Source organism: Pseudonocardia sp. OZ21, assembly GCF_059359135.1.
In genome coordinates, this window is sequence record NZ_JCADBN010000007.1 from 1 (window position 1) to 57,326 (window position 57,326).

48 protein-coding genes and 2 pseudogenes are annotated in these 57,326 nt (G+C 69.3%); 31 read left to right on the forward strand and 19 right to left on the reverse strand.

Annotated elements, in window-relative coordinates; translation table 11 throughout:
- The 4 genes from AC5L35_RS17655 to AC5L35_RS17670 all read left to right on the forward strand — a co-directional run.
- A partial coding sequence (locus AC5L35_RS17655) for an IS3 family transposase (protein ID WP_495060731.1) occupies positions 1-663 on the forward strand: 663 nt, incomplete at its 5' end.
- 44 nt (positions 664-707) lie between these two features.
- Complete coding sequence (locus AC5L35_RS17660) at positions 708-1,451, forward strand: restriction system modified-DNA reader domain-containing protein (RefSeq protein WP_495060732.1); 744 nt, start codon at positions 708-710, stop codon at positions 1,449-1,451.
- A 1,305-nt stretch (positions 1,452-2,756) separates the two neighbouring features.
- A complete protein-coding gene (locus AC5L35_RS17665) occupies positions 2,757-3,281 on the forward strand; it encodes a tetratricopeptide repeat protein (RefSeq protein WP_495060733.1) in 525 nt (174 codons plus the stop codon).
- Complete coding sequence (locus tag AC5L35_RS17670; RefSeq protein ID WP_495060734.1) at positions 3,241-3,690, forward strand: HAD family hydrolase; 450 nt, start codon at positions 3,241-3,243, stop codon at positions 3,688-3,690. Before AC5L35_RS17665 ends, AC5L35_RS17670 begins: the two co-directional genes overlap by 41 nt.
- A gap of 535 nt (positions 3,691-4,225) precedes the next feature.
- On the opposite strand, the gene AC5L35_RS17675 is transcribed toward AC5L35_RS17670, so the two are convergent.
- The 4 genes from AC5L35_RS17675 to AC5L35_RS17690 all read right to left on the reverse strand — a co-directional run bounded on the left by AC5L35_RS17675 (position 4,226) and on the right by AC5L35_RS17690 (position 10,339).
- Positions 4,226-5,113, reverse strand: a complete 888-nt coding sequence (locus tag AC5L35_RS17675) for an alpha/beta fold hydrolase (RefSeq protein ID WP_495060735.1) — start codon at positions 5,111-5,113, stop codon at positions 4,226-4,228.
- Positions 5,114-5,309: 196 nt separating this feature from the next.
- A complete protein-coding gene (locus AC5L35_RS17680; protein WP_495060736.1) occupies positions 5,310-7,853 on the reverse strand; it encodes a hypothetical protein in 2,544 nt (847 codons plus the stop codon).
- The gene (locus AC5L35_RS17685) at positions 7,850-9,361 is read right to left on the reverse strand and encodes a purine-cytosine permease family protein (RefSeq protein ID WP_495060737.1); all 1,512 of its coding nucleotides are present in this window, start codon (positions 9,359-9,361) and stop codon (positions 7,850-7,852) included. The genes AC5L35_RS17680 and AC5L35_RS17685 overlap by 4 nt, the downstream gene beginning before the upstream one ends.
- A gap of 48 nt (positions 9,362-9,409) precedes the next feature.
- A complete protein-coding gene (locus tag AC5L35_RS17690; RefSeq protein WP_495060738.1) occupies positions 9,410-10,339 on the reverse strand; it encodes a ribokinase in 930 nt (309 codons plus the stop codon).
- An 89-nt stretch (positions 10,340-10,428) separates the two neighbouring features.
- Between AC5L35_RS17690 and AC5L35_RS17695 the strand changes: the two genes are divergently transcribed.
- The 3 genes from AC5L35_RS17695 (at position 10,429) to AC5L35_RS17705 (ending at position 12,824) form a co-directional block, all read left to right on the forward strand.
- Positions 10,429-11,412 carry a LacI family DNA-binding transcriptional regulator gene (locus AC5L35_RS17695; RefSeq protein ID WP_495060739.1) on the forward strand — a complete coding sequence of 328 codons (984 nt, stop codon included), beginning with the start codon at positions 10,429-10,431 and terminating at the stop codon, positions 11,410-11,412.
- A 444-nt stretch (positions 11,413-11,856) separates the two neighbouring features.
- The gene (locus AC5L35_RS17700) at positions 11,857-12,690 is read left to right on the forward strand and encodes an enoyl-CoA hydratase/isomerase family protein (protein ID WP_495060740.1); all 834 of its coding nucleotides are present in this window, start codon (positions 11,857-11,859) and stop codon (positions 12,688-12,690) included.
- Positions 12,687-12,824 carry a hypothetical protein gene (locus tag AC5L35_RS17705; protein ID WP_495060741.1) on the forward strand — a complete coding sequence of 46 codons (138 nt, stop codon included), beginning with the start codon at positions 12,687-12,689 and terminating at the stop codon, positions 12,822-12,824. Before AC5L35_RS17700 ends, AC5L35_RS17705 begins: the two co-directional genes overlap by 4 nt.
- Here the strand turns inward: AC5L35_RS17705 and AC5L35_RS17710 are convergent.
- Positions 12,814-14,292, reverse strand: coding sequence for a serine hydrolase domain-containing protein (locus AC5L35_RS17710; protein ID WP_495060742.1), 1,479 nt, complete (start codon positions 14,290-14,292; stop codon positions 12,814-12,816). The genes AC5L35_RS17705 and AC5L35_RS17710 overlap by 11 nt on opposite strands.
- Positions 14,293-14,403: 111 nt before the next feature.
- Between AC5L35_RS17710 and AC5L35_RS17715 the strand changes: the two genes are divergently transcribed.
- Positions 14,404-15,549, forward strand: a complete 1,146-nt coding sequence (locus AC5L35_RS17715) for a sensor histidine kinase (protein WP_495060743.1) — start codon at positions 14,404-14,406, stop codon at positions 15,547-15,549.
- Positions 15,542-16,198, forward strand: coding sequence for a response regulator (locus AC5L35_RS17720; RefSeq protein WP_495060744.1), 657 nt, complete (start codon positions 15,542-15,544; stop codon positions 16,196-16,198). Before AC5L35_RS17715 ends, AC5L35_RS17720 begins: the two co-directional genes overlap by 8 nt.
- Positions 16,199-16,589: 391 nt before the next feature.
- On the opposite strand, the gene AC5L35_RS17725 is transcribed toward AC5L35_RS17720, so the two are convergent.
- Positions 16,590-17,042, reverse strand: a complete 453-nt coding sequence (locus AC5L35_RS17725) for a hypothetical protein (protein ID WP_495060745.1) — start codon at positions 17,040-17,042, stop codon at positions 16,590-16,592.
- 207 nt (positions 17,043-17,249) lie between these two features.
- Between AC5L35_RS17725 and AC5L35_RS17730 the strand changes: the two genes are divergently transcribed.
- Both AC5L35_RS17730 and AC5L35_RS17735 read left to right on the forward strand, forming a co-directional pair.
- Positions 17,250-17,627 carry a hypothetical protein gene (locus AC5L35_RS17730; RefSeq protein ID WP_495060746.1) on the forward strand — a complete coding sequence of 126 codons (378 nt, stop codon included), beginning with the start codon at positions 17,250-17,252 and terminating at the stop codon, positions 17,625-17,627.
- Positions 17,552-18,211 (forward strand): phosphotransferase, encoded by a 660-nt coding sequence (locus AC5L35_RS17735; protein ID WP_495060747.1) that lies wholly within the window; start codon positions 17,552-17,554, stop codon positions 18,209-18,211. Before AC5L35_RS17730 ends, AC5L35_RS17735 begins: the two co-directional genes overlap by 76 nt.
- A 25-nt stretch (positions 18,212-18,236) precedes the next feature.
- On the opposite strand, the gene AC5L35_RS17740 is transcribed toward AC5L35_RS17735, so the two are convergent.
- A complete protein-coding gene (locus AC5L35_RS17740; protein ID WP_495060748.1) occupies positions 18,237-18,968 on the reverse strand; it encodes an alpha/beta hydrolase in 732 nt (243 codons plus the stop codon).
- Between the two features lie 237 nt (positions 18,969-19,205).
- Positions 19,206-19,313: pseudogene (locus AC5L35_RS17745) on the reverse strand (AraC family transcriptional regulator); the annotation flags it as partial.
- Here AC5L35_RS17745 and AC5L35_RS17750 point away from each other — a divergent pair.
- Both AC5L35_RS17750 and AC5L35_RS17755 read left to right on the forward strand, forming a co-directional pair.
- A complete protein-coding gene (locus AC5L35_RS17750; RefSeq protein ID WP_495060749.1) occupies positions 19,261-19,401 on the forward strand; it encodes a hypothetical protein in 141 nt (46 codons plus the stop codon). The pseudogene AC5L35_RS17745 and the gene AC5L35_RS17750 sit on opposite strands and share 53 nt — an antisense overlap.
- A 143-nt stretch (positions 19,402-19,544) precedes the next feature.
- On the forward strand, positions 19,545-20,135 hold the full coding sequence (locus tag AC5L35_RS17755) for a VanZ family protein (protein WP_495060750.1): 591 nt from the start codon (positions 19,545-19,547) through the stop codon (positions 20,133-20,135).
- A 13-nt stretch (positions 20,136-20,148) separates the two neighbouring features.
- Here AC5L35_RS17755 and AC5L35_RS17760 read toward each other — a convergent pair whose 3' ends face one another.
- On the reverse strand, positions 20,149-20,613 hold the full coding sequence (locus AC5L35_RS17760; RefSeq protein ID WP_495060751.1) for a GNAT family N-acetyltransferase: 465 nt from the start codon (positions 20,611-20,613) through the stop codon (positions 20,149-20,151).
- 123 nt (positions 20,614-20,736) lie between these two features.
- Between AC5L35_RS17760 and AC5L35_RS17765 the strand changes: the two genes are divergently transcribed.
- Positions 20,737-22,341, forward strand: a complete 1,605-nt coding sequence (locus AC5L35_RS17765; protein WP_495060752.1) for a sensor histidine kinase — start codon at positions 20,737-20,739, stop codon at positions 22,339-22,341.
- Positions 22,338-23,039: a response regulator gene (locus AC5L35_RS17770; protein WP_495060753.1), complete on the forward strand. Its 702-nt coding sequence runs from the start codon at positions 22,338-22,340 to the stop codon at positions 23,037-23,039. Before AC5L35_RS17765 ends, AC5L35_RS17770 begins: the two co-directional genes overlap by 4 nt.
- A 108-nt stretch (positions 23,040-23,147) precedes the next feature.
- Here AC5L35_RS17770 and ligM read toward each other — a convergent pair whose 3' ends face one another.
- Complete coding sequence (ligM, locus tag AC5L35_RS17775; protein WP_495060754.1) at positions 23,148-24,548, reverse strand: vanillate/3-O-methylgallate O-demethylase; 1,401 nt, start codon at positions 24,546-24,548, stop codon at positions 23,148-23,150.
- Between the two features lie 271 nt (positions 24,549-24,819).
- On the opposite strand from ligM, the gene AC5L35_RS17780 reads away from it, so the two are divergent.
- Genes AC5L35_RS17780 through folP form a run of 3 tightly spaced genes read left to right on the forward strand, consistent with a single transcriptional unit; the run spans position 24,820 to position 26,963 of the window.
- Positions 24,820-25,179 carry a protocatechuate 3,4-dioxygenase gene (locus AC5L35_RS17780; RefSeq protein WP_495060755.1) on the forward strand — a complete coding sequence of 120 codons (360 nt, stop codon included), beginning with the start codon at positions 24,820-24,822 and terminating at the stop codon, positions 25,177-25,179.
- A complete protein-coding gene (locus AC5L35_RS17785; protein WP_495060756.1) occupies positions 25,172-26,029 on the forward strand; it encodes a class III extradiol dioxygenase subunit beta in 858 nt (285 codons plus the stop codon). The genes AC5L35_RS17780 and AC5L35_RS17785 overlap by 8 nt, the downstream gene beginning before the upstream one ends.
- Before the next feature lie 37 nt (positions 26,030-26,066).
- Entirely contained in the window at positions 26,067-26,963 is an 897-nt protein-coding gene (gene folP / locus AC5L35_RS17790; protein WP_495060757.1) for a dihydropteroate synthase, read from the forward strand.
- Here folP and pabB read toward each other — a convergent pair.
- On the reverse strand, positions 26,923-28,758 hold the full coding sequence (gene pabB, locus AC5L35_RS17795; RefSeq protein WP_495060758.1) for an aminodeoxychorismate synthase component I: 1,836 nt from the start codon (positions 28,756-28,758) through the stop codon (positions 26,923-26,925). The genes folP and pabB overlap by 41 nt on opposite strands.
- A gap of 348 nt (positions 28,759-29,106) precedes the next feature.
- Between pabB and AC5L35_RS17800 the strand changes: the two genes are divergently transcribed.
- The 4 genes from AC5L35_RS17800 (at position 29,107) to purU (ending at position 33,305) form a co-directional block, all read left to right on the forward strand.
- Positions 29,107-30,468 (forward strand): aminomethyl transferase family protein, encoded by a 1,362-nt coding sequence (locus AC5L35_RS17800; RefSeq protein WP_495060759.1) that lies wholly within the window; start codon positions 29,107-29,109, stop codon positions 30,466-30,468.
- Positions 30,468-31,343: a methylenetetrahydrofolate reductase gene (locus AC5L35_RS17805; protein ID WP_495060760.1), complete on the forward strand. Its 876-nt coding sequence runs from the start codon at positions 30,468-30,470 to the stop codon at positions 31,341-31,343. The genes AC5L35_RS17800 and AC5L35_RS17805 overlap by 1 nt, the downstream gene beginning before the upstream one ends.
- Before the next feature lie 121 nt (positions 31,344-31,464).
- Positions 31,465-32,436, forward strand: coding sequence for a bifunctional 5,10-methylenetetrahydrofolate dehydrogenase/5,10-methenyltetrahydrofolate cyclohydrolase (locus tag AC5L35_RS17810; RefSeq protein WP_495060761.1), 972 nt, complete (start codon positions 31,465-31,467; stop codon positions 32,434-32,436).
- A complete protein-coding gene (gene purU, locus AC5L35_RS17815; protein ID WP_495060762.1) occupies positions 32,433-33,305 on the forward strand; it encodes a formyltetrahydrofolate deformylase in 873 nt (290 codons plus the stop codon). The genes AC5L35_RS17810 and purU overlap by 4 nt, the downstream gene beginning before the upstream one ends.
- Positions 33,306-33,328: 23 nt before the next feature.
- Here purU and AC5L35_RS17820 read toward each other — a convergent pair whose 3' ends face one another.
- Positions 33,329-33,997, reverse strand: a complete 669-nt coding sequence (locus AC5L35_RS17820; RefSeq protein WP_495060763.1) for a response regulator — start codon at positions 33,995-33,997, stop codon at positions 33,329-33,331.
- A 327-nt stretch (positions 33,998-34,324) separates the two neighbouring features.
- Here AC5L35_RS17820 and AC5L35_RS17825 point away from each other — a divergent pair, with 327 nt between their 5' ends.
- From AC5L35_RS17825 to AC5L35_RS17865, 9 genes and pseudogenes are all read left to right on the forward strand, one after another.
- Entirely contained in the window at positions 34,325-36,676 is a 2,352-nt protein-coding gene (locus AC5L35_RS17825) for an ATP-binding protein (protein ID WP_495060764.1), read from the forward strand.
- A 167-nt stretch (positions 36,677-36,843) separates the two neighbouring features.
- A complete protein-coding gene (locus AC5L35_RS17830; RefSeq protein ID WP_495060765.1) occupies positions 36,844-37,959 on the forward strand; it encodes an NAD(P)-dependent alcohol dehydrogenase in 1,116 nt (371 codons plus the stop codon).
- Between the two features lie 74 nt (positions 37,960-38,033).
- The gene (locus tag AC5L35_RS17835; protein WP_495060766.1) at positions 38,034-38,393 is read left to right on the forward strand and encodes a helix-turn-helix domain-containing protein; all 360 of its coding nucleotides are present in this window, start codon (positions 38,034-38,036) and stop codon (positions 38,391-38,393) included.
- Complete coding sequence (locus tag AC5L35_RS17840; protein WP_495060767.1) at positions 38,390-38,674, forward strand: hypothetical protein; 285 nt, start codon at positions 38,390-38,392, stop codon at positions 38,672-38,674. Before AC5L35_RS17835 ends, AC5L35_RS17840 begins: the two co-directional genes overlap by 4 nt.
- Before the next feature lie 186 nt (positions 38,675-38,860).
- Entirely contained in the window at positions 38,861-39,739 is an 879-nt protein-coding gene (locus AC5L35_RS17845) for a class I SAM-dependent DNA methyltransferase (RefSeq protein WP_495060768.1), read from the forward strand.
- Positions 39,740-40,006: 267 nt separating this feature from the next.
- Positions 40,007-40,399 carry a hypothetical protein gene (locus tag AC5L35_RS17850; RefSeq protein WP_495060769.1) on the forward strand — a complete coding sequence of 131 codons (393 nt, stop codon included), beginning with the start codon at positions 40,007-40,009 and terminating at the stop codon, positions 40,397-40,399.
- A 1,068-nt stretch (positions 40,400-41,467) separates the two neighbouring features.
- Positions 41,468-43,939, forward strand: coding sequence for a Pls/PosA family non-ribosomal peptide synthetase (locus tag AC5L35_RS17855; RefSeq protein ID WP_495060770.1), 2,472 nt, complete (start codon positions 41,468-41,470; stop codon positions 43,937-43,939).
- A 186-nt stretch (positions 43,940-44,125) separates the two neighbouring features.
- Positions 44,126-45,544: an MFS transporter gene (locus AC5L35_RS17860; RefSeq protein WP_495060771.1), complete on the forward strand. Its 1,419-nt coding sequence runs from the start codon at positions 44,126-44,128 to the stop codon at positions 45,542-45,544.
- 210 nt (positions 45,545-45,754) lie between these two features.
- Positions 45,755-46,286 (forward strand): annotated as a pseudogene (locus AC5L35_RS17865) (glycosyltransferase); the annotation flags it as partial.
- Here the strand turns inward: AC5L35_RS17865 and AC5L35_RS17870 are convergent.
- From AC5L35_RS17870 to AC5L35_RS17900, 7 genes are all read right to left on the reverse strand, one after another.
- On the reverse strand, positions 46,204-47,319 hold the full coding sequence (locus AC5L35_RS17870) for a serine hydrolase domain-containing protein (RefSeq protein WP_495060772.1): 1,116 nt from the start codon (positions 47,317-47,319) through the stop codon (positions 46,204-46,206). The pseudogene AC5L35_RS17865 and the gene AC5L35_RS17870 overlap by 83 nt on opposite strands.
- Before the next feature lie 67 nt (positions 47,320-47,386).
- Positions 47,387-47,776 carry a BPL-N domain-containing protein gene (locus tag AC5L35_RS17875; protein WP_495060773.1) on the reverse strand — a complete coding sequence of 130 codons (390 nt, stop codon included), beginning with the start codon at positions 47,774-47,776 and terminating at the stop codon, positions 47,387-47,389.
- Between the two features lie 60 nt (positions 47,777-47,836).
- Positions 47,837-48,055, reverse strand: a complete 219-nt coding sequence (locus AC5L35_RS17880; RefSeq protein ID WP_495060774.1) for a type 1 glutamine amidotransferase family protein — start codon at positions 48,053-48,055, stop codon at positions 47,837-47,839.
- A gap of 8 nt (positions 48,056-48,063) precedes the next feature.
- On the reverse strand, positions 48,064-52,125 hold the full coding sequence (locus AC5L35_RS17885; protein ID WP_495060775.1) for a Pls/PosA family non-ribosomal peptide synthetase: 4,062 nt from the start codon (positions 52,123-52,125) through the stop codon (positions 48,064-48,066).
- Entirely contained in the window at positions 52,113-53,561 is a 1,449-nt protein-coding gene (locus tag AC5L35_RS17890; protein WP_495060776.1) for a KamA family radical SAM protein, read from the reverse strand. Before AC5L35_RS17890 ends, AC5L35_RS17885 begins: the two co-directional genes overlap by 13 nt.
- Positions 53,562-53,632: 71 nt before the next feature.
- Positions 53,633-54,583: a 4-hydroxy-tetrahydrodipicolinate synthase gene (gene dapA / locus AC5L35_RS17895; RefSeq protein ID WP_495060777.1), complete on the reverse strand. Its 951-nt coding sequence runs from the start codon at positions 54,581-54,583 to the stop codon at positions 53,633-53,635.
- Positions 54,584-54,648: 65 nt separating this feature from the next.
- Positions 54,649-56,127: an aspartate kinase gene (locus AC5L35_RS17900; protein ID WP_495060778.1), complete on the reverse strand. Its 1,479-nt coding sequence runs from the start codon at positions 56,125-56,127 to the stop codon at positions 54,649-54,651.
- Positions 56,128-57,326: the final 1,199 nt, after the last annotated feature.

Here is a 57,326-nt window from a genome sequence, read left to right on the forward strand (position 1 = left end):
CGGCTGATGGGCGAGCTCGGCCTGGTCGGTGCCAGGCGCGGTCGCCGAGTCCGCACCACCGCCGCGGACACCGCTGCGCCGCGACCGGCGGATTTGGTCGAGCGCAACTTCAACCCGCCTGCTCCCAACCGCACCTGGGTTGCGGACTTCACCTATGTCCCGACCTGGTCCGGGATGGTCTACGTCGCGTTCGTCATCGACGCCTACTCCCGGCGGATCCTGGGCTGGCGGGCCGCGACGTCGATGAAGACCGCGCTCGTGCTGGACGCGCTGGAGCAGGCGATCTGGGCCCGACAACAGGCGGGGATCACCGAGTTCGACGGACTGGTCCATCACAACGACGCCGGGTCGCAGTACACCTCGATCGCGTTCACCGAGCGCCTCGCCCAGACCGGCGCCGCACCCTCGGTGGGCAGCGTCGGGGATGCCTTCGACAACGCGCTGGCCGAGTCGATGATCGGGCTGTTCAAGACCGAGCTGATCAAGCCGGGCGGGCCCTGGAAGACCGTCGAGCAGGTCGAGATCGCCACCCTCGAGTACATCGACTGGTTCAACCACCGCCGACTATTCGAAACCTGCGGCGACATCCCACCGGTCGAACTTGAGGCAGCGCACTACCGTCAACACGCCGCCCTCGCCGAGGCCGGCCACTCAACCCCGTAGGTCTCCCGACAAGCCGGGGCGGTTCAGAGCGGTACGAGCGCGAGGTGCCGGATCCGGCAACGTTCCGTGCCTTGCGCGGCCGCATCGGAGTCCTGCTCCTGCTGCCCTCCAACGACAACGCCAGCTTCCACGATCTGGCGTTTGGTGACAAAATTTCCTACTACTCACGGCAGAACCAGCTGCCCGCGATTCTCACGCCCGGGAGCCGGCAGAGGAACCCGCGGTTGAAGACGTTCACCAAGAAGTATGGGCTGGAAAGTCTGTTACATGACTATGGAAGCTCGCCACGCCTGGTCGCCGTCGTCGAGGGCCGTGGGAGGCTCCACCGTGAGCTGTGCCGGTGCGTGTGGTCCACTCAAGAGCTGGACCTGCCGCTGCCGTGGCCCCGGGTGAGCGCCGACTCCGAGGAGGTCACGCGGACGGGCCTGCGCCCGGTCGGCAACGTCACCACCGCTGACGGGGCGGTTCCACGACGCCGAGGCGGTACCACGCAGCTTTCCCAGCTCATCGAGGCGGGCGTGCTCGCGGACGGCGCACCGCTACGAGCCCAGGACGGCGACCGCGCACACACGGCCGTCGTCACCGGCGGGCGTATCGAACTGTCTACTGGGGACAGCTACCGGCTGCCCGACGAAGCCGCGGCGGTCGTGCGAGGGAAGAAGAACGTCAGCGGGATGAGCTTCTGGCTGGCCGAGCGGCGGTCAGGGGAGTGGGTATCGCTCCGGGACGACTTCGACGAGGCGAAGCGGCAAGGCCAGATCAGCACCAAGCGTGGACGGTCCCGCTGAGGGCGTCCACTCGGAGTTGCTCGAGGGGCTCCGCGTGTGTCCGGGCACCTGGGGTGATCTGCACGGGCAGCTTGGGCGCTGACCTGCGGCCTCGCGCGCGAGCGCTGGTCGGCTGCTGAGGCGAACCATCCGCCGACGGTGAACCTGCGCGAGGACGTCACGTTGACCGTGCTCAAAGCTGGTCGGTTGCCTCTTTGGCCCCGAGGAACCGTCATCAGACAGTCGCGGCCTTGCTCGCGTCCCAGCCGGACGGTCCGCCCGCCGTTGATGTAGACGATGAAGGCACGACTACGACACGCCGGGCGGCGGCTACTGCGGGTCCGGGACGCCATCGCAGCCGCTGTCCGTCCGGCGCCCGTAGTGGAGGGGATCAACTAGGGTGCGGGTCGAGCGGGCGGCGGCACAGGCCCAGCTCGACAGTGCTCCGGCCGGACGGCCCTAAACCGCTGGGTGATTGGGTGCTGCTGGTCATGGGACGCCAGTTGGATCGATGCTGATCTCCCTGGATCACGTGCCGACAAGATCCGCACATGACTTATCCATCAGAAAGGGTCAGGACTGATGAGAGGTGATGGGACGTAACCGGCGGTGTGGGACGCCTACGCTCCAGCTCAGAGGCCATCTTGAGGAGTCTCGGGAAATGATGGGCAACATCGCCGATCATTCGCAGGGTTACTGGTTCGAGTCCAGTCGGAGGAGCTTCTCCCCAGGTCAGGGGCCCAAGCGGCGAAGAACCTGCAAGATCGGGCCCTCGTTCATCCCCTGAATCAGCGCGACTGAGTGTGATCGGCGAAGATCGCCGGCATTCCGCGGCGTCCGTGCGAGCCACCTTCCGGCCGAAGCGTTGACACGGCTACTGGATCGCCGAAGCTGACGAGGACGCCGGGCGCCGTGCCATCGTCCACCGTTACCCCGCACTGATGTCGACTGGGCGTCCTGGCGGCCGACGGCACATAACACGGCTTCGACCACCACGCCGACTGGCCCGCACTGCACAAAGCGTCTCTGCTGGGCAGCCGAAGCACACCCGACGGCCGCCCACTCCGACGCGCGAAGCGTCCCGAGGGCAGGACCGTCGTCACCTGGTCGAACGACTGAGCCTCACCGGCGGAACATCGCCATGACGTGCGTGTTCAGAATCTCCATGCCTGTTCAAGGCGGCGCCTACGGCGCCGCTGCCTGGAGCTAAGGAGCGCTCTCGCTGTGCGGCGGGCGACGTGCAAGATCAACTAGGTCCCGGTTGTCTGAATTTGCAGGCGCGGGGCGACCGACAAGTGTGCGTGCGCGCTTGGCATCATGGGCCCGGTGCAGGACTGGGAGAAGCGAATCGGCGACGCGTGGGCGTCGATCGACGACTACGAGGATCGTGAAGTCGACTTCCGGGCCATGATCGACAGCCTGGCAGGGGAACTGCCGGACGGCGACCCGATCGCGGCGTTTGAGCGAGCGTGCGCGTGGGACTCGACAGGGCGCTCGGACCGCGCCGTGCCGCTCTACGAGTGGGCACTCGACCACGGGCTCGCTGGGTACCGGCGGCGCCGCGCGGTAATCCAGTTGGCCAGTTCGCTGCGCAACATCGGGCAGGTCGAGAAGGCCATCAAGCTGCTGGAAGCTGAGCGCAGCGTCGACCCGGTCACGGTGGACAATCAGGCCCGCACGCTCGCCGACGCGATCAGCGCGGTACTAGCGCTGTGTCTGGTCGACGCCGGGCGAGGGCGGGAGGCTGTATCGATCGCAGTTGCTGCGCTTGCTCCTCATCTGCCCCGCTACCAGCGCTCGATGGCCAACTATGCACGGCTCCTGGTTGCCGCGGAGGTCGACTCCCCATAGTCGTCTATCCGCCAAGGACGGGGGTAAAAGATGCCCTCGCCGGGCGATCCTTGTGCTTACCGAACTGAAGGAGCTCGGCTATAAGCTGGTCTTGATAACGAATGGGAGCACCCGTCCGGAGCGCGTAGGGCTGGCAAATTATTTTGACGGTTCGGTCCTTGCCTTTGAATGTGGCCACCGGAAACCGAGCCCATTGATCTATCGGCATGCTGTCGACCTGATGGCAATTGATGCTAGCGAATGGTTGCATATCGGTGATGAGTACCTAGAAGATGTTGAGGCGGCTAGGGAGGCTGGCATGCGCTCTGTGTGGCTGCAACGCAATGGCGCCACTGGCGACATCGAGCCTGGCGAGCAGGTTATTGGCGATCTCACCGAGGTGCGAAGCATCTTAAGCTTCTATCAGTGATCGTCCGAGTTGCACCTGTTGAGTTCGGCTTCAGTCGTTGTTCACCGACCGGCCTGGTGCTTCATCGAGAAAGTCGGTGTCGTAATGGTATCGGCTCGATCCGCCACGCTGGAGTCTGGCCAGGAGCCCCCGCTTTACCTCCATAATTCAACTACAGAAATCCACGACCGATGCCGGGAGTCAGCGGGGGCGCCGTGACGCCGGTCCAGTTCGCGGCACACGACGGCAGACTTCCGAGGTCGACCGGGGAAGTGGATCTTGTTTCGCAGGGATACTGGTTCGAGTCCAGTCGGAGGAGCTTCTCCCCAGGTCAGGGGCCAGGCGGCGAAACTTGCAAGGTCGACCCCTCGTTCACCCCCATGAATCGTCTAAGTGTGGTCGATTTACCGACATAATCAGCGGTCGGGACAAAGAGGTGGGTGCTCTGGGCACAGAGCCCGTCTGTGCAATGAGCGCATGTGGCGGCCCGGGTATCGACCCGCTCCCCGATGGGCGGCTCGACGGGACGGGATGGCAGGACGGGGCTGGTGTGCGCTCAGCGCGCAGGGTTCTCGCGAGGCAGACCTGCGTGTTCAGTCGTCCGGCCACGTGCGAGGAATCGCTCCACCGAAGCGGCGAACGCGGAAGGGTCGTCCACCCACGGGAAATGCCCAGCGCGTGGCTGCACCACCAGCTCGGCACCGCCGAGCAGCGCAGCCAGCTCGCGTACCGCTGTGTGGGTTGGCCAGATGTCGTACTCGCCGACCACAAGCAGCACCGGCGACGGGAGCGCCATGAGCCGTCCGGGTAGTGCCGGATCCGGTTCGAAGCCGGCGTAGAAGCCGTCCGTTGCGGGATGGGCGAACTGATCCGGCTCGGCGGCTGCCTGCGCCCGCGCCGCCGCATTCCATTCGCCGTACTGCAGCGGAGCGGACAGCCAGCGGTACCGCGCCAGCTCCTGCGGCGTGTTGGGCTCGGCGTGCAGCGCGGCGGCTGCGTCGGCGTACCAGGGTTCATGCTCCCGCAGCGCGAGAACCTCCTCAACACCAAGATCTGACTGGATGCTCACCACCCGCAGCGACGGATCCACCAGCACAAGACGGTCGAGCCGGCGCGGATATTCGGCCGCATAGAGCAGACAGACTCCGCCGCTGGCCGAATGCCCGAACAAGTCCATCCGCTCCAGACCAAGATGGCGGCGCAGCGCCTCAACGTCCTCGACGATCCGATCGACGCGATAGGTTGCCGGGTCGGCCGGCGCACCGGAACAGCCCGTGCCCCGGTTGTCGATCAGGACCAAGGTCCGGTGCGCGCTGAGCCCGCCTAGCTCACCCAGATACTCGACGGCCTGACCAGGGCCACCAGGGATGCAGACCAGGGGCGGACCCGAACCGACGAGTCGATAGGCGAGTTCGGTTCCGTCCCAGGAGCGGAAGCGCTGCATTGGCCAGACTCTGTCATGGCACCCAGCTCAACCCGCAGACCAGGTCGCTCGTAGCGGGCAAGTCCCCGGTCCATGGCCGAATGGTAGTCGAGCTTCAATACGACCGATTCCTGCCAATCGTCGCCCGGTCACCAGGTCGACGAAGCGGACGCGACCTGAAAGGTCCAAGCCGGATACGTCGGGCCGACCGGATAGATCAGTAGCTATTGCGTAACTGATGGGCCTGCAACATCGGCGGCGCCAGCACGCCCGCAGGCTCGGGTGCAGCGCGCAGACCCGTCCCCTCGTAGTACCGGTTGGCAGCCGGGGCGGCCACCTCGATCTGCAGCACGACCTTCCCGACACTCTGCGCGGGGATGCGGAACCGGTAGGGCGACCACCCTCGGGCGCCGACGAGCCGGTCGTCGACGAACACCCGCACCGAGCCGGCGACGGCGGGCAGCGTGAGCAGGTGGTCGCACCCCGGATCGACGGCGAGCGTCGTGCAGTAGGTGGCGACACCGGTCGACCGGGGGAGCCACTGGCGCTCCCAGCCGACGTCGACGCGAACCGCTGTGCCGTCGATGGTCCAGCCGTTGCGCAGCACCTGCGCCGGGCCCCACGCCTCGGGCTCCGCACGGGGGCCGAGGTCGACGGATGGAAGCCCGATCACGAACAGCCGCAGCTGGTTCGGTTCGAGGAGGACGTCGCCCACCGGCCCCGTGACGCGTTCTCCCGTGGAGGCCAGCCACTCCTGGCATTCCTGGCCGGCGGGCAGGCGGGCCGTGACCGGGCCGGGCCCGTCGTTGAACATCGCGATCCGGGTGCTGCCGTCGGCGGCGGGGCCGCTGCGCAGCCACACGTCGTGCGTCTCGCCGGCGAATTCGAGTCCGGCGTGCCTGCTGCGCGGTTCCGGCAGGTCCGCGTCGTGGGTGATGAGGGCGGCCCAGTCTGCAGCGGCGGTCTGTGCTCCCGATTGGTAGATCCACGGGGTGCGGCCGCTGGTGAGCACGCGGACGCCGCGGGCCTGCAGGGCCGCGAGCACCTCGACGGTGGTGCGCGAGGACAGAGTCTCGACGTTCGGCAGGACGATCGCGGAGTAGCCGCGGGCGACCACCGTGTCGGCGGTGGCGAGATCCCGCTCGTCGACGATGTCGTACTCGTGGCGGCCGGCGGTCAGCGTCCGGGCCCAGCGGCCGAGATGTTCGGCGTGCTCGCCGGTCTGGCCGTGGGTCCACAGCGTGCGCAGCGGATAGAGCAGCGCGACGTCGGGTGCCGACCCGATCCCGTCCAGGAAGGCGCTCAGCCGGCCGGTTTCGGTCGCGAACGCGGCGTGGTGCTGCGCGAACCACGGTTCGAAGTTGATCCCGGGCGGGAAGTCGAAGCGGGGGTTGGCCAGCGACTCGTGATCACGGTCGTGGCCGTCGGTCTGGTAGAAGCCGTGGAAGACCATCTGCCGCATGCCCTGGATGTGGTGCCGGATCGCGGTGGCCCGCAGCTCCTGCAGGGTCAGCCCCCAGTGCCCCGACCACGGTGCGCCGCCCGGGGGTGGAGTCATGAAGTACTGCTCGACCAGGGTGCCGGTGCGGCCGTGATGGCGGGCGACGCCGTCGCCGAGCTTCGCGCTCAGCTGCGCGACGCCGTCCTGGGCGTCCACCGCGGTGAGGTCGCGGTAGCCGTCGACGCCGAAGTGGTCGAGACCGAAGTTCAGCCGCAGGTCCCAGTTGTCGAACGCCTCGCCGATGTTCCACGAGCCGACGTGGCTGAGTACCTCGTGCCCGGACCGCAGCAGCCCGTGCGCGCGGCTCCATCGGGACACCGTGCCGAGGAACGCCTCCATCGCGTGCGCGGCGAACAGCTCGTAGAAGGCGGCCCGGTGGGCGAGCTGGTCCGCGCCGTCGGCGTCGAGGAGGGCCGACAGCACCTCCGGGTAGTGCGGCCACGCCGACCGGATCGCCTGGTCGAGGCTCTCGTGGAAGGGCATCGAGCTGCGCACGTCGCCGTACCGCTGCGCCCAGTCGTAGTACACGGCGTGCGGCTGGTCGAAGAACGAGTACGCCACGGTGCGGCCCAGGTGGTCGCCCAGCCGATCGGCGAAGGGCTGGTAGCCGGCCTCGACGAACCTCTCCACCGCGGCCGGGTCCACGACGTTGACCAGGCGCGAGGTGGCGCATCGCGCCGAGACCAAGACGGTGGCCGGCGGCCCCGCGACCTCGACGGTGCACCCGGCGGCGTCCGCGGCGACGAGAGTCGCCGCGTCCGGGCGGTCCTCGACACCGCCCGGGGTCCCGACGAGCACGTACTCGACCCGCCAGTCCGTCCAGGCCGGGCGTGCGCCCTCGTAGTGCCAGGCCATCGCGGCCGGACCGAGGTTCTCCGTGGCCGAGCGGATCCCGCCGACGGTGGCGGTGCCGTCGGCGGTCCTGCTCCAGAACAGGTGCCGTTCGCGCAGGCCGTCGTGGCCCCGCACGGCCCGCCCGCCGGCGTGGCCGGACTGCCAGCAGTAGTCGTCGTAGATCCCGACGACCATGCCGTGCTCGGCGGCGATGTCGACGGCGAACCGGTAGGCGTCGAGGAACGCATCGTCGAGGTACTCGTCGATCGGGTACGCCAGCCGGGCCTGCACCGCGAAGCTGCGGAACCCGCCCTCGTGCATCTGCCGGGTCTGGCTGCGGATCTCCTCAGGGGACGGGAGGTGGTGCCAGAACCAGTAGGTGGCCGGCCGGTGCCAGGGCCCGGGCTCGGTGAAGTCCGGCGTCATCCGCCGCTGCCTGCGGCGACGGGCACTGCCACGCGCGAGTAGTCCGGGCCCGGGTCGAGCCGCAGGCCGAACGTCAGCAGCGCGTAGGTAGCGGCACCGAGCACGGTCGCGATGACGACGCCGATGTTGCTGGCACCGAGCACGCCGTCGCGGGCCTCTGCGGTGAGCAGGAAGCCGGTCAGGTGGGCGAAGTTCGGGTCGGCGCTGGTCACGGTGCCGAGCCCGATGATCGTGCCCAGCGCCAGGCTGAGCAGGGCGGTCCAGCGACCGTCGCGGCCGCCGAAGCCGTACGGGTTGGCCAGGTCGGTGTTCCAGCCGAGGCGGCGCTGCCGGACGAAGTCGACGAGCTGGATGCCGCCCATGGTCCCCATCATCACCGCGATCAGGGACAGGAACGACTGGAACGTCGCCAGGAACGAGTCGGAGACGAACAGCAGGTAGAACGCCCCGGCGGCGATCAGCAGTGCGTTGAGCGCGGTCGTCGTCGAGCGGCGAAGCGGCACCCCGACCGCGCCCAGCGCCAGCCCGGAGCTGTAGATGCCGGTGATGGCCGCGGACACCAGGGAGATCACGATGACGACGGAGAACGGGACGAAGAACCACAGCGGCAGCAGCGCGGTGAGCGCGCCGATGGGGTCGTCGGCTGCCGCGGTGCCCAGCGCCGGGTCGCCGCCGACGAGCAGCGCGCCGACGACGAGCAGCGCGACGACCGGCAGCGCCAGCCCGGACGTCGTCCAGCCGATGACCTCGCGGGCGGGGGTGGTGCGGGGGAGGTAGCGGGCGAAGTCGCCGCCGTAGTTGAGGAAGCCGATGCCGACCAGCGTCATCGCCATGATGATCCCGCCGAGGAAGGTCAGCGCGCCGCCGGCGGGCGCCTCGCCCAGGCGGGACCAGGAGACGGTGGGCAGGACGAAGCCGAGGAACGCCAGCGTCATCAGGCCGGTGAGCCAGGAGATCCACACCTCGATCCGCATGATGAACGCGTGCCCCAGCACGGACGCGATCATCGTGATCGCGAGCACGACCACGAAGCAGACCACGATGGTGCCGGTGGCGGGCTTGCCGTCCGGGGCGGCGAAGGCCGCGGGGAAGAGGGTGCCGAACAGGTTGGCGGCCGTGGTGGAGGCCAGCGTGATGATCGTGACCTTCCAGCCCATGTTCGACAGGTAGGCGAAGAAGGCCGGCACGATGTTGCCGCGCGTGCCGAACGCGAACCGTGTCTGTACGAGCGTCGGCAGCCCGGTCCGGGGTCCGCCGACGGCGAGGATGCCGACGAGTGCGCAGGAGATCAGGTAGCCGAGCGTGCCGGCGACGATGGTCTGCCAGACGTTGAGGCCGAGGGTGAAGACGTAGATGCCGTAGCTGATGCCGAGGATCGAGATGTTCCAGGCGAACCAGACGGCGAACAGTCCGCGTGGCCGCCCGCGCCGCTCGGCGTCGGGCACGGGGTTGATCCCGTTCGCCTCGACGGTGAGTGTGGTGCGGCGCTGGGGGTCCTGCTCGTCCATGTAATGCCTTCCCGAGCCGGGCGCGTCCGCGGCTCTGCGGTGTACCTGTCAGGGGTGGTGCAGTGCCCCGGCCGTGGCTCGGGAGAGCTGTGGGTTGCGGGCGCCCGGCACCGTGACCGCCAGCGCTGCGGCCGCGACCGCCTCGCGGACGGCGGCGACGAGATCGCCGGAGCCGTCGGCGAGCAGGCTCGCCAGTGCGCCGAGGAACGCGTCGCCCGCCCCCACGGTGTCGATCGCGTCGACGGGTACCGCCGGGACGTGGCGCACCGTCCCGCCGGCCCGCACCAGCGCACCGTCGCCGCCGAGCGTGACGACGACGTCGCCGATCCCGATGGCGCCAATATGGGCGTGCGCGAGCACGTCTGCGAGCTCGTCCGGTGTGTCGGGCAGGTCGCGGGCGAGCAGGTCGGCCAGCTCGCCGTGGTTGACGACGAGCACGTCGATCCCGTCGAGGACCTCCGGGTCGATCGGTCGTGACGGTGAGGGGTTCAGCACGACGAGCGCCCGGCCGCGGTAGGCGCGCACCGAGGCCGTGACGGTCTCGGGCGGGATCTCGTGCTGCAGGACCACGACCCGTGGTGCGGGTGTGCGGGCGGCGTGTTCGGCGACGTGCGCCGCCGTGAGCAGTGCGTTGGCTCCCGCGTGGACGACGATGGCGTTGTCGTCTTCGGTGACGAGCAGGATCGCGCGCCCCGACGTCGTGTCGGGGAGGCGGACCACCGGGTCGAGATCGACGCCGGCGCGGGCGAGGTCCGCGAGTGCCAGGTCCCCGTCGTGCCCGACGGCGGCGAGGAGGGCCACCCGCGCGCCGAACTGCCGCGCGGCGAGCGCCTGGTTGGCGCCCTTCCCGCCGCCGCTCTCGCGCAGTTCGGTGCACGTGACCGTCTCGCCGGTCCGGGGCAGGCGCTGGATCGCGAGCCCCGTGTCCAGGTTGACGGATCCGATGACGAGCACGTCAACGGGATCCTGGAAATGCATTTCCGAATCGTGCATGCTGTGGTTGGAGCGGTCAAGGGTCGGCTCGTCGACGGGTAGCATCCGCCGGCCGAGTGATCACGGAGGTGTCGGTGGCCGGGCGGGTGAGTCTCAAACACGTCGCCGCCGCGGCGGGGGTGTCGCCGTCCACCGCGAGTCGGGTCCTGTCCGGCACCGACCGCAACGTTGATCCCGAACTGGCCCGGCGGGTGCGCCTCGCCTGCGCCGAGCTCGGCTACCGCGTGAACGCCGCCGCCCGGGCCCTGCGCCTGCAGGCGACGGGCTCGGTGGCGCTCGTGATCCCGGCGATCGACAACGTGTACTTCGCCGAACTCGTCGCGGCCTACTCCCGGCGGCTGGACGCCGACGGCCGCCGTCTGGTCACGCTGGACTCGAACGAGACGCTGGCCAGCGAGGTCCGCCAGCTCGGCGAGATGGACCGGGTGCTCGTCGACGCGGTGCTCGTCGCGCCCGTCGACCACCACGAGAGCGGCGCGGCGATCAACGACACGATGCGCAACCACCGGGTCGTGCAGGTGGACCGGATCGCGGTCGGGGCGTGTGCGCCGTCCGTGCGGCTGGACAATGCCGCCGGGATGGCCCTGCTGGTGGAGCACCTGCGGGCGCAGGGTCGCGAGCGAATCGTGCTGATCGACGCGCAGGGGCGCTCGTCCGCGAGCATCGAGCGGGCCGAGGCCTTCCGGGCGCTCGCCGGCCCGCGGGACCGCGTGATGCCGATGCCCTCCTACTCGATCTCCAGTGGCACCGAGGCGGCCGCACGCCTGCTCGCCGACCCCGGCGCCGTCGACGCGGTCATCTGCACGGCCGACATGATCGCCGTGGGTGTGCTCACCTCGCTGCAGCACGGCGGCGTGCGCGTGCCGGAGGACGTGGCCATCGCCAGCTTCGACGGGACGTCCCTCGCCGAAGTCGTCGCGCCCGGGCTCACCTCGCTCGGCTCCTCGGTGGACGCGATCGTGCAGGCGTCCTTGGGGATCATCGACGGCGACGACGGCCAGGATGCGGTCATCGCGCCGTCACTGGTCGTCCGGGGCTCGACGGCCGCCCGCCCGTGATCCATCCCGAGGCGCGCGGCGTCCCGTGCCGGTGCACCGCGGCGGCGTCCTTTTCTCTGAGATCGTGATCGGTTTGCGGCGACGATTGCGCGGGTCGACGGCCGTATCGCCGTTTTGCCCCGCTTGTCTGACTGGTCATGGTTGTCGGGACCGTGGCGGTTGAACAGGCCATTGCATGTTGAAAGACGCCGCGCAACAGGTGTATTGTGCGACCGTTTAAGGCAGGACGTCACGAATTCCCGTATCTCATGTGCTATCGCCGCGTGCACAACCTATCTGCCGAGGTCTAGGTGGCTCTTGCCGGCTGGACAGTTCATCGGATAGCTACTCACGATCGCCTGTCTTGTCGCTGTTGTCACGTAACTCGCCGCCGGGCGCGTCGTGCGGCGGACGGAAGCACGAGTGAGGCCGGGCGCCACCACACGAGGGAAAGGAAATGAAACCGTGAGGCAGTGGACCCATTTCTCCGTGACCGCCGAGACCAGGCGGCTGTGGCGGGTGACGTTCGACAGCCCGCCGATCAACCTGGTAACTCCGGAGATGCTCACCGAGCTACCGGATCTGATCGACCAGATGGAAGCGGCGCCGGACCTGCGGGTGGCGGTGTTCGAGTCGGCGAACCCGGACTACTTCCTGAACCACTACGACACTTCCCGGGTCGCCGAGACGCCGACGGGACTGGGAGCGACCGGCTACCCGCTGGTCATCGACGTCGGCACGCGGCTGTCGCGCCTGCCCGTGGTGTCGATCGCGAAGATCCGGGGGCGGGTCAGGGGAGTCGGTAGCGAGTTCGCCCAGGCGATGGACATGCGCTTCGCCGGCGACGGGGCGCTGTTCGGCCAGCCGGAGACCGCGAACGGAAACCTGCCCGGCGGCGGCGGTCTCGAGCACCTGCCACTGCTGCTCGGCCGGGCGCGGGCGCTGGAGGTCATCCTCGCCAGCGACGACTACCCGGCCGACCTGGCCGAGCGGTACGGGTGGGTCAACCGCACCGTCCCCGACGCCGAGCTGGACGGGTTGGTGGACACCCTCGCCCGCCGGATCGCGTCGTTCGACAAGGATTCGATCACCGCGGTCAAGGAGCAGGTCAACCGGTACACGCTGCCGTCCGCGGAGGACATCAAGTCCTCCTACGACATCTACTTCGCGTCCTTCGGTTGGCCGGGCTCCAAGCGGAGGCTTCCTGCCGCGATCGAAGCGGGACGCAACCGAGCGGGTGACTACGAGCTACGCCTGGGTTACTACCTGGGGCGGCAGCCGGAAGGAGATCCGCAGTGAAACTCGTCAACTGGTCCAGCGAGCAGGGGGCCGCCGCGGTCGCCGGCTGGTCCGCCTGTCACGACGGCACCGCCCGTGACCACCAGGTCCACACCAGCCAGTGGACACCAGGGGAAGGCCGCATCAACGTCTGACGAGACTCTCGTCCGGGCGTCTCTTCGACGGCGTCGCATGGGCGAGTGCGATGAGCCGGGTCGCGAGCACGACGGTGCATGCCAAGGCTGTGGTGGCGAGCAGCAGCATGAACGTCGGGTACAGGTAGTACACCTGGATCCACGCGACGTCGCGACCTCGGTAGAGCAGTCCGACCACCCGGTGGATGGTCGCCAACAGCGCCAGCGGTGCGACGAGCGGGAGCAGCCGCGCCACCGCCCGCAGCCGATCTGTTCTCACTGCGGCCCACCGCCGTGAGCGCATCACGCCGACCCCGCCGAGCAGCAACGGCACGAGTCCGAGCATGAGCAGTACCGCGTCGACCATGACGAGCGGTGCGCCGACTGGCGGCGACGGCGCGTTCTCCAGCAGGGCGATGACTCGTTCGGCGATGGCCGCGGCGTCGCCGTAGGCCAGCCCGGTGTTGGCCATGACTGCGATTCCGTAACCCGACGCGGGCAGCAGGGCCTGGTAGGCGGTGGAGGTGAACAGGTCACCGCTGTGTGCGATCAGCGGCGCGCCTGAGGCGGTGGTGCCGATCTCCCAGCCCAGGCCGTAGGACTCTGACACCGCAGACGGGGTATGCACGGCGGCGATGGACGCGGCCGAGGCGATCGGGGTGCCGTCCGGGCCCCGCCCCTGGTTGTTCTGCGCAATCAGCCATCCACCCATGTCGTGCGCGGAACTGAGCATCCCGCCGGAGCCGTTGCCGAATGCGTGCGGTTCGGGCATCGCGATGGGCATGCCGAGGATCCGGAGATAGCCGTGTCCGCTCGGCGGGAGGTCACGCTCGGTGTCGACGGTGCGGCTGTCGTACATGCCGAGCGGGCCGAACACGTGCTCCTGCAGGTATCTGTCGAACGGTTGACCGCTGACCACCTCGACCATGCGCGCTGCCACCTGGTAGTTCGGGTTGTGGTATTCCCAGCGCGTCCCGGGGGCGGCGGCGAGATGCGCACCGCGCATTCCGGCCACGGCATCGGCCAGGGAGTCGGGTTGCGGTCTGCTGAAGGCGGGGAAGGTCGTGTCCGACATCCCTGACGTCTGGTCCAGGAGCTGGTGCACAGTGATCGCGTTCGCCCGCGGGTCGGCCATCTCGAACTCCGGTAGGTACTGGTGCACCTGCTGGTCGAGATTCACGCGACCGGCCTCGACCAGCTGCATCACAGCGAGGGCGGTGAACGACTTGCTCACCGACGCCACGGCCATCGGAGTGTGCTCCGTGATGCGCTCGCCGGTCGGGGTGTGCCCGTACCCGGCAGCGCGAACCACCTCGTCGTCATGAGTGACCACAAGGGCCGCCCCGGGGAGCCCTGTCGCGTGGAGGTACTCCTGTACCACGGCATCGATCGCCGCGGCCGGCACGGCAGGGGGTGGGGTGGCGGGGGTCGCGGTGAACGACGCCATCACGGCCACCGCACCGGACACTATGAACATCCGCGTAGTCACGTCGTGATCGTGCGGCGACCCGGGACTCGCCCACATCGGACCGGGATCTGACTGCGCGGGATCGGACCTCGGTCCGACGCCGGCGCGCTGCTGCGCCGATACGGTCGTTCCGTGATCGCGACCGGGAGTCTCGGACTACGGCGGCTGATGGCGGCTGACGTGCTGGCGGCGGGTGCGCTTGCACTGTTCGCAGCGTTCCGGACCCCCGGTGGCTCGGTGCTCGTGTGGGGCCTGCTCGTGGTGCTCGTACTACCTGTGGTCATGCGGAGGCGCTGGCCGATGCCGGTGTTCGCCGTCGTGCTGGCGGCGGGGATGGCGGCGATCATGGTGGGTGTCCCGGGCGACGCCGTGGTGATCACGATCGCGTTCGCGCTCTATCCGGTCGTGCTCGCAGAGGCGTCGCTGTCGGGTGTACCGGCGCTGGTGGGGGCGCTGGCAGCCGTCACGGCGTCAGGTCTCGCGACCATCACGGTGCCCGGGCTGCCGCTCATCGCGGTCCCGGAAGGGGAGGAGTCGTTCGCAAGCGCCCCGGTGACCGCCGTGCTCTACAGCGCGACGATCATCGCCGGCACATGGGTACTGGCCCGTGCCGTACGTGGGCGGCGCGACCACGCGGCCCGCCTCGCTGACCTCCGGGCCCGCCAAGCGGTGGCCGACGAGCGCCTACGGATCGCCAGAGACATCCACGACGTCGTCGGGCACAGTCTCAGCCTCATCGCGATGAAGGCAGCGGTGGCCAACCATCTTGTGAACAGCCATCCCGAGGAGGGACGCGCGGCGCTCGGCACGATCGAACGGGTCAGTCGAGGGGCGCTCGACGACGTCAGGACGGTGCTCGATGCGCTGCGTGATCCGGCCGACTCCCCACCGAGCTCTACGGAGATCGATCGCCTGGTGGCGGATGTTCGGGCCGCGGGTGTCACCGTCGAGGTGGATCGAGCCGACCTCGCGGAGGTGCCGGCCACTGTGCAGGCCTCGGCGTACCGCATCGCGCAGGAAGCCTTGACCAACGTGCTGCGCCACGCGGGGCCCACCCGCTGCCTACTCACCATCACCGATGAGCCCGGCATCTTGACGGTCTCGGTCGTGGACCACGGGACGCGGCAGGGCGCTCCCGGCCGGCCCGGACACGGTCTACTGGGCATGCAGGAGCGGGTGGCTCTGCACGGTGGCGCGCTCGATTTCGGCCCAGTGCCTGGCGGCGGGTTCGGTGTCCGCGCCCAGCTCCCGTACGTCTCGGCGGTTGGCGATGAGTGAGTCGGTGCGCGTACTGCTTGCCGACGACGAGGCCTTGCTCCGCGGCGCTCTCCGCCTCCTGATCGACGCCACAGCAGGCATGTCGGTCGTGGGGGAGGCAGCCGGCGGTCGGGAGGCGGTCGAGCTGACGGCGAAGCACGAACCCGACGTCGTGCTGATGGACGTTCGGATGCCGGAGATGGACGGAATCACCGCCACCGAACAGATCACTGCGAGCCAGTGCGCCTCGAAAGTGCTGGTCCTCACGACGTTCGACCTCGACGAGTACGTGTACAGGGCGCTGCACGCCGGAGCCAGCGGGTTCCTGCTCAAGGACACGCCACCCACCCGGCTGCTGGATGCGATCAGCCTGACCGCCGCAGGCGAGGCTTTGCTCGCGCCGAGCGTCACCCGCAGGCTCATCGAAGAGTTCACCCGACTACCGGCGACACGACGCCCACGGACCGGGCTCAACGGAGTCACCGCGCGAGAACGGGAAGTGCTCGCTCTGATCACCCAGGGTCTGTCGAACGGCGAGATCGAACACCACCTGCACCTGAGCCGTGGCACCGTCAAGACCCACATCGGGCGCCTGATGACGAAGCTCCACGCCCGCGACAGGGCACAGCTCGTGATCGCCGGGTACGAATCCGGGCTCGTTGACCAATGACCCTCACTGCGACGGCGTGGCAGGCCTTTCTATTCGCCGGAGACCCTACGAGTGCGCGTGCGACTTCATCATGTTCAGCGCTGCCGGCGGGATCAGGCCGGACAGATCGCCGCCCAGGCGGGCAATCTCTCTGACGAGGCTCGATGAAAATCTATACTTCTCGTTCGTCATCAGAAATGCGGTGTCTACGCCAGCGAGACCGTAATTCATCTGCGCCATCTGCAGTCTCGAAGTCACTGGCCGTGCGCCTAGGCTGCAGATCGATCTTCCACTCGGTCGACGGTACAGAGATGCCAGGGTCTCGTAAGCACCGAGCGGGCGGATGACGCCAAGCATGTCGTAGGAGCGCAGTGGGCGAGGGACGGCCACCGCTGGACATCGTGGCGCGCGACTAGTCCAGACCGCGTGCGTAGCGCATCCCTCTGTAGGCGCCCTCGAAGTCGATGTCCAAGCTCGGGTCTGCCTCCTTTATTTCCCCGAGCTCCCACATGACATCATCAATTGTGGGGTGGCGAGACAATCTGATGAGTTCGTCGTAGATGTAGTTGCTGACCGCGACATGGGACGCGGCCGCGCGACGGCACAGCGTGCTCCACACGTCGGCGGGCAACCTGTAGGCGTCGGTCACCACTGTTGCGTCCAGGTCGATCTGGGGCAGAGGAGGGTGCGCGTAGTTCTGATCAAGGAACTGCACCACCTCGTCGACCGGCGCTTGCTCCCTCGCCAACGTGATCAATTCGTGCCGTACGTGCTCTGTCACCGACGCGGCGCCTGCTCGACGGGCTCGTCGGTGAAGGAAGTCGGAGGTCGCGGGGGGAAGATCCTCGATAAGGACGGAGACCATCCGCTGATTTTAGGGTGCCGCTGTAGATCGATGGCAACCGTGCTCGGCCGTGGAGCATGCAGGCGGTGCCCCCGCCGGGCGGCAGGTCTCCGGGACGGCCGGGTAGGTGACGCCGGTGGGCACGGTGCGGCGTCGCGCCCCCGGGATCGTCTCTGTGCTCGCGCCGGCGCGGAGGACAGTGCGTGCCGCTGCCGTAGGCTCCGCGCCATGTTTCCGACCGGGCTGTCGATGTTGTGGGAATCGACTGATCCGCAGAGGGCTCTGCAAACGCGGTTCGGTCTCGACAGCTTCGACGATGCGGTCGGCTGGCTCACGAAAGGTCTCGCCCAGGCTTTTGCCGTCGACGTGGAGGCATGCGACCGGATCCTGATCAGCGACAACAACGCCATCGCCTGGGTCCGTACCGATCAGGAGATGTTGGTGGCGAAATGGTCCTGCGACCAGAACCAGTTCGTCACACTGTCCGCGATCGCAGATCTGCTTCAGGCGCTGAACCGGCAAGGGTGCCGGTGGCGCCGCCACTGGCGTCGGTCGACGCCCAGTATCGAGCAGTCATTGACTCCGAATCGTCGTCACTGTCGATGATGGTGCAACCGCACATCGACGGCGACCTGCTCGACACCTCCAACGAGACTGCAGTCCGACGCGCCGGTGCTTGTCTCGCTTCCTTGCACCGCGCGTTGGCCACTCACCGGGACAGCCGGCTGGTCGAGGTCGAGCCCGGGCGACCAATGGACCTGCATCAGCGGATCGGGAGGTGGCTGGAACTCAAAGACCCAGGGATGGCGCCGACCGCGTCGGCAAGGCTGCGCGACCAGATATCGTCACTGTCGGCGATCGACAGCGATCCGCAGTTGATCCACAACGATTACCGGGCCTCCAACATCCTCGCGGCCAACTCGGAGATCCTTGCTGTCATTGATTTCGACAGCGTCACCTGGGACTACTGCATCAGCGACATCGCCAATTCGTTCGTCCGGCTCGGTACTCTCTTCACCGACTGGCAGCCCACGCCGGCAACTGTCCGCGACAACCTCTTAGCAGGTTACGAATCAGTGCGATCCCTCACCGGGCTCGAACACCGATGGCTCCAGGCGCTCGTGCTCTGGTACGGCATCCAAGCCATCCCGCCCGGTGATGATCCAGCCGGCTGGGCGAAGGCTCTGTAGAACGCTCCGTCTGCTCGCCCCAGGCTCACGTCAGGTGCCGGACGAAGAACCGGTTGCCGTCGTCCCCCTCGAACTGCGGGACGCCGGTGTGCCCGCCCATGTTGGCGTGCAGCGTCTTCTCCGTGGAGCCGAAGGCGTCGAACAGGTCCAGGGCCATCTGCCGGTCGTTTCCTTCGTCGTCCCACTGCAGCAGGACCTGCAGCGGGATGGTCACCTGCCGGGCCTCCTCGACCATGGTGCGGGGCACGTAACTCCCGGCGAACAGAAGGGCGGCCGAGACGCGCGGCTCGACCACCGCCAGCCGGACGCCGATGGAGATCACCCCTCCCGCGTACCCGACCGGGCCGCCGATCTCGGGCAGCGACAGGAGGGCGTCCAGGGCCGCCCGCCATTCCGGGACCGCCTTGTCGACCAGCGGGAGGACGAGTCGGTCGACGATCTCGTCGTCGACCTGCTCGCCGGCCTCCAGTGCCCGGCGCAGGTCGGCGCGGGCCTCCTCGGCGGCGGCGGAACGGGGCCGGTCACCGCTCCACGGGAGTTCGATGGTGGCAGCGGCGAAGCCCTCCGCCGCGGAGTGCCGGGCCCGGGCCACCAGCCGGGGGTACATCCTGTGCAGCCCGCCGGGGTGGCCGAGCAGGATCAGCGGGGCCGGTGCGGATGCGGATCCGGGAGTCCACAGGATGCCGGGGATCTCGCCGAGGGTGAATTCGCGTTCGAGGACGCCGTCGTCGAGGCGCTGTTCGGAAGTGAATCGCATGGCCGAGCCTTTCGGGAGTGCTCGTGAACGGCGCTCCCGGACGACCTATCGCCCGACCGTGACCCCGGAGGGGAGCACCCATGTCGATACTGCGTTCACGGGTACCACCTCCTCGTTCTCTCGCACGGCGGCCGGAAAGTAGCAGTGGTCGTCGTAGTCCGCCAACATGTTTGCGGAGACTCCGTGGCTCTTCGCAGTCGAGGGTCTCGACCTTGCGCGCCGGTCTCCGGGCCCGAGTCACCCGAGGTCGGTGGTCCGGCGGCTGGTTCGGTAGCGGCCCGGGGTCGTTCCGATGATGGTGGTGAACGCCGCGATGAAGCTGCTGGGGTTGGCCCATCCGCAGGCGGAGAGCCCCAGGCCCGAGGCTGGGCTCTACTCCGGGCCCGGGGCCTGGGAACCGGCCGGGTACGCCACGCCCCTGGCGGCGAGCTGACAGCGGGACCGGGCATCGAGGACGGTCCGGCGGGTGCAGGCGAACGTGGCCCGCGGCAGCGGCGCCGGGAACCCGCCTGACCATCACGACGGGCCCCGGCCCGGCCCCGGTAGATTCCGCGGCCGGACCGAAGCGGGGGTGGCATGGCCGGGGGGTGGCACGGCTGGTTCGGCACGTTCACCGGGGTAGTGCTCCTCACGGTGGCCGTACTGCCGTTGGCGGCGCTGGCGGTGTGGGTTCTGGCCCGCCGTCGGAGTGCCGCCGGCACCACGTCCGCGTGGCGGATGTCGCTGGCCGAGGTCGGCATCGTCTACGGGACGGTGCCGTGGGTGTGGATGATCATGTTGCCGGGCGGGCAGGCCGGTGCCGCCCCCGGCCGGCTGAGCCTGGTACCGCTGCGGGATCTGGTCACGATCCTCGCCGCCGGGCCGCTGACGGCGACGGGCCAGATCGTCGGCAACCTGCTGGTGTTCGCGGCGCTGGGGTTCCTCGCCCCGCTGCGGTTCGCGGCGCTGGCCTCGGTCCCGCGGATCCTGGCGCTCGCGGCGGGCTGCTCGGTCCTGGTCGAGGTCGCGCAGTACGTCCTGCGGTTGGACCGGGTGTCCTCCGTGGACGACGTACTGCTCAACGCCGCCGGCGCCGGGCTGGCCGCGCTGGCGTCCCGCCGCTGGTGGCGCGCTCCGGCCGGAGCGTCGCCGGATCGACCCCGATCGGCCCCGGTGTCGGGGCACTGAGCCGCCCGTCAGCTCACGGCACGGGGCGGACCATGGTGACGCCGAGCGGCCCGCGGCCCTTCCCCGCGACGACGAAGCCGGCCCGGGTGTAGAGCCGGACGGCGGGGTTGTGGATGTGGACGCTGAGGGCCAGCCGGTCGTAGCCGTGGTGGGCGGCGCGGGCGGTGAGTGCGTCGAGCAGGCGGCGACCGACACCGTGACCGCGGTGGGCGGGCACCACCGCGACGACGAGTTCGGGGACCGGCCGGCCGTCGGGGTTCACGACCAGCAGGGGTTCCCGGAAGTGCCACCACGCCGCACCGGCCGGATGACCATCGTGGTCGAGCGCCACCACACTCGTATCCGGCGCCGGGGGAAGGCCTTGTGCCAGCAGGGGATCGTCGGCCGGGGGCAGCGGGCGGCCCTCGATCGCCGAGGCCAGTCGGGCCATCTCGACGATGAACGCCGCGTCGGATGGCTCACCCGTTCGGACCGGCACGTCGACGACGGTAACCGACACACCCCGAGCCTCCAGGTCAGCCGGTCGTCCACAAGACAGAGGACGTAGATTCGACACCTGTAGGGGGGAGAGGACCAGGGTGGGGGGCCGGAAGGAGGCCGGATGTCCGGCAGTGCACCCCCGCCAACCCACGGCGGGGCGCCCCCTGCGATCGACTTGTCGGAGCTCGCCGCCTACGCACCGGACGGCCTGGCCGTCGTCGACGAGGACGGTCTCTTCGTCCAGCTCAACAGCGCGGCGGTGGCGCTCTGCTGCCGCCCGATCGACGACCTGATCGGGATGCCGGCACCGTTCGAGCTCGCCGCGGGGTTCTCCGCCGACTCACTGGGGCTGCTCGACGAGGGCGCCACCGAACAGATCTGCACCTGGGCGCCCGTGGCCGGGGTGCACCGGGAGCTCGCGTACCGGACCCGTCCGCTCCCGCGGTCGCCCGGCCGGACCGTCGTCGCCTTCCGCGACGTCGGAGCCGAGCGCCACCGCCAACGCCGGGTCGCGGCCATCGCCCGCTCGTCGGTGAAGCTGGCGTCGGAGGGCTCGATCACCGCGACCCTGGACGCACTGGCACGTGAGGTCCTCCAGGCCGACGCGCTGGCGGGAGTGCAGATCCTCACCCTCGACGAGTCGGGTGCCGGGCTGCAGATCATGGGCTCGGCAGGCTTCCGGCGCTGGCCGGACTTCTTCGAGCGGCTCATGCAGTGCCGGGAGCGCGGCGCCACCCTGGAGATGATCGAGGCGTTCGAGCTCCGCGAGCCCGTCGTGGTCCCGGACCGCTGGGACATGATCCAGCGCGACCCCTCGTGGGAGCCGATGCGCGACTACCTCGCCGAGCTCGACTGGGGCTGGTTCGCCAGCGTCCCTCTCGTCATCCGCGGTCGGTCGGCGGGGATCCTCAACGCCTTCTTCGCGCCGGGCCAGGTGGTCGGGCAGCGCAACCTCGAGTTCCTGCTTGCCATGGCGGAGCAGGCCGCCGTGGCGATCGACTACGCCTCGCTCCTGCAGAACGAGCGGGAGCTCGCCCGCCGCGAGGAGCGGCAGCGGCTGGCGCGCGACCTGCACGACTCGATCGTGCAGCAGGTGTTCTCCATCGGCATGCAGGCCAAGTCGATGGAGGTCCTCGGCGCGCGCGGGGCGAGCGTCCCCGCGGAGAGCGTGGGGCGGATCGCGGACGAGGTGGGGCTGCTCGCGAAGACCGTCCTGGCGGACCTCCGGACGATGGTGCACGAGCTACGACCGTCGTCGTCGACCCAGCTCGGCCTGGCGGAGGCCGTGCGGGCACTGGCGGAGAGCACGACCAACGGGACCGGCCTGCGCTTCAGCCTCAGCGTGCGGCGCACCTTCGAGGAGGTCCCGCCGGACATGGCCGAGGACGTCTACCGCATCGTGGCCGAGGCCATCCACAACGTCGTCAAGCACGCCGAGGCGGGGCACGTGACGATCCGCATCGGGATCCGTGAGCACGCGTTGACGGTCTCCGTCGCCGACGACGGTCGCGGGATCCGCAAGGCCCGGGCGGAAGGAGACCGCGAGGCGGGCGGCGGCTACGGACTCACCAGCATGCGCGAACGCGCGGCGCGCTGGGGCGGCACCGTCCGGGTCCGGGCACGTGCGGTCGGTGGGACCTCGGTGCGGGCGGTCGTGCCGCTGCCTCGGGCCTGGGCGGTGCAGGAACGCAACAGTGACACGGGGTCCGGGGGCGGCACGTCATGAACGCCCCGAGAGGGTCGAGCGCGGCGCGCAGCCCGGAGGGCCGCAAACAGGTGGGTGTGCTGATCGTGGACGACCACGCGGTCGTGCGCCGGGGTGTCCGCGCATACCTGGAGGTGCTCGACGACCTGCAGGTCGTGGCGGAGGCCGGCAACGGCCAGGAGGCCCTCGACAAGCTCGAGGCCATGGCCGCCCACGGGGAGCTCCCCGACGTCGTCCTGATCGACCTGCTCATGCCGAAGATGGACGGCGCTGCCGCGACCGCGCGCATCACCGAGTGGTTCCCGGGGGTGCGGGTCGTCGTGCTGACCAGCTTCGGCGAGATGGAACGCGTCCACGCCGCCCTCATCAACGGGGCGTCCGGGTACCTGCTCAAGGACGCCGAACCGCCCGAGGTCGTCGCGGCGATCCGGGCGGCCGTGCGCGGCGACGTGTTCCTCGACCCGGCCGTCGCCCGCCGGCTCACGCAGGAGATCGTGTCCCCACCGACCGGCATCGCCGCGCTGACCACCCGCGAGCGCGACGTCCTGGTCCTCGTCGCCCAGGGCCGGTCGAACCAGGAGATCGCCGACGCGTTGGTGATCAGCGAACGCACGGCGCGAACGCACGTCAGCAACGTCCTGCGCAAGCTCCAGTTGACCTCCCGGACCCAGGCGGCGTTGGTGGCCGTCCGGCAGGGTCTGGTCCCGCCGCAGAACTGATCGGCCCCGCACCGGGGCCTCCGCGACGGAGGCGGTGGCCGCCTCGGTGAGACCAGGACATGCGACGACGCCGGCCCCGGAGCGGGGCCGGCGTCGCCGGGTTCCGGATCAGACGGAGGCGGTGGTGCGCCATCCGGGCTGGTAGGTGTCACGCGCCATGGCGGTGTAGGGCGCGGGGCTCACGATCGCGCGGACCGCGAACTGCTCGTGCGGCTGGACGGTGGTCTTCTCGGAACCGCCGTTCGGCTCACCCCAGATGACCCGGACCTCAGCGCCCAGCGGGACGTCCGGGTTGATCGTGGCCAGCGAGAGCGCCTTGCGCTCGTTGGCGCTGTAGCCGGTGAACATCGAGAGGCCGACGGTGTTGCCGTCCCCGTCCTGGACCGCATCGAAGTTCGACGAGCCGTAGTTGGCATTGGGCAGGTCGAAGAACTGGTAGCCGGGGGCTTCGGAGACCGGCGATGCGAGCAGCGTGGCGACGTCCTCGGCGTTCCACTCCAGCGTGACCTTGCGGCGCTGGGTCGCCGGGTCGATGGCCTCGAGAGCGCTGCGACCGACGAAGTCGTGGTCGAACTTCACGAATCCGCCGTAGCCGAGCTCCCACGGGTTGAGGTAGTAGTCCTCGATCCTGTCCGAGACGAAGCTGCCGGCGAGGGCGTTGATGGCCTCGTAGCTGGTGGCGCCCAACCACTCGCGGTAGGGACGCAGTTCCTCGGCGGTGTAGATGGCGGGCAGCGGCGAGGGGATCCAGCCGGACTCGAGGGTGTTGCAGGAGTAGGCGCGCGCCCCGGCGGGCTCCAGGCCGAACTCGCGGCCGGCCTCGAGGATGGCCTCGCGGACCTTGTCGTAGGTCTCGTACGGGCCCCAGATCTCCAGGCCGGGCGCGCCCGCCATGCCGTGGCGCAACGTGCGGACGCGCTCGCCTGCGACGTTCAGGTGGCCCATCTTGAAGAACTTGACCTGCTCGACGGTGCCACCGTTGACCTTCTCGATGACCTCCCAGGCGCGCGGGCCCTGGATCTGGAAGCGCCACACGTCACGGGTGACCTGCTTCCCGTAGGGGCGGGAGGGGGAGCGGTCGTCGAGGCGGATGTCGAGGTTGTAGCCCTTGCTCCCCTGGAACTGCAGCCAGTTGGCCACCGGCGCGCGGCCGACGAAGACGAACTCCTCCTCGGCGAGCCGGAACAGGATGCCGTCCCCGATCACGCCGCCCTCGGGGGAGACCGGGACGAACTGCTTGGCCGAGTCGACCGGGAACTTCGCGGTGCTGTTGATGCCGGTGTCGGTGAACAGCTTGAGGGCGTCGGGGCCCGACACCCACAGGTTGGTCATGTGGTGCGACTGGTCGAACAGCACCGCGGTCTTCTGCCAGGCGATCACCTCGCGGCGGAAGTTGGTGAACTCGGCGGGCACGACCGGGTAGATGTAGGCGCCGAGCTTGGAGTTGCGCAGCAACTCGACGGTGTTCCCGGACTCGTCCAGCAATTCCTGAAGGTTCTTGGCGCTCATCTGCCACCGTTCTCGGTCTGCGTGTTCTGCGCTGATGCACGGCCAGACGTGGGGTCGACGGCCATCGTGGCTCACGCTACGGATTCGGCGATGCCCGGCGGCACCGTGGAATGGCGCGAGACGAGCGGCCGGGACCGGCCGGTCGCACTACGTCATGCGACGTACGGCGAGTCACGACAACAGCGCGATGGCCCGAGCGAGCCACGGCTTTAGCGTCGGACGTATATATCGTCGTCGGCGCGTCCACGCGGCCCGACCGAGGGAGCCACACATGACCAGCCAGAGCAGGCCGGACCTGCCGGGAACCTACGTCTTCGACGGCCCGACCAGCCGACGTGGGCACAACATGAACAAGCTGTTCATGTCGCTGACCGACGCGGACGCCCGCGCGGAGTTCGTGGCCGACGAGTCCGCCTACTGCACGCGGTTCCGGCTCTCCGATGAGCAGACGACCGCCATCCTGCAGCGCGACTGGCAGGCGATGCTCGACCTGGGAGGCAGCATCTTCTACATCTACAAGCTCGCCATGATGGACGGGCGCTCCATGCAGTACCTCGGCGGTGTGTTCACCGGGATGTCCGAGGACGACTTCAAGGCCGCGATGCTGGCAGGAGGGCGCACCGATGTCTGAGGTGATCTGGGGCCTGGCGACGTCGCACGTCCCGTCGATCGGCGCCGCGATGGACCGCGGGATGACGGATCAGCCGGTGTGGGCGCCCCTGTTCGAGGGCTACCGGCCCGCCCGGGAATGGCTGGCCCAGAACACCCCTGACGTCGCGATCCTGATCTACAACGACCACGCCAACGGCGTCGACCTCGACATCGTGCCGACCTTCGCGATCGGCACCGCCGAGTCGTACCGCGTCGCGGACGAGGGCTTCGGCCGGCGCGCCGTCCCGGACGTCGTCGGCGATCCCGACCTGTCCTTCCATCTGCTGGAGAACCTGGTGGACGAGGGCTTCGACCTGACCGTCTTCCAGGAGCTCGACGTCGACCACGGGTTCACCGTGCCGCTGTCGGTGTGGACCCCGGAGCCGGGCGACGCCTGGCCGTGCCCGGTCATCCCGATCATGGTCAACGTCATCCGCTACCCGCAGCCGACCGCTGCCCGCTGCTACGCCCTGGGCAAGGCCCTCGGCCGGGCGATCGCGAGCTACCAGGGCGCGGGCACGGTCGGCATCCTCGGCACCGGCGGCATGTCCCACCAGCTCGCGGGCGCCCGGGCGGGCTTCATCAACCCGACGTTCGACCACATGTTCCTCGATGCGATCGAGAACGACCCGGAGAAGCTCGCGATGCTGAGCCGGGAGGAGCTCATCCGCCAGGCGGGGTCCGAGGGCATCGAGCTGATCATGTGGCTCGTCATGCGGGGTGCTCTCCACAAGCAGGTCCGCAAGGTCCACTCGGCCTACCACGTGCCGGCGTCCAACACCGCCGCCGGACTCGCCCTGTTCGACAACCGGGTCGCCCAGCCCGCCTGAACGCCGACGGGTCGGGCGTAGCCGCGAGGAGTAGCTGATGACGATCGACATGCCCTTCCGGGCCTCGGCCCCGCGGGGCGCGGTGCCCCGCGCCGAGCGGTGCCGGGTGATGGGCATTCTCAACGTCACGCCCGACTCGTTCTCCGACGGCGGTCTCTACGACCACACGGCCGCGGCCGTGGCCCACGGCACGTTCATGTGGGAGGCGGGAGCCGACTACGTCGACGTCGGTGGCGAGTCGACCCGGCCCGGGGCGGAGCGCGTCGAGGTCGGCGACGAGCTGCGCCGGATCGTGCCGGTGGTCGAACGGCTGGCGGCGGCCGGGATCGCGGTCAGCATCGACACCACGCGGGCTGCGGTGGCGGAGGCCGCCGTCGGCGCGGGGGCGGTCCTGGTCAACGACGTCAGCGGAGGTCTGGACGATCCCGCGATGGCCGGTGTCGTCGCGGCGGCGGGGGTGCCGTGGGTGCTGAACCACTCGCGGGGCACCAGCCGGGACATGTACTCAGCGGCCGTCTACGACGACGTCGTCCGCGACGTCACCACCGAGCTCCTGATGCGGGTGGACGACGCGGTCGAGGCCGGGGTCGCGCCCGAGCGGCTGATCCTCGATCCCGGCTTCGGGTTCGCCAAGCGCGCCGAGCACAACTGGACACTGCTCGACCGGCTCGGCGAGCTGGTCGGCCTGGGCTTCCCCGTCCTCGTCGGCTCCTCCCGGAAGGGTTTCCTGGCCGGGGTCCTCGCGGGGACGAGGGCCGGCGGCCCCGCTCGCGAGCGCGACGCGGTGACCGTCGCCACCACCGTGCTCGCGGCCCAGGCGGGGGCGTGGGGGGTGCGGGTCCACGACGTCGCCGGGTCCGCGGACGCGGTGGGGGTCGTGGACCGGGTCGGGCTCAGCTCTCCCGTACCAGGTGGTCGCGGGCCGCTCCCGTAGTGACGGCGCTGCCCGTGACGAGGGCCGCGGGGTGTTGCCCGTCGAGGTGGGCCGGTCGCCATCCGCGCAGCGAGTTGAGCAGGGCCAGCCCCTCGGCCCCGGCGAGGTCCTCCGGGCGCAGGACGCGCTCGCTCAGGCGGCCCGCAGCGAGCAGGTGCGCCCGCTCGATGCCGGGCAGGCAGCCGCTGCTCAGCGGCGGGGTCCACCACCGGCCGTCGAGGCGGACCGCCACGTTCGCCGTGCAGGTCTCGGTGATCTCGCCGCGCTTGTTGACGATCACGACGTCGTCCGCCCCCGGGTGGCGCTGCAGTCGCGTGTCGTAGGGACCCCGCCTGCTCGTCTTGTGGCGGGACCAGCACCGGGTGGTGTCGATCGGCTCGGGGTCGACGGCGAGCCGGACGGGACGGCCGAGGGGGAGAGGCGGTTCGAACACATCGACGCCGAGGGTCCCGTCCCGGCGACAGCGCAGCCTGACGCGAGCCTGCCCGGCCTCGCGGAGCCGGTCGTCCAGCACGGCGCGCGCAGCGGCCTGATCGAACGAGAACCCGAAGTAGTGCGCGGAGTCCGCCATCCGGGCGAGGTGGGCGTCGAGATGGCGCAGTCCCCTGGCGGAGTCGTGGTGGAGGGTCTCCATCAGGTGGAAGTCGTCGTGGCGCACGTCGAGCACCCGTGCCTTGGCCTGAACCTCGGCGTACTCGGCGGCTGGCCGGGAGCTCCAGGTGATCCCGCCCCCGGTGCCGTAGCCCAGCCGCTGCCGCGTGCGGTCCAGGAGCACGGTACGGATCGCGACGGAGAACCGGGCCCGCACGTCGGCGCTCGGCGGACCGACGATCCCGATGGCCCCGCAGTACACCCCCCGCGGTCCGCTCTCGAGCTCGCGGATCAGCTCCATGGTGCGGGCCTTCGGCGCGCCGGTGACGGAACCGCACGGGAAGAGGGCGCGGAAGAGGTCGGTCAACCCGACGTCCGGGCGCACCTGCGCGGTGACGTCCGAGGTGAGCTGGTGGACGGTCTCGTAGCGCTCGGCGGTGAGCAGGCGCGGCACCGTCACGCTGCCGGGGACGGCGATCCGGCCCAGGTCGTTGCGGACCAGGTCGACGATCATCACGTTCTCGGCGCGTTCCTTGTCGCTGCCCCGTAGCCCGGCGACGGCGGCCTCGTCCTCGGTCGTGGTGCGCCCGCGGCCGGCGGTCCCCTTCATGGGGCGCATGAGGATCCGGTCGCCGCGCTGCTCGAGGAACAGCTCGGGGCTGGCGCTCGCCACGACGAACCGACCCAGGTCCAGGTAGGCGTTGTGCGCGCCGCGCTGAGCGTGGACGAGCTCGCGGTACAGGGCGGCGGGGTCGAGGCCCGCGGGCGCCGCGGCGTGCAGCCGGGTCGTGAGGTTGCACTGGTAGGTCTCACCCGCAGCGATCCGGTCGCGCACGCGCTCCACGGTGGCGTGGTGGGCGTCGGGGCCCCACTCGCCCACCCATCCCAAGGCGGGAACCGCGGGACCGGCCGTGTCCAGGACGGGCACGTCCTCCGGGCGGTCGGCGACGCCGAACCAGACCAGGGGGAGGCCTTCCTCCCGCGCATGGGTGGTCAAACCGGGGTCGAGGCCCGAGGCCGCCTCGTAGGCGACGAAGCCGAACGCCCACTGCCCCGCGCGGGTCACCCGGTCCACCTCGTCCAGGACCGGCGCGACCTCGTCGGGCCGGTCGGCCACGAGGATCCGGCGGACGCTGGTGAACCGCACGGCGGTGCCGTTGATCAGGTCGTCGAACCGCCCCCAGGGCTCCGGTGCGTCGAGCATGGTGTCGTCCTCCCGCGCGGTGTGCGGATGCCGCAGCACCAGCGATCGTGCCCTGCCTCCGGGACCGGGCGGATCGGTGGTCGGTCGGTCGATGCGCGGCCGTCCGTCGTGCCGGCGACGCCGTCATCCGACGTAGGGCGGGTGCTCCGGGAAGCGTCTACGTCAGTTGTCCTGGATCGGCCGAGACACCAGGCCAGTACGGCTCTGGTCATCCGCGTCATCCCTGGTGGCGAGCCTCTTTCTAGCGTCGTAGGGGGTCCGGAACCCGGCCCGGTGGCGCCGCGCAGGTGGCGTCGCAGGCGGTGATCCCGGCATCACGGCCACCCGAGGAAAGGTTCGCACACGATCATGACTACCGAGAGTCTTGCGGCGGCCATCGCCCGCGTCGGGAACCCGGTCGATCTGCTGCGCAACACCGCGGCTCCCGCCCACACGTTTCCCGTCGCTCCGGAGTTCACCAACTGGCGCTCCGAGCAACGGGCCTGGGCCGAGACCTGCGCCCTGCTCGACCAGTCACACCACATGACGGACCTCTTCCTCGAAGGCCCGGACGCGCTGAGGCTCCTCAGCGACCTCGCCGTGAACACCTTCGCCGGCTTCGGCGTCAACAAGGCGAAGCAGTTCGTCGCGGTCGACCCGAGCGGCCGGCTGATCGGCGACGCCATCCTCTTCCACCTCGACACGGAGCTGTTCGACCTGGTCGGCCACCCCATGGTGATCGACTGGGTGCTGTTCCACCTCGAGCGCGGGGACTACCGGGTCACCGCCGAGCGGGACGAGAACTCGGCCGTACGCGCGTCCGGCCCGCCGAAGTTCTACCGCTACGAACTGCAGGGCCCGAGCGCCGCCGCCGTGCTCGAGCAGGCCACCGGCACCGCGCTCCCGGAGACCAAGTTCTTCAACATGGCGGACTTCAGCATCGCCGGGCACAGCGTGCGCGGGCTGCGCCACGGTATGGCCGGCCAGCCCGGGTTCGAGCTGTTCGGACCGTGGGCGGACGGCGAGGCCGTCCTCGCGGCACTGCTGGCGGCCGGCAAGGACCACGGCCTGGTCCGAGCGGGTGCCAAGGCGTACTCGACCGCCAACCTCGAGTCGGGATGGGTCCCGGCGCCGATCCCGGCGATCTTCGGGGACGACCCGCTGCTCCAGGAGTACCGCGAGTGGCTTCCCGCCTCCGCGATCGGCGCGATCGGCGGCAGCGTCGACTCGGACGACATCACGGACTACTACCTGACCCCGTACGACCTCGGCTACGACCGCAACGTCAAGTTCGACCACGAGTTCGTCGGTCGCGCAGCCCTCGAGGAGCTGGCGAAGAACCCGCCGCGGACCAAGGTCACGCTGGTCTGGAACAACGAGGACGTCACCACGGCGATCGGGTCACTGCTGGGCAAGGGCACCGGCGCCAAGTTCTTCGACCTGCCGAAGATCCGCTACGCGCTGCACCAGGAGGACAAGGTCCTGGTGAACGGCGAGCAGATCGGCATCTCGCTCGACTGCGGCTACATCGCCAACGAGCGCGCCATGGTCTCGCTGGCGACCGTCGTCAAGGAGCACGCCGAGCCCGGCACCGAGGTCACCGTCGTCTGGGGCGAGGAGCCGAACACGGCGAAGCCGCAGGTCGAGGAGCACCGGACCTGGACGATCCGCGCGACCGTCGCGCCGGTGCCCTTCGTCCAGTTCGCGCGCAACAGCTACCGGAGCAAGTGATGACGTCGGTGGCGAACCAGGAGAGCTCGAACCCGGCGGCCAGGTCCGCCCGGCAGGCCGTCGCTGCCGCCCTGCGCTCCGCGACCTACGAGATCCTCCCGTTCACGAGCACCGAGGAGAAGGTGCTCGCGCACGTGCCCACGAACCTGGGCCTCACGGTGACCACGACCGAGGCGAAGGGGCTCGGCCCGACCATCGATCTCGTCGTCAACCTCTGTGAGCAGGGCTACCGGGCGGCGCCCCACCTGGCTGCCCGCCAGGTCGAGGACCGCGCCCACCTCACGGACATCGTCGCGCGACTACGCGAGGCGGGCACCGACAGCGTCTTCGTGATCGGTGGGGACGCGCGGGAGGCCGGGAAGTACCCGGACGCCCTGAGCCTGCTGGAGGCGCTCGAGGAGATCGGGCACCCGTTCTCGACCGTCGGGATCGGCGGCTACCCCGAGGGCCACGGCACCATCAGCGACGAGCTGATCGAGCAGGCCCTCAAGGCCAAGGCGCCGCACGCCACGCAGGTGATCACCCAGCTGTGCTTCGACGGGAACACGACGATCCGCTGGGCGCGCAAGGTGCATTCCGACGGCGTGGACCTGCCCATCCGGGTCGGCATCCCCGGCGCCGTCAGCCGCCAGAAGCTGATCCGGATCTCCGCGGGCCTCGGTCTCGGCCAGTCGGCGAAGTTCCTCAAGAAGCAGCAGAACATGTTCTGGCGCTTCTTCCTGCCCGGCGGGTACAGCCCCGACAAGCTGGTCGAGCGGCTCGTTCCCGCCTTCGCCAGGTCGGACAACACCCTGCAGGGCTTCCACGTCTTCACGTTCAACGACCTGGAGAGCACGGAGGCATGGCGGCAGCGCTGGCTCGCCAAGCTGTCCTGATCCCTCACCCGCGCCGGGCCACCGGTGCTCCCGAACGCTCCCACGGGCCGGCCGGAGCTGTCACCTCAGCTCGTCGAACCGACCGGTCCGTGGGAGATACCACCCGAGGAGTTCATCAGCGATGAGTGCCCAGGTCATCGACGGGCGCGCCTGCGCCCGCGTCCTCAAGCAGAGCCTGGAGGCGGACGTGGCCGGGCTCCGCGGTGAGGGGCTCGGAATCGGCCTCGCCACCGTGGTGCTCGGCGAGGACTACGGCTCGGCCGCCTACGAGCGGCGGTTGCAGCGACTCGCGGCCGAGCTCGGCGTGGCCTACTCGCCGCAGGTCCTCCCCGCGGACGCCGGGCAGGACCAGGTGCTGGCGAGGATCGCCGAGCTCAACGCCGATCCCGGCGTGTCCGGGATCCTGGTACTCCGTCCGTTGCCCCCGCACATCGACGAGACCGCGGTCTTCCGTGCGATCGAGCCCCGCAAGGACATCGAGGCGGTGCACCCGGAGAACGCCGGACTGCTCGCCCTCGGTGTGCCGCGCTTCGAGCCGTCCACCGCCGCATCGTGCTTCCACCTCCTCGACACCTGGCTCGACTCCGTGGGGAAGGACCGGGCGGACTTCTACCACCGGTCGCTGATCGTCGTCGTCGGCCGGTCCAACAACGTCGGCAAACCGGCGATCTCGCTGGGGTACGAGCGGCAGGCGACCGTCGTGTCGGTCGACGAGTGGGCCGACCGGACCACCGGGATCGGCAGGCACACCCGCTGGGCGGACGTCCTGATCGTCGCGGCGGGCAAGGCCGGCCTGATCAAGGCCGAGCACGTCAGCGAGAACGCCGTGGTGATCGACGTCGGCATCAACCCCGCCGCAGGCGCCGACGGCACGGTGCGCATGGTCGGCGACGTCGACCACGACTCCGTCGCCCCTCGCGTCCGCGCCATCACGCCGGTCCCCGGCGGCGTCGGTCCGGTGACGGACGTCTGGCTGCTCCGCAACACGGTCACCGCGGCCCGGCTGCTCGCCGGCCGTCCGATCGACGAGGCCAGGCCCTCCCTGCCCGCTGCTCGCCCCGCTCAGGCTCACACGCTCCAGGAGGCGTCATGACCCCGCCGCTCGGTGCCCAGCACGGCGCCCTGCTCCTGTCCTGCCCGGACGCGCCGGGCGTCGTGCACGCGGTCACCGGGCTGCTCGTGCAGGAGAAGTGCACCATCGTGCAGAGCCAGCAGTTCGGCAGCGCGACGAGCGGCACCTTCTTCATGCGCGTCGAGTTCGCCCACATCGACGGCTCGCCGCTCGATCTCGACGGCCTCGGGCAGCGCGTCGCGCAGCTGGCCGAGACCTTCGACTTGACCTGGGAGCTCGCCGACGCCGCGCGCCGCCAGCGTGTGGTGATCATGGTCAGCAGGTTCGCCCACTGCCTCAACGACCTGCTGTTCCGCAACTCCATCGGTGAGCTGAACCTCGACGTGGTCGCCGTGGTGTCCAACCACCCCGACCTCGGCCGGATCGCCGACAGCTTCGGGGTCCCCTTCAGGCACATCCCGGTCACGAAGGACACCAAGGCAGCGGCCGAGGCCGCCCTGCTCGAGCTGGTGCGCAAGGAGCACGTCGATCTCGTGGTGCTGGCCCGCTACATGCAGATCCTCTCGAACGACCTGTGCCGGCAGCTCGAGGGCAAGGCCATCAACATCCACCACTCGATGCTGCCGAGCTTCAAGGGCGCCAAGCCCTACCACCAGGCTCACGCCCGCGGTGTGAAGTTCATCGGCGCGACCGCCCACTACGTCACCCCCGACCTCGACGAGGGCCCGATCATCGAGCAGGAGCTCATCAGGGTCGACCACTCGCTGAGCCCCGACCAGCTCGCGGCCCGCGGCCGCGAGGCGGAGAGCCGCGCGCTCGCCAGGGCGGTCCGCTGGCACACCGAGAACCGCATCGCGGTGATCGGCAACAGGACCGTCGTCTTCCAGTGACCTTCCCCGACGCGACCGCCCCGTCAGCGCGCTTCGACCAGGCCCTCCCGCACCGCGACGAGCGCTGCCTGGGTCCGCGAGCTGAGGCCGAGCTTGCCCAGCATGTTGCTGACGTGGGTGCGGGCAGTGCGCTCCCTGATCACCAGCCGGTTCGCGATCTCCTTGTTCGACAGCCCGTCCGCCACGAGCACCAGGATCTCCCGCTCCCGCGACGTCAACGACCCCAGCCCGATGCGGGGCGTCCGGATCTCGTCGGTCAACCGGCGGGCCACCGTGACGTCCAGGAAGACCTCGCCTCGGGCGGCGGCGTGCAGGGCGGCGGCGACCTCGTCCGGACCGGCGTCCTTGAGCAGGTAGCCCGCGGCGCCCTGCTTCAGCGCCGCGTGGACGCGTTCGCTCTCCCCGAAGCTGGTCAGGATGACCACCCGGACCCCCGGGAAGCGCACCCCGATCTCCTTGGTGGCCGCCACCCCGTCGAGCCGCGGCATCTGCAGGTCCGTCAGCACCACGTCGGGCAGCCGCCCGTGGGCCGAGAGGTCGGAGAGCACCGACAGCGCGTCCTCGCCGTCCACGGCCTCACCGACGACGCTGACGCCGTCGAGCACCTCCAGGTAGGCGGCGACGCCACGCCGGACCACGGCGTGGTCGTCGACGATGAGCACCCCGATCGTCGCTCGCAGCGGTGCGGTCATCGTCGGGTCCCTTCTTCCGGACGTCGGACGGGGAGGGCCGGAGGGGCGGCGGCGACCGTCCCTCCGGCCCCGGTCGGGGGAGCGGGTCATGCAGCGGGCTCTGCCGAACCCGCACTGCTCGGGCTGGTGCGGTTCGAACTGGGGCCCGCCATCGGCCAGTGCCACCGCGACTCCGCGATGGCGACGACAACGACGCTAAGGACACGGGGGGTGCGGGGTAACTCGCGAATGACCGGGCCTGTCCGGAGACATGTCCCGGCGCGCGTACGTCATTCGTCCCGGCTTCGCGGCCGGCCCCTCGAAACCGGGCCGAAGGATGCCACGTCGATGGAGGTCATGGTGGAGGACAGAGCCTCGCGGCTCACGGGCAACCTGCCGGCCCTGAACAGCACGTTCGTCGGGAGGAAGCCGGAGCTGGTCGAGGTCCGCCGGCTGCTGGGCTCGTCACGGTTGCTCACCCTGACCGGCCCCGGCGGCGTGGGGAAGACCCGGCTGGCCGTGGAGGCCGGGCTCCGGATGCGGCGCGCGTTCCCGGGCGGGACGTGGCTGGTCGACCTCGCGGCGGTCGACGACCCGACCCGCCTCGCCGACGCGGTCGCGGCGGTGCTCGGTGTCGAGGAGCGCTCGGCGCGGCGGGCGAAGGAGCAGGTGGGCGACTTCCTCGTCAACCGGCTGGCGCTGGTGATCCTCGACAACTGCGAGCACCTGCGCGACGGCTGCGCCGAGCTCGTCGACCACATGCTGCGCAGCGCGCCGCGCCTGCGGGTGCTGGCCACCAGCCGGCAGCCGCTCGAGATCCCGGGCGAGCACGTACTGACGGTCGAGCCGCTGGCGTTCCCCGATGTGAGCGGCACCGAGGCGTTGGAGGACATGTCCAGATGCGACGCGGTCGCCCTGCTGATCGACCGGGCGACGGCGGTCCAGCCGTCGTTCGCCCTGCACTCCGGCAACCGTGACGCGGTGGCGTCGCTGTGCGCTCGGCTGGACGGGCTGCCGCTCGCGATCGAGCTGGCCGCCAGCAGGTTGAGGTCGTTGTCGGTCGAGCAGGTGGTCGCGAGGTTGGACGATCGCTTCGGGCTCCTCACGAGAGGCAACCCGCTCGCGTTGTCCAGGCAGCAGACCCTGCGCGCGCTCGTGGACTGGAGCTACGCCCTGTGCACCGACGAGCAGCGGCTGTTGTGGGCACGCCTGTCCGTGTTCCCGGGTGAGTTCGACCTCGAGGCCGTGGAGAACGTCTGCGGCGGCCCCGGCGTCGTCCCGGCCACCGTGGTCGACCTGGTCGACGACCTCGTCGCGCGCTCCGTCGTCGTCGCCGCCCTCACGTCGCGGGGCGTCCGGTACCGGATGCTCGAGACCATCCGCCAGTACGGCCGCGACATCCTGGCGGCCTCCGGGCAGGAGCGCGAGCTGCGTCGCCTGCACCGCGACCACTACGTTCGCACCGCCACCGAGCTGTGCGAGCGCTGGTGCGGTCCGAACCAGTCCGAGATCCTGACGAGACTGCGGTTGGAGAACATCAACTTCGAGGCCGCGCTGGACTGGTCGCTCGCCGAGCCGGACGAGGACGACGCGGCGCTGGAGCTGGTGTCCGCGCTGCGCTACCACTGGACACTCGGCGGCTACCTGGCCACCGGCCGCAGGCGCCTCGAGCAGGTCCTGCGTGCCGCGCGTCAGCCGACGCGGGCGCGGGGGAACGCGCTCTGGGTCGCGGCCTGGGTCGCGCTCCTGGTCGGGCAGCGCGACACCGCAGCGGCCCGGGTCGAGGAGTGTGAACAGCTCGCGCGGGACCTCGACGACGAGCACCTGCAGGCGTACGGCCTTCTCCTGCGCGGGAGCATCGGCCTGTTCAGCGGCGACCTCGTCTCGGCGGGCGAGTGCTTCGACAGGGGCATCTCGCTCATGCGCCGGTGTGGGGACACGGCGGCCCTGCTGTGGGGATCGTTCCAGCACAGCCTGGTCCTCTCCCACACCGGAGACCACGCCGCCGCGCAGGAGCGATGCGAGGAGTCCATCCGGATCGCCCGGCGCCACGGCGAGGAGTGGGCGCAAGGAGAGGCGATGTGGGCGCAGGCGTTCGACCGCTGGCGAAGCGGTGACGCCGGCGGCGACCTCGGCGGGGGTGCGGAGGTCCAGGCGCGCCGGGCACTCGCGATGACGCCCGACGCCAACCTCGTCAGCACCGTGCTGACCGTGGAACTGCTCGCCTGGATCGCCGCGTCCCGGCAGCGTCACGAGGAGGCTGCCCGCCTGCTGGGCGCGAGTGCGGCGATGTGGGAGTCCTTCGGCGCCGACATCGCCACCTTCGGGCCGGACTTCGCCGAGCACTCCGTCGCCTGCCGGGAGGCAGTGCTCGAGCATCTCGGCAACCCGCTGTTCGACACGATGTTCGTCGACGGCCGGGTGCGCTGGCAGGACCTCCTCCGGAACGGGGGGACCGGCCCCGCCGGAGCAGGGAAGCCCGCCCAGCCGGACGGACCGGTCCTGACCCGACGGGAGGGCGAGGTCGCGGAACTGATCGCGAAGGGCCTGACGAACAAGGCGATCGCCGCGACGCTGCTGCTGTCCCGCCGCACGGTGGAGGGACACGTCGCGAGACTCTTCGCCAAGATCGACGTCTCCAACCGGGCGCAGGTGGCGACCTGGGTCAGCCAGGGGCGCCGGCGCGTTACGGAGCCCTAGTGCTGCGTGCGGCCCCCTCTCAGCAGCACTACGGCTCCATGGTGCGGGTGAAATCGGGTAGTGGTGACGTGTTCTTTCCCTATCCGTCGGCCGCCTTGGGCCCGCAGACTCCCTGCATCGCGTTCCTACGACACCTCGCTGACGAGCACCAAGGGGAGCACGTGCCGATGAAGACAACCGCTGCCGTCGCGGTCGGGCCGAACCAGCTGTTCGAACTGCGGCACCTCGAGCTCGACGACCTCGCGCCCACCGAGGTCAGGGTGGCGCTGGTCGCCACCGGCGTGTGCCACACCGACGCCGTCGTCCGGGACCAGGTCTATCCCACGCCGCTGCCCGCCGTGCTGGGCCACGAAGGTGCCGGTGTCGTCGAGGCGGTGGGCTCGGCGGTGACGTCGGTCCGGCCCGGCGACCACGTGATCCTGACCGTCAACAGCTGCGGCCGGTGCAGGCAGTGCATCACGGGTTTCCCCACGTACTGCGACGACTGCTACGTCCTGAACTTCGGCGGCCGGAGGCCGGACGGCAGCACCGCGCTGACGGACGGCGGGCAGGAGATCTCCTCGTCGTTCTTCGGGCAGTCGTCGTTCGCGACCCACGCCAACGTCGCCGAGCGCGCCGTGGTCAAGGTCGACGACGACGTCCCGCTCGAGCTCGTCGGGCCTCTCGGCTGCGGGCTCATGACGGGCGCGGGAGCCGTGCTGAACTCGTTGCGTCCCCGCGCCGGCTCGTCGATCGCGATCTTCGGCGCCGGGGCGGTCGGATCCGCCGCGATCCTGGCCGCCCTCGTCGCCGGCTGCACCACCGTCGTCGCGGTGGACATCCACGGGTCCCGGCTGGAGATGGCCGGGGAGCTCGGCGCGACGCACGTCGTCGACAGCAGCAAGGGCTCGCCGGTGGACGCCATCATGGAGATCACCGACGGGCGTGGGGTCGACGTCGCCCTGGACGCGACGGGCGTGCCGTCCGTGCTGCGTCAGGCGTCGGACTCACTGGCGATCCGGGGCACGGTCGGTCTCGTCGGTGCGGCCACTCCCGGCACCGAGGTGAGCTTCGAGACCGGCCTGTCCATCTCACGCGGGTGGTCGCTCAAGATGATCATCGAAGGCGACTCGGTGCCGCAGGATTTCATCCCGCGTCTGGTGCAGCTGTGGCGCCAGGGCCGCTTCCCGTTCGAGAAGCTGATCAAGTCCTATCCGTTCGAGCAGATCAACGAGGCGTTCGCCGATTCCGAGGCCGGGAAGACGATCAAGCCCGTGCTGGTCTTCCCTCGGGGGTCGCAGTGATCCCGGCCCGCAGGTCACGGGCAGGGGCCGCCGCGGCTTGATCAGATACAGAGCAGATCCGTGTTGTATGTCGTGTGAGCAGTCCTGAGCCGGCCCCTGGCCGCCGGCGGAGCAGGGAAGCCGACGCTGCCATCCTGGCCGCCGCCCTGGAGTTGCTGATCGAGCGCGGCGTGGAGGCGACCAGCATCGGGCAGGTCGCCCGGCGTGCGGGAGTCACCCGGGCCACCGTGTACCGGCGCTTCCCGGACAAGACACTTCCTCCGCGCCGTACTGCACCTGGCCGGTTACCGGGCCGACGTGGACACACGACACGGGAACCGACCATGAGGCCGGCCGGCTTCGAGGCGCAGATGCGCACCCGGGAGTTCGCCCGCGTCCTCGGGCCCTACATCGCACCATCACCGGTGTTCTCGCGATCCGCCTGCCCGAGATGACGGGGCTGGCCGCCGGCTTGTTCGCAGACCCCGTCCTGGCCTGGATGCCCGGGGCCTTGATGCTGGGCGGAGGACTGGTCATCATCGGCGGCCACCGCAGCCGGCGCGGCCCCCTCGCGATGACGGTGTCGCTGTTCGGCTGGTTCGTCGCGCTGCGGGGGCTGCTCCCTCTCGCTGCCCCCACTGTGATCCGCTCCGGCGTCGACGCCACCGCGCTCTCGCCGACTGCGACGACCCTGGCCCGCATCTTCGAAGCACGACCGGCCGAGCCTGTAATGTGAGCTGCATCACTCCTTTCGGCGGCCGTCTTTGGTGATTTCCATAGAATCATCATGATCTTCCTGGGGTTGACCCATTGTCCACATTTTCTTTGTGGTCTACAGCGCCGCAGTGTCAATGGTGCCTTGTTGTATGGTCGGTCCGAGTGGTAGGCGGATGTGTGGCGAGTGGCCGCGTGAACGGCCACTGTGGTGCCCCGGACGGCGCCTGGGTCGCGCTTCCATAATTTCTCGACGAAGTCATCGGGAGGCGTCATGACCATCATCAGATCGAACCGGTTCGGCCTATCGAACATCGCACCATCGGCGATGGATTTCGAAGTATTTCTTCCCGAGCTCGACGGTGGCCAGATCCTCGATCAGGACGAGGAGTGGTGCGAGGTCCTGGTCGACGGGCAGCGGACCAGGATTCGATTCCACGACTACCACCGGATCTACGATATTCCGGGCATGTACGAACGTCTCTTCTACGAGATGCTCGAGTGTGTCTCTCCGCGTACGGTCTGCGACCTGCTGGCCACGGTGCTGGCCGAGCACGCGACGAAGGCCGAGGACCTGCGAGTGCTGGACGTCGGCGCCGGCAACGGCATGGTCGGCGAGGAGATCCGGACGCTGGGCGTCGACACGGTGCACGGCGTCGACATCCTGGAGGAGGCGGCTGCCGCCACCCGTCGCGATCGTCCGGACGTCTACGACGACTACCTCGTCGCCGATCTCACCGACCTCACGCTCGAGCAGCGCGACGTCCTCGTCAGCGCCAAGCTGAACACGATGACCACGGTGGCTGCACTCGGGTTCGGCGACATCCCGCCCGAGGCCTTCGTGGGTGCGTTCAACCTCATCGAGACGCCGGGCCTGCTGGCGTTCACCATCAAGGACGACTTCCTCCGCGATGACGACCCGAGCGGGTTCAGCCTGCTGATCCGGCGCATGCTCGCCGAGAAGACGATCGTGCCGCAGGCGGAGAAGCACTACCGGCACCGGCTGTCGGTGCACGGCAGGCCGCTGCAGTACATCGCGTTCGTCGCGCGCAAAACCGGTGATGTGCCAACGGCCTGGATCCACTGAGGGGTTTCTGGCGCGCGCAAGCCGCCCCACCCCGTCCTCGCAGAGCCGCCGCGCTCCTCGCGGGGCCCTCAGCGTCTGCGACGAACCCACTCGCTCTGCGAGGACACCCCCAGAACCGCTCGTCTTTGCAAGATCGATTACGCCGCGGTCGTCTACGCGGCGTAGAAAGGTCTGTGTGCGGTCTGCGCGTCTGGCCGCTTGATCGGACAGATCGAATCTCGGAGACGAAGTGGTCATTCGCACGCAAGAGGCCGGCGGCGGTTCGTCGTGCCGTCGCTCGAATTTCTGGGGGCCATGACAGTGCTCACTCCCGATTTCGCTGCGGCCGCGGAACAGGTCGCCACGACCGCAGCGCCAGTGACGTCCGGGATCACCGTGACGCAGGCCATCGGCATCTTCGTCGGGATTCCGGCGCTGCTGGTCCTGCTCATCACCGCCGGCGTGTATGCGACCACCCGCGGGAGCCGGCGGCGCCAGGCCGCATGGAGTCGCCGGCCCGTCGACCACATCGGCGGTGCGCGCCCGTCCGTGGACCCGGCGAAGGCGGCGGGCCCAGCCGGCGCCGACCACGCCACCGCGCCGGCATCAGCCGCGGCGAGGCCGGCTGATGCCGGCACCGAGGCGGGATCGCTCCGGCCGGCCGAAGGGGAGTCCGCGTGAGCGCGGAGTCCACATGGGCTGCAGCGCCGTCCGCGGGCGCGCCCGCGGGACGGTGACCCACAGAACCACAGCGCACACATCTGCTGGCCACCGTGCACACGTCAGGACGTGTGCACGGTGGCCGGCTCGTGTGTATGCACCGCGGACCGCCGCACGGTCACACGGGGCGACGCCGACGAGCACCGGGCAGTGGCCCGCTCTCCTCGCGGTAACCGCGAGACCGGCAGGAGAAGTGGAAGTCACATGTGCTGCGTACGTCTCATGTTGCGAGAGCGACGGTGACGTCGGCGGCGAAGTGAGGCGGGCGCCGCCGTTCTTCGGTATAGTTCGCCGACTTTTCGCAGCATCACCGGCGTCCGGCGGCGACAAGCATGTCGCGCGCGCCTGCGCCGTTTCCCAAGGCCGAGTAAAACGCGGGTCGCCGACATTACCTCGGCACAACGTTCCCGTGCGAGGACAAGGGTTTTCATTTGCGAAAGCTGCCTCGTGGTGGCTAATGACCATGGCCGGACCGCACATTTCAGCGAAGGTGGCAAGTCGCTGCGCCCCTCGTGACCGCCGGCGCTGAGCGATTGCTCGCCGGGCCACATCCTGACGTAAACCGATGCGACATGGTTCAGATTCCAGCGCCCCGGTACTTGTGATCTGAAAGCATCGGAGTTCGCTTGACAGCGTCGCGATGCGCGTGGCTACTCTGGAGTCCTCACCGGTTGCACCCCGTGCGGCGCCAGCGGCGCCTTGTGCACGTGATCGGGTCTCCGGGCGTCCCGCAGCGCAGCCCGACGCGATGAACAAGACAGTCATGCCTTCGTTCGGCGACCCACCCGGGTCGGTTTCCCGGCGTCGCCACTGAGCCTGTCCAGGGATTGACCGAACCTCGATTCAGGTCGGCCACAGTCCCAGGTCACGTAGCCGCGGACAGCGCTGCGGATCCTCCTCAGGGATTCGCCGCACGCTGCCGGCAGGCGCCGCCGAAGCGCCCAGGCATGACCAACCTGAATGAAGGAGTCAGCTTTCGTGGGGGAATTTGCCGAGGCCTTCACTCCCCATGTAGATGAAGCCTCAACTATGCCAGCCGGGAACATCGGCTCGACAGCAGGCACCAAGCAGATGCTCGGCGATGTGCTGGCGGAGATCATGCACACCGATCGAGTGTCCGTGGACAGCAACTTCTTCGACGACCTGGGCGCCGACTCTCTGCTGATGGCCCAGTTCTGCGCACGGATCAGAAAGCGGCCCGACCTGCCGGCGGTGTCGATGAAGGACGTCTACCGGCACCCGACCATCAGGAGCCTCGCAACCGCACTCGCGGTACCCGCGGCGGCTCCCGCCGAGTCGCCGGTTGCAGAGTCACCTGAGGTGACAGCGCCGGCGAGCAGGATGGAGTACATCTTCTGCGGAACGCTGCAGTTCCTGATCTACCTCGGATACTCGTTCCTCGTCGCGATCGTTCTCGAGCAGGGCTACGACTGGGTATCCGCCGCCCCCGGCGTGGCCGACATCTACCTGCGGTCGGTCCTGTTCGTCGCGCCGACCTTCCTCGGCCTGTGCATCCTTCCGATCGTGGCGAAATGGGTGCTCGTCGGGAGGTGGAAGCCCCGGCAGATCCGCATCTGGAGCCTGACCTACGTCCGCTTCTGGACCGTGAGGATGCTCGTACGCGCGAGCCCGATGATCCTCTTCGTCGGCTCGCCGCTCTACGTGCTCTACCTGAGAGCGCTGGGCGCGCGCATAGGACGAGGGGTCGCGATCCTCTCTCGGGACGTGCCCGTATGCACCGACCTGCTCACCGTCGGCGACGGCACCCTGATCCGCAAGGACGCGTACTTCACGTGCTACCGCGCCCACGCCGGCCTCATCGAGACCGGTCCGGTCACCCTCGGCAAGAACGTGTACGTCGGTGAGGCCACGGTGATCGACATCGGGGCGGCGATGGGCGACGGGACGCAACTCGGCCATGCCTCCTCCCTGCACAGCGGGCAGTCCGTACCGGACGGCGAACGCTGGCACGGGTCTCCCGCGCGGCGCACCGGGGTGAACTACCAGACGATCGATCAGCGGGCCGGCGCCGGCGCGCTGCGGAAGACCGTCTCCACCGTCCTGCAACTGCTGGGCCTGCTGCTCGTGGTGCTGCCGGTGACGATCGGCGGTGTCTCGCTCCTGCTCCTCGCCATCCCGCGGGTGGCCACACTGCTCGGCGCAGGCGCACTGGACCTCGTGGACTGGAAGTTCTACGTCGACGCCGTGGCCGCGTCCTTCGTCATCTTCTTCGGCCTGGTTCTCGCGGGCTTCCTCGTCGTGACCACGGTCCCGCGCCTGCTCGGCCTCGCCATCAAGCCGGACAAGGTCTACTCGCTGTACGGCGTCCACGCCGCGCTGCACCGGACGATCACGCTGATGACCAACCTGCGCTTCTTCACGTATCTGTTCGGCGACAGCTCCTACATCGTCAACTACCTGAACCGCCTCGGGGGAAAGGTGTCCCGTGCCGAGCAGACCGGGTCCAACTTCGGTCTGGAGGTGAAGCACGAGACCCCGTTCATGGTCACGGTCGGCGCCGGCACGATGGTGGCCGACGGACTGTCGATCATCAACGCCGACTACTCGAGCACGTCCTTCCGGGTCTCCCGGGCGAGGATCGGTGCGCACACCTTCCTCGGCAACAACGTCGCCTTTCCCGCCCGGAGCCGCCTGGGCGACAACTGCCTGGTGGCATCGAAGGCCATGGTGCCCATCGACGGACCCATCCGGGAGAACGTCGGGCTGCTGGGATCGCCCAGCTTCGAGATCCCGCGGACGGTCCAGCGCGACAGCAAGTTCGACCACCTGCGCAGCGTCGACGAGCTGCGTCGCCGCCTCCCCGCCAAGAACAGGCACAACCTCCGGAGCATGGCGATGTACCTGCTCGTGCGGTGGGGCTACTTCTTCGGTGCCGTCGTGCTGTTCCTCGCCGCCGATGAGCTCTACGGCCGGTGGGGCGCCTGGGTGAACGTGCCGGCCGACGTCCTTCTCCTGTCGAGCGTTCTGTACTTCGTACTGATCGAACGTGCGATCGCCGGGTTCCGCGCACTGCAGCCCCGGTACTGCTCGATCTACGACCCGTACTTCTGGTGGCACGAGCGTTTCTGGAAGGTGCCGGCGATGGGCTACTTCCTCCGGATCTTCGACGGCACCCCGTTCAAGAGCATGATCTGGCGGCTGCTGGGCGTGCGGGTCGGGAAGCGGCTGTTCGACGACGGCTGTGCCCTGCCGGAGAGGTCGCTCGTGACGATCGGCGACGACGTCACTCTCAACGTGCATTCGAAGATCCAGTGCCACTCGCAGGAGGACGGCGCGTTCAAGTCCGACCGCATCGTGATCGGATCCGGGTGCACCCTCGGCGTCGGCGCGTTCGTCATGTACGGCGCGACGATGGGTGACGGTGCGCAGCTCGAGCCCGACTCGTACCTCATGAAGGGCGAGGACGTTCCGCCGCACGCACGGTGGGGCGGAAACCCGGCAACGGACTTCCGGGCCGACACCGAGCGGGCTGCCGCATGACGGTCCCATCGGCCGAGTTCAGTGCATATGCGGATTTGACGTCCGGAAGTACGGTGTCGACTGTGCTCTGCCTCGCAACTCGAAGCCGATTCCGGTTGTCTCCGTAGAGTCGGGTTCTCCCGGGATGTCGATCGAGTGCTGCGAATTGGCGGAGAAGCGCTCTGGGCGACCCCGAAAGGAAAGGGGTTGACCATTCCAGCCGGAGCCTCAGGGGGAGCCGTCGCCGGGTCGCTGGACAGTCGCGCCGGCCGCCGGTGGGTCACTCTCGGCGTCGTGCTCGCGGGCCAGTTCATGGCGTCGCTCGACACCACGGTGGGCAACGTCGCTGCTCGGGACATCGGCACCCAACTGCACGTCGGGGCGGGCACGGTCCAACTCGCGATCGTGGCCTACACGCTGCTGTATGCCAGCCTGTTGATCACCGGGGCCAGGATCGGTGCGGATCGGGGTCGCCGCCGGGTGTTCCTCGCGGGAGTCGTGGTGTTCACCGTCGCCTCCGCCGGGGCGGGCGCCGCCCCCTCCGCGGCGGTGCTGGTGGCGGCGCGCGCGGTGCAGGGGATCGGCGCCGCGCTGATGATCCCGCAGATCGTCTCGGTCATCCAGATCAGTTTCACCGGTCCGGCCCGGGCCAGGGCGCTCTCGGCGTTCAGCTCCATGATCGCCATCGGAGGAGCCGTCGGACTGGTAGCCGGCGGTGTTCTGATCGACCTGAACATCGCCGGCCTCGGCTGGCGCTCGGTATTCCTGGTGAATGTCCCGATCGGCATTGCGTTGTTCGTGGTCGCCGCACTCGTGCTACCCGGGGTTCCGGTCGTCGACCGGCGCCTCGACGTTCCCGGTGTGGTGCTGCTGACCTGTGGCGGCGTTCTCGTGATCTCGGCGCTGACGCTCGGCACGCAGGCCGGTTGGCCGCCGTGGAGCATCGGTGCTGCTGTCGCGGGCGTCGCGGTGCTCGCCGCGTTCGTCGCTCACCAGCGGCGCACGAGTCGCCGCGGTCAGCCGGTGCTGGTGGAGCCGGCGCTGTTCACCACTCTCGGTGTCCGTTCCGGGCTGCTGGGACTGCTGCTCATCGGCACTCCCTACACCGGCATCCTGTTCTGCGTGGCGGTCGATCTCCAGGCCCACCACGGAACCACCGCCGCGGTCGCCGGGTTCGCGCTCCTGCCCCTGGCCGTCGGCTTCGGTATCGGGGGCGTGGTGCCGTCGCTCGTCCCGGACCGGCAGCACCGCCCGCTCCTCATCTGCGGCGTGGTCGGTGCCGGAGTGGCGCTCCTGCTCCTCGCCCGGCTCACCGCGGGGGAGAGTTGGCCCGCCGCGGCCGCGCTGGCCGTGCTCGGGGTGGGAGGTGTGGGGTTCGGGGTGTCGTTCAGTCCGCTGGTGTCGCTCACCGTCGCCCACGTCCGGCCCGAACACATCCCGGATGCGAGCGGCATGGCAACGACGGTGATCCAGTTCAGCTTCGTGACCGGAGTGGCGGTTTTCGGCACGATCTACCAGGCCACGGGGCAGATCGCCACGGCCTTCGTCGCGATGGCTGTCGTGGTGCTGTGCGCCCCGGTGGTGGCCCGGCTGCACCGACTGCGCCCGGCCCCGAGCGGGGACTGAACCGAGCCAGGGGCCGGTCCCCCGGTCACCGGCGACGCTCCTCGCAGAGGGTGTGGGTTCCTCGCAGATGCTGGGGGCTCTGCGAGGAGCATGCTCGTTCTGCGAAGACGTGCCCCGCCCCGCGAGTCGCCCGGTTTGCGCGTGCGAGTCGCTCGCCGGCGTTCTGCGAGGGCGCCACGAGAGGCGAGAGTTCCTCGGTGCAGGCGAAGTTTCGGCAGCATGCAGATGGCCGGCGCGCCCGCCGCCGCCGCGGTGGCCGTCGAGGCGATCTGGGCGCAAGGGGCGCCGCGCGCTGGTTGCCCGGGGCTGGGCGGACCTGGCGTTGATCGACGACAAGGACGACTGCTTCGCCGGCGGCGAGGCGAACCACCGTGAGCTGTTCCGGCGCGTGGCAGCGGTCGTGCACCACGGCGGCGCCGGCACGACGACGACGGCTGCGCCGGCGGGCGCACCGCAGGTGATCGTGCCGCAGATCGCGGATCAGCCGTACTGGGCGCAGCGCGTCGCCGACCTGGGTTTCGGCGCGGGTCACGACGGCCCGACGCCGACGGTCGAATCCCTGTCTGCCGCGCTGGAACTCGCTCTCCGCGACGACACCGGTGCGCGGGCCGCGGAGACGTCGGCGCGGTGGAGGCGGAGCGTCGTCTCCCGGCACGGCGCTAGTGCACGGCGGGGATCAGGTACTGCTCGACGAATGTGGCGGAGTCGGTCTCCCGGTCCCGGCGGAGCGTGTTCTGGGTGATCACGAGCACCGTGTCGAGGTCCGGCATCACGTAGATGAACTGGCCGCCGTATCCCCAGGCGAAGTACATGTCGTGGCCGGCGATGGTGCGGGTCCACCATCCTTGGGAGTAGCCGGGCTCCGAGCCGTTGTCCGTGGTGGTGGTGGCAGCGGCCGTCACGGCCCACTCGGGGACCACGCGCGCGCCGTTGTGGATGCCGCCGTTGAGGTAGAGCAGCCCGAACGTGGCCATCTCCCGGGTGTTCAGGTAGACGTTGTACCCGCCCGAGTAGATGCCTTGCGGGTCTCGTCCCCAGTGCTCGACGGTGATGCCGAGCGGTGTGAGGAGATTATTCTCCGCGAACTGGCAGGTACCCATCTTGGTGGCCGCCTGGATGACCGCCGAAAGGACGTGTGTGTTGCCGCTGCTGTAGGTGAACACGGTCCCCGGCGTCGCGACGAGACCTTGGTCGAGTATCGCCCAGACCCAGTCGCTCTCCTTCTCGATCCGGTACTCCGTCCGATCCTCTTTCCATCGCAGCCCGGACTTCATCTCGATGAGGTTCCGGAGGGTGATCCTGTCCGCGTTCGGGTAGCCGGGCAGGTACCGGGACACCGGGTCGTCGAGGCTGTTGATGAACCCTTTCTCGATGGCGACCGCGAGGACTGCCTGAAGGATGCTCTTCGACACGGAGTGGACGTTGTTGCTCTGGTCCATGCCCCCACCGTTGACGTACCGCTCGTAGGCGAGACGTCCGTGGCGCACGACCGCCACGCTCTGCACGGAGTTGTTCCCGGCCAGGGCGCTCACCCCCGCATCGAGCCGCGCCCCGTCGACGCCTTCGGCTTCCGGGGTCGACACCGTCCAGCCGGATGCAACGTCGCCGCGGTCGACGTAGGTCGGGTTGTTCTCGTAGAAGCTGCTGCCGGTGCGCTGCCGGGTGCTGTTGCAGCCGTCCTCCTCGGACGCGCTCGACGTGCACGCCGCCACCGCGAGAAGCACGATCGACGCCGTGGCGACGAGCCGCACCGCGGGCTTGCGGTCGCCGCTCATCGGACGACACCCCGTGGCGGCCCGGGCCGACCGAGATCGTTGTCGTGCATCAGCGGGGCGTGGATCGTCACGGTCCCATCAGTGCGTCGACCAGGTCGCAGCCCAGGTCGTAGCGGACGCCGTCGGGGTTGGTCAGGCCGTTGCTCCGGTACCAGTCCTCCGGTGCTTCGGGGTGCGGCCCGGACAGGCCGACCTTCCCGCGCCCGAACGGCGCCACGAGAGCGGCGATCTCGCCGTTGCTCGCGTACCTGGCGAGGACGGTGACTCCGGAGGTCGATGCCGGTGGCGTCAGAACCGTGCCGTCCTGGAAGAACATGTGCCGCCGCGCTCCGCGCCAGTCGACCGTGACAACGGTGTCGCGGCTCGTCCGGATGTCGGCTCCGGCTGAGGTGATGAACTGGTCGGTGTCCGGGAGGAATCCGAAGCCCGCCCACGTCCCGGCCAGGTAGGCGCCCATACAGATACCGAGGTAACGGCCGCCCGACTGCGTGTAGTCGATGATGATCGGAGCGAACCACTACATCTGGCGAAATGCTCGTTTGACGCTGTTGCCGCCTCCTGGTTGCGCATAGAGCACCGCGGAGTCCAGCACCTCCCTGGTGAGCGGAAGTGCCTCGCGCGGGCCGACGTAGGCGATGTCGAAGTCCCATCGGGATGCGCGGAGCAGGGCGGCGACCTCCTCCGCGCACCCCTCGCACGCCGCGGGACCGCGATACACCAGAGCCAGAGCGCTCATCCCACACCTCATCCCACCTGCGACGGCGCCGGGGAGGTCGGCACGGCCAGGCTGTCGACCCGCGACGTGGGGATGCCCTGCCACCAGGTGCGTTCCTCGATCGCCTCCCCCTTCATCACGAGCGAGAGCGGCCCGATGACAGCGCCCCGGCGGACCTCCGAGTCGTAGAGCACCACACTCATGTTGCCGATCGACGCCTCGTCCGCGATCGTGAGCGCCGACGACTTGAAGACGCGGTCCTCGAAGAGATGGTTCTGCATCACGGCCCCGTGGTTCAGCGCGACGTGGTTGCCGATGTTGACGAGGTCGAACTCCGAGAACAGCGTGGTCGCGATGAACGTGTGACGTCCGATCCGGCACCCCATCATGCGAAGGAACATCGCGATGAACGGGGTTCCCAGCATCGTCGACGCCACGGGTGCGAACACCGACTCGAACGCCCCGTTCACCATCTCGTTCAGCCACACGTACCGGCACCAGAGCGGCCTGATCTCCGGACGGTACGTTCCCATGACGCATTTCTTGACCAACGCGACGATCGCCGCCGCCGCGATTCCCAGAGCGAACCCGATCAGCGGCGCCACCGCGACCATCACCGCCACCCCGGCCGCTCGGTACACCAGGAACAGGGCCAGTACCGATGCCGTGAGCGTGAGCAGCCCGAGGTAGGCGGGGATCAGGATCCGGAGCCCGTCGATGACGGCGCGCTCCGCGTAGAGCCTGGCAGTGGGACGGAATATGGTCGTCTCGTCGAAGTTGCCCACCTTGATCCGGTGGGTCAAGGGGAATGACGGCGAGCCCAGCCACTCGCTGCCGTCGGGGGTGCGCGGACCGGCGGGCGGAATCGACTGGACGCCCAGCAGGCAGCCGTCTCCCACGCTGTTGCCCACCGGCACGACAGCGCCGTTGCCGATGAAGCTGCGCCGTCCGATGCGGTTGACGTCGATCTGGAAGACACCCAGGTGCGTCCGGCGCCCCCCGATGATCGCGCCGTCCGCGAAGAAGCTCTCCGGGCCGATGTCGACCAGTTCGGGCGCGACCGACCAGACCGTCGAGATCTCCGCACGACGTCCGATCCTGGCGCCGAGCAACCGCAGGAACGGCGGCAGGTAGAGGGTCGTGTACACCGGCAGCATGAGGCCCCTCGTCACCCCCATGAGGCCGTCGGACGCCCACTTCCGCAGGTAGGCCCCGCTCAGGACCGAGTACGTCCCTGGCCGGATCCCGCGCAGGAGCACCCGCTTCACGGCGGCGATGTAGAAGCAGGAGAAGACGATCCCGACCGGCACCGAGACCACCAGCGTCAAGGCTCCGACGACCACACCGCCGCGGCTGAACGCGAACCAGTAGGCGAGCAGGAACCCGACGGCCGGGGGAATGCTCACGAGCGCCAGCGCGTCCACCAGCACCACGTGTGCGAGCGCGAAGAGCGCCCGCCGGCCCGTCGACTGACGCGGATCGGGACTCTCGGCGGGCAGGCTCACCTCCGCCTTCCGTGCCGGCGATCCCTGGCGCCCCTCACCGGCAGGGATCTCCTCGCCGTCGCCCAGCAGCGACTGGTCGTCGAGGCTGCTCCCGTCGCCCATCCGGACGTCGAGGCCCAGCACGGAGTGGATGCCGACGAAACAGCGGCTCCCGATTTGGACCCGGCCCAGCCGCAACATCCCACCCTCGACCCGGTAACCGAGCATCTGGGTGTCGGCGCCGATGCTGGTGTCCGCTCCGATGGAGACGAGGTCCCAGGCGAAGCACTGCCCCGTGTTGAGCGTGCACCGCGGCCCGACGCGGGCGCCCATCAGCCGGAAGTAGACGGGCAGCAGCGGGGTGCCCACCAATGCCCCGGCACCGCTGAGCGCCGTCAGCCTGGCCGCGAGCCACCAGCGCAGGTAGTAGAAGCCCCACAGCTTGTGTTCTCCCGGCCGGTAGCGGCCGATCAGCACCCACTTCGCCGCTATCGAGAGCAGGAGCAGGATCGGCCAGGTGATGATCGGGACGACGACGAACGCCATCACGAGGAGCCGGACCGTCGTCACCGTTCCCTGGATCCAGCCCAGGGCCAGCAGGAAGACCACGGTGGTCGGGATCATCACCGGTGCCGACAGCACGTACATCGACATCGCCTGCGCACCGACGGTGGTCCACCGGTGCCGACGAGGCGTCGACTCGAAGACCTCCCGGCTCGAGGTCGTCGCCGGTGCCGCTCCCGCCGGGCTCACCGCCACCCTGGCCAGTTCGTCCAGCCGAGCGGCAAGCAGTTGCACCGTCGGATGTGCGTAGGCGTCCCGGACGGCGACCGGCAGCCCGGTCCGTTCGCGCAGCGTGGTGATCATCTGAGCGGCGACGAGCGAGTGACCGCCGAGATCCAGGAAGAAGTCGTCGGCCACGGACGTCACGTCGATACCGAGGACGCCGCTCCAGACCCCGGCGACGAGGGACTCCCGCTCGTTCTGCGGCGCGACGACGGTGTCGGAGACCCGGACGAGGGGGGTGACGGGGTCCGGCAGGCTCTTCCGGTCCACCTTCCCGCTGGTCGTCCGGGGGAGTTGGGGAAGGACGTCGAGATAGCCGGGGATCATGTACGCCGGCAGCTTCGACTCGAGCAGTGAGAGCACCGCGCCGGGCTCCAGCGGGGCGGTGGGACTGTTCAGTACGACGTACGCCGCGAGCTCGTCCAACCCGGCGTGGGAGACCACGCGTACGCCTGCCGAGCGGACGTCGTCGAGTTCGGTCAGGACGTTCTCGATCTCGGACAGCTCCACCCGGTAGCCGCGGATCTTGACCTGCCCGTCGAGACGGCCCAGGAACTCGAGGTCGCCGTGGTCGGTCCAGCGGGCCAGGTCACCGGTGCGGTAGCAGCGCTGCACCGGGCTCAGACCCGGGTTGTCGTCGATGAGGGTGAGGAACTTCTCCTCGGTCATCGCCGGCTCGTTGAGATACCCGCGGGCCAGCGTGGCGCCGGAGATGAGCAGCTCGCCTGCGACGCCTGCCGGGACGGGATCGAGGTTCTCGTCGACGATGCGCACCTCGTAACCGTCGAGGGGCCGGCCGATGGTCACGGGCCGGCCGCGCACGCACTCGAACGCCGTGGTGTTCACCGTCGCCTCGGTGGGCCCGTACACGTTGAGGACCTGCGTGTCGTCGCCTGCCCAGGTGTCCACGAGCCGTGGGGGACAGACCTCCCCACTCAACACGACGGTTCTGAGGTTCGGGACCGGAGCCGCGATCGTCGACAACAGGGTCGGGACGGTCGAGAAGTAGGTGACGTCGAGGGCGCGCAGGTACTCGCCGAGCTCGTCCCCGAAGCGCGGTGCGTCCGCGGTGGGTACGACCAGCGTCGACCCGTTCGAGAAGGCCATCCACATCTCCTCGACCGACCCGTCGAAGCTCAGCGAGAAGCCCTGGTAGACGCGGTCCGCGGTGGTTGTACCGCAGACCTCGTTGAAGGCCGAGACGAAGCGGGTGGCGTGCTGGTGCTCGGTCATCACGCCCTTGGGACGTCCGGTGGAACCGGAGGTGTAGATGACGTAGGCGAGGTCCCGCGGTGACACGCCGGTCTCCTCGCGCGTCGGTCGCGACGCCGGCAGGTCGTCGCGGCCGAGACAGTCCTCGATCTCGATCAGCCGCTCGGGGCCCAGGAGCTCCGCGCCGCGCGCGGACAACGCACGGTCGGTCAGGCAGAGCAGCAGGCGGGCCTCTCCGTCGATGTACCGCACGCGCTCCGGCGGGTAGGTCGGATCGATCGGGATGTACGCGGCGCCGGCTTTCAGGCAACCGAGAACGGCGACGATCGGAAGCTCGGAGCGGTGGGAGTAGATCCCGACGAACGCGCCGGGCCCCGCGCCGCGCTGCCGGAGCACGCGCGCGAGGCGGTTCGCCTCGGCGTCGAGCTGCGCGTAGCTCAGGCTCCGGCCTCCGCACACGAGCGCCGTCAGGTCGGGAGTCGCGTCCGCCTGTGCCTCGAAGAGCTCGTGCAGGCACACCGCCTCCCCGAGCACCGCTCGGATCGCCGGCTCCACTGCGAGGGTGTCGTGCGTACCGGATCCCCTGGTCGGCGCCGTCAGCTCGTGCATGCCGGGGCACCCGCCATCGCCGGGCTCCGGTCGGTGGCCGGGAACTCCCGACGCCACCACATCTGCCCCGACCCGGGGAGGGACCTGATCGGGTCGAAGTACTCGTAGAGCCGGTACGCCGCAGCCGGATCGTCGGCCTCGATGCTGGTCAGGTAGTTCTTCGTCCAGTGGGACACGCCGCGGGTGCGGTCATAGCCCGTCAGCTGGTGCACCCAGCGTTTACCGAGGTACGGAACGTCGCAGACGATCCGCGGCGTCGCGAAGCCCGGCAGGTAGCCCATGATCTGGTCCTGGATGTCCTGGGCCTCCCACACGGCCAGGCGCCAGTGCTCCGAGTTCGGGATCATGTCGCACATGTAGAAGTAGTACGGAATGACTCCCGCTTCATCGAGCAGGGCGAAGCACAGATCGAGGAGCTGGTCGGGCGAGTCGTTGACGTTCCGCATCAGCACCCCCTGGTTGCGGACATCGCGGATCCCGGTCTCGAGCATCGTCTTCGCGGCCTTGGCGAACAGGGGGGTGACCGACTGTGCGGTGTTGACGTGGGTGTGGATCGCGATGTTGACGCCACGCCCGCGGGCGAGGGTTGCCACCCGTTCCATCCCGCGGACGATGTCGTCCTGCAGCCAGTGCTGGGGGAGGCCCATGAGCGCCTTGGTGGCGAGCCGGATGTCCCGGATGGAGTCGATGGCGAGCAGACGGGTCAGGAAGTCCTCCAACAGCCGCCACGGCACGTTCGCCACGTCGCCACCCGACACGACGACGTCGCGGATCTGCGGCGACCGCTGCAGGTGGTCGATGATCCCGTCCAGGCGGGCCGGTTGCTTCGCCTCCAGTTTCAGCTTGCTGAACTGGATCGTCGAGGTGCCGACCAGGTCCATCCGCGTGCAGTGCCCGCAGTACTGCGGGCAGGTCGCGAGCAGTTCGGCCAGCACCTTGGTGGGATAGCGCTGGGTGAGGCCCTCGACGAGCCACATCTCCTTCTCGTGCAGCGAGTCCCGGGTCGCATGCGGGTGGCTCGGCCACTCACGATCCCGGTCGGAGGCCACCGGCAACATGTAGCGGCGCACCGGGTCGGCGTAGACGCCGTCGAGATCCGGGACGCGGCCGGGCACGATCGTGTTGACCATCTGGGGTGGGATGAGCAGCGACATGGTGGCCGACTCGGCCTGGTCCTGCTCCAGGTCCCGGTAGAACGTCTCGGGTAGGAGGTCGCCGTACACGTCGTGCAACTGCCGGAGGTTCTTGACGCAGTGCGCCCGTTGCCACTGGGCGGACTCCCACTCGCTGCGGGTCACGTCGCGCCAGCCGGGAAGGCGCGTCCAGTCCGGCTCGACCAGTTCGCGGCGAAGATACTGGTACGGCTGGGCGGCGAGGCGGTTGCCGATCTCAGGCCCGGCGAGCCCGGTCGGAAGGAAGTTCTTTTCGATCGTCATCAATACTCCGTCGCAGCAGTTCGTGCGGTGGCCGGACCCCGCATGAGCGGTGTCGGAGATGTCGGTGCCGGTTACGGGATCGGGACAGGCCGCTTCGCGTGCCTGACCTTCTCCTTCGGCAGGTGGCGCTCGGCCAGAGGCCGGCGGGGGAACTGGGCCGTGCTGAACGGCACGCCGGCTTCGGCGAGGTCGGCGGCGACCGCGGCGACCTGGTCCCCGGTCGGTGGCGGGAGCGGCAGCCGCGTGGTGCCCACGTCGCGCCAACTGAGGCCGACGGCCAGTTTCCCGAAGACGGCGCCACCGACCCGGCGCATCGCCCGGTGCAACGGGAACAGCGCGACGTGCAGGGCGCGGGCGGCCTCGACGTCGCCGTCCGTGAACGCGTCGTGCATCATCCGCAACCGGTCGGCCGCGACGTGCCCGACCACGCTGACGAAACCTGCTGCGCCGAGTGCGAGGAACGGGAGGTTCAACGGATCGTCGCCGGAGTAGTAGTGCAACCCGGTCCTGGAGATCATCTCGGCGCAGAAGTGCAGATCGTTTCGGGCGTCCTTGATCGCGACGATCCGCGGATGCGCCGCCAGAGTGCACAACGTATCCGCCTCGAACGCAACGGCGGTGCGTGGCGGGATGTCGTACAGCATCACGGGTAGATCGGTCGCGTCGGCGACGGCGGTGAAATGCGCGATCAGTCCACACTGTGGTGGCCGCGAGTAGTACGGCGTGACGACGAGCAGCCCGTGGGCGCCGGCCGCCGCGGCCTGCCGCGCCAACCGCTTGCTGTGCTCGGTGTCGTAGGTTCCGACTCCCGCAATCACCGTCGCCCGGTGTCCGACTGCGGCGACGACGGTTCGGATGAGAGCCGCCTTCTCCGCGTCGGATGTCGTCGGCGCCTCGCCGGTGGTTCCGTTGACGACCAGCCCGTCGTTCCCCATGTCGACGAGGGAGGTGGCCAGGCCGGCGGCGCACTCGAGGTCGAGGGCGCGGCCGTCCGGGGTGAACGGTGTGACCATTGCCGTCATCACGTGACCGAACGGATTCGCGGGCCTGCCGCGCCCCATCGTCGGTCCGCCGCTGAAGCCAGGGATCACTGAAGACGCTGCGGTGCGCATGACTCGAACTCCCTTCGTGCCTCAGCGCCGGTCCGACTCGCGTATGTGTCGCGGTCCCCGGCCGGGGTGGCGTACTGCCCGTTCTGCAGCCCGAAGAGGTCATGGAGCAGCCGGACTGCGTGATGGACCGCGTCGGTGCGAATGAGGAAGCAGACGCGGGATGGCGCACTGGTGACCATCTGCGGCTCGATGCCGTGGCACTCCAGCGCCAGCATCGCTTGAGCCGTGACATCCGGTCGTCGCGCGATTCCGGCACTGACCAGGCTGACGGAGCCGAACTCGTTGTGGACGTCGACGTCGACGCCGACACCGGCGAGCGACAGCGCTGCCACGACCGCGGCGTCCTCGGAATCCGGAGCGGTGAACCGGAGGGACTGACCGTCGCGGCCGATCGTGCCGACCGCCACGCTGCGATGTGCCAGAGCCGCGGTGATCGCGGCGGGGGAGACATCCCGTACGGCGTACAACGTCTCCCGTTCCCGGTGGGCCACTCCCGTGACGACCGCGGTTTCGAACACGGGTTCCTCCTCGAGGATCCAGGTGCCCACGTCGGTCGTGAAGCTTGATCGAACGTGGATGTCGACGTCATGAGCAGCGGCAAGTTCGACGGCACGCGGTTGCAGCACCGCGGCACCCGCCGCTGCGAACTGCAACATCGTTTCTCGGCTGACCGCCGTGAGCTTCCGTGCGTCCGGCACGAGCCGGGGATCAGCGGTGAAGACGCCAGGGACGTCGGTGAAGATGTCGCACTCGCTCAGTCCGAGGGCGGCCGCGACCGCCACTGCCGAGGTGTCGGAGCCGCCGCGGCCCAGCGTGGTCACGTCGCCTGCCGGCGAGATGCCCTGATATCCCGTCACCAGTACCGCAGCCCCGGTGTCGAGCGCGTCGAGGATGCGCCGGGGATAGAGATCGGCCAGTTGCGCGTTACCGTGCTGACCATCGGTGTGGATACCCGCCTGAGGTCCCGTGAGCGAGACGGCGTGTGACCCCAGTTCGCTCACCGCCATCGACGCCAGCGCGCACGAGATGCACTCGCCGACGGAGAGCAGGACGTCCAGTTCGCGCAGTAACGGCCGCTCCGACATCGTGTAGGCCATGGCGACCAGGTCGTTGGTCGAGCTACCCATTGCGGACAGCACGGCCACCACCTTCAGTCCGTCCCGTTGGGCGACCACGATGCGTTCGGCGGCAGCGCGGAGTCGAGCCGGATCGGCCACCGACGTTCCGCCGAATTTCCACACGACGATCGAACTCTGCGGACCCACGGCTAGCCGGTCATTCGCGAAGCGTGGGTATTCCTCCTGAATCACGCCGGTCGAACTCCGGCCGGGCTCACCCACTGTGCTGGGTTGGTAACGCGCTCCGATACCGGCTGATAGGGCATCGTCGCGTTCTGTAGTCGCGCTCGAATTCGCGGCCGATTTTCTTGTCGCCCCTCGATCAACTGTATCCATGGAGACCCCTGGCCTGCTTGATAGACGGTGCATCCGGGCGCCACGAGATCGTCGCGGCGACGTAACTTCTTGTGATGGAGTCGATACTCGATGTCAATTCGAGCAGGAAGCCCAGCTGGGCGCGGGGGATCCGAACCCAGCGGCCGCGGCCCTATTGGCCAGCAGTTGCCGATGGATGACTCGTAAGCTGATGGATTGGAGGTGAGGAGCATCGGGTAAATCGTCCGATTGTGCAAGCCCTCAGGGAGATTGGCCTGTGCTCCCGACAAGTCTGGCGATCAAGAAGCCACCGTCCATGGGCCCAGCAGATCTCCCTATGCGGCCGTGTAAGCCCGCCATGTTCGACGAGCAAGGTCATGGTTTCCTCCTGGCGAGCCGATCTCTTCAGCCCCTTCGAGCCCGTAGCGCGAACTCGTTGTTGCCCGGGCTGCGGGGTGTGGCTCGCCGCCAGTCGTAGGAACTCGTGGATCCGTCGTCCGTAATGGAGACGCCGAAGGGAGTCGCGGGGCCGACTGCGAGCGTTTCGCGATTACGGAGCGTTCACCCGCTCGGCCGTCCGAGGAGGCGCGATCAACCCGAACGCGAGAAAGTTCTACTGATAATGACGATCACGGCCGCATCGCTACTCTTATTGGGTGGACTGCACGCCCGACAGCACCCAATTCATTCACGCTGTGTCACACGACCGTACTATCTGTTACGGACTGTCACGATCGCTTTGCCCTCGATCTGCGGGAATGCGAGTGGCGCCAGATCGTAGGCAATCACCCATTTGCACCGCCATTCGTCGTGGACGGCGGTCTGCGGGCGTCCTAACGCACCGCATCCTCATCGGCATGCAGGCGCGTGATTCACATGGCGCTCGTCCACTGTGAGCACACGGGTGGTCGACGAAGGGTGCAGGCGATCTACCCGATGCCGCAGACCAGGTTGGTCGAGATGGCTCCGTACCGGACGGCGAGACCGAGCACGCCCGAGATCACCATGCGCGCGACATGGACACACGTCGCGCAATGTGGGGCGTTGAAACAGCGACGTGTGTCCATGTCGCTTCGCGGTGGCGCTGCGCTTGGGGGGCAGGCGTGGATCGCACGTGATTGCGTTTCGCTGTCCAGAGGTCTGAACCGCGCTTGACAGCTGCGAGTGGCGTCGGTGTACTGACCACTGCTGCTGGCGCCCGTTCGACGCCTCGGCGGCGG

Bases quoted from the DNA above. Each gene is read 5' to 3' on its own strand.
- AC5L35_RS17670 (WP_495060734.1), top strand. From the start codon at position 3,241: ATGCACGGCTCCTGGTTGCCGCGGAGGTCGACTCCCCATAGTCGTCTA.
- AC5L35_RS17675 (WP_495060735.1), bottom strand. From the start codon at position 5,113: ATGCAGCGCTTCCGCTCCTGGGACGGAACCGAACTCGCCTATCGACTC.
- AC5L35_RS17680 (WP_495060736.1), bottom strand. From the start codon at position 7,853: ATGACGCCGGACTTCACCGAGCCCGGGCCCTGGCACCGGCCGGCCACC.
- AC5L35_RS17685 (WP_495060737.1), bottom strand. From the start codon at position 9,361: ATGGACGAGCAGGACCCCCAGCGCCGCACCACACTCACCGTCGAGGCG.
- AC5L35_RS17690 (WP_495060738.1), bottom strand. From the start codon at position 10,339: ATGCATTTCCAGGATCCCGTTGACGTGCTCGTCATCGGATCCGTCAAC.
- AC5L35_RS17720 (WP_495060744.1), top strand. From the start codon at position 15,542: ATGAGTGAGTCGGTGCGCGTACTGCTTGCCGACGACGAGGCCTTGCTC.
- AC5L35_RS17725 (WP_495060745.1), bottom strand. From the start codon at position 17,042: ATGGTCTCCGTCCTTATCGAGGATCTTCCCCCCGCGACCTCCGACTTC.
- AC5L35_RS17730 (WP_495060746.1), top strand. From the start codon at position 17,250: ATGTTTCCGACCGGGCTGTCGATGTTGTGGGAATCGACTGATCCGCAG.
- AC5L35_RS17740 (WP_495060748.1), bottom strand. From the start codon at position 18,968: ATGCGATTCACTTCCGAACAGCGCCTCGACGACGGCGTCCTCGAACGC.
- AC5L35_RS17750 (WP_495060749.1), top strand. From the start codon at position 19,261: ATGATGGTGGTGAACGCCGCGATGAAGCTGCTGGGGTTGGCCCATCCG.
- AC5L35_RS17755 (WP_495060750.1), top strand. From the start codon at position 19,545: ATGGCCGGGGGGTGGCACGGCTGGTTCGGCACGTTCACCGGGGTAGTG.
- AC5L35_RS17765 (WP_495060752.1), top strand. From the start codon at position 20,737: ATGTCCGGCAGTGCACCCCCGCCAACCCACGGCGGGGCGCCCCCTGCG.
- AC5L35_RS17770 (WP_495060753.1), top strand. From the start codon at position 22,338: ATGAACGCCCCGAGAGGGTCGAGCGCGGCGCGCAGCCCGGAGGGCCGC.
- ligM (WP_495060754.1), bottom strand. From the start codon at position 24,548: ATGAGCGCCAAGAACCTTCAGGAATTGCTGGACGAGTCCGGGAACACC.
- AC5L35_RS17780 (WP_495060755.1), top strand. From the start codon at position 24,820: ATGACCAGCCAGAGCAGGCCGGACCTGCCGGGAACCTACGTCTTCGAC.
- AC5L35_RS17785 (WP_495060756.1), top strand. From the start codon at position 25,172: ATGTCTGAGGTGATCTGGGGCCTGGCGACGTCGCACGTCCCGTCGATC.
- folP (WP_495060757.1), top strand. From the start codon at position 26,067: ATGACGATCGACATGCCCTTCCGGGCCTCGGCCCCGCGGGGCGCGGTG.
- pabB (WP_495060758.1), bottom strand. From the start codon at position 28,758: ATGCTCGACGCACCGGAGCCCTGGGGGCGGTTCGACGACCTGATCAAC.
- AC5L35_RS17800 (WP_495060759.1), top strand. From the start codon at position 29,107: ATGACTACCGAGAGTCTTGCGGCGGCCATCGCCCGCGTCGGGAACCCG.
- AC5L35_RS17805 (WP_495060760.1), top strand. From the start codon at position 30,468: ATGACGTCGGTGGCGAACCAGGAGAGCTCGAACCCGGCGGCCAGGTCC.
- AC5L35_RS17810 (WP_495060761.1), top strand. From the start codon at position 31,465: ATGAGTGCCCAGGTCATCGACGGGCGCGCCTGCGCCCGCGTCCTCAAG.
- purU (WP_495060762.1), top strand. From the start codon at position 32,433: ATGACCCCGCCGCTCGGTGCCCAGCACGGCGCCCTGCTCCTGTCCTGC.
- AC5L35_RS17820 (WP_495060763.1), bottom strand. From the start codon at position 33,997: ATGACCGCACCGCTGCGAGCGACGATCGGGGTGCTCATCGTCGACGAC.
- AC5L35_RS17825 (WP_495060764.1), top strand. From the start codon at position 34,325: ATGGAGGTCATGGTGGAGGACAGAGCCTCGCGGCTCACGGGCAACCTG.
- AC5L35_RS17830 (WP_495060765.1), top strand. From the start codon at position 36,844: ATGAAGACAACCGCTGCCGTCGCGGTCGGGCCGAACCAGCTGTTCGAA.
- AC5L35_RS17840 (WP_495060767.1), top strand. From the start codon at position 38,390: ATGACGGGGCTGGCCGCCGGCTTGTTCGCAGACCCCGTCCTGGCCTGG.
- AC5L35_RS17855 (WP_495060770.1), top strand. From the start codon at position 41,468: ATGCCAGCCGGGAACATCGGCTCGACAGCAGGCACCAAGCAGATGCTC.
- AC5L35_RS17870 (WP_495060772.1), bottom strand. From the start codon at position 47,319: ATGAGCGGCGACCGCAAGCCCGCGGTGCGGCTCGTCGCCACGGCGTCG.
- AC5L35_RS17875 (WP_495060773.1), bottom strand. From the start codon at position 47,776: ATGGGCGCCTACCTGGCCGGGACGTGGGCGGGCTTCGGATTCCTCCCG.
- AC5L35_RS17880 (WP_495060774.1), bottom strand. From the start codon at position 48,055: ATGAGCGCTCTGGCTCTGGTGTATCGCGGTCCCGCGGCGTGCGAGGGG.
- AC5L35_RS17885 (WP_495060775.1), bottom strand. From the start codon at position 52,125: ATGCACGAGCTGACGGCGCCGACCAGGGGATCCGGTACGCACGACACC.
- AC5L35_RS17890 (WP_495060776.1), bottom strand. From the start codon at position 53,561: ATGACGATCGAAAAGAACTTCCTTCCGACCGGGCTCGCCGGGCCTGAG.
- dapA (WP_495060777.1), bottom strand. From the start codon at position 54,583: ATGACGGCAATGGTCACACCGTTCACCCCGGACGGCCGCGCCCTCGAC.
- AC5L35_RS17900 (WP_495060778.1), bottom strand. From the start codon at position 56,127: ATGGATACAGTTGATCGAGGGGCGACAAGAAAATCGGCCGCGAATTCG.